The organism is Streptomyces sp. NPDC002742, assembly GCF_042888885.1.
GTDB lineage: Bacteria > Actinomycetota > Actinomycetes > Streptomycetales > Streptomycetaceae > Streptomyces.
Map to the genome: position 1 here is coordinate 111377 of NZ_JBIAQF010000018.1, position 56627 is coordinate 168003.

The following is a 56627-nucleotide window of genomic DNA, read 5'->3' on the forward strand; positions in this document are numbered from 1 at the left end:
GGCTCTCCACGACCACACTCGCGTCGGTCCTCGGCGCCATCGTCGCGGGGATCGCGTTCGTGTGGCACGAGCGCCGCAGCGCGTCGCCGATGCTGGACCTCCGCCTCTTCTCCGACGGCACCGTCCGCGGTGCCGCCATCGCGCAGATCGGCACGGCCATCGCGATGGCCGCCGTGATGTTCGGGCTGATCCTCCACTTCCAGTACGCCTACGGATGGAGCCCCGTACGGGCCGGCCTGGCGAACCTTCCGCTCATCGTGACCATGATCGTCGCAACCCCCCTCTCCGAGTGGCTCGCGGGAAGGTTCGGCCACCGCGTCGCCTGCCTGGTCGGCGCGGCCTGCCTGGCCGGCTCACTGGCCGGCCTGTCCTGGGGTGTCGACCGCGGCTACGGCGCCATCGCGGTCTGCATGGTCGTGATGACCGTCGGACTGCGCACCGTCATGACGATCTGCGCCATCGCGCTCGTCGACGCGATGCCGGGCAACCGCACGTCGATCGGCGCGGCGCTCAACGACACCGCCCAGGAGGTCGGAAGCAGCGTCGGCACCGCCGTGGTCGGCACCCTCATCGCCGCGCTGGTCACCACCCGGCTGCCGGCGGGCACCTGGAGCGACGCCCTGGTGGCGTCGTTCTTCCACGCCGAGCGGATCACGTACGCCGTGCTGGCGGTCGTCGTCGGCCTGATCGCGGCCGGCGGCGCACTCACGCTCACCGACTCCCACGTCACCGAAGAGCCCGCCTGAGACGTCCGGGCCGGGGGTGTCGCGTACCACCGCGCACGGCCGGGACCGCCGCCGAGACCGCTCAGCGGGGCGGTTCCTCTCAGCGGGGCCCTTCCTCGCGCAGGACGAGGGCGAGGAGACCGGGGAAGCGGGCGTCGAACTCCGGCCGGCGCAGCCGGTTGACCCGCTTGGGGCCCTCGTCGCGCTGCTCGACGAGCCCGGCGCCGCGCAGTACGGCGAAGTGATGGCTGAGCGCCGCCTTGCCGACGGGCACGTCGAAACTGCCGCAGCTGCGGCTCCACTCCGCGGACTCCGCCAGCTCCCTGACGAGCTGGATCCGCACGGGATCGGCGAGGGCGGCGAGGGCGGCCGGGACCGGGACCTGGTCAGGGTGGGTGTGCTCGGGAGCCGCCCGATGACTGGTGCGCTCGGCCACGTCGGCCTCCCTGGGTTTCCCTGATCCGCTTGCGGAGTGTTCGATGAAAACCATACACTTCCGAGTGTTCGCTTTTCATTGAACAGTCTGTGTGGTGACGGCCCGCGCGGACCGTCGGCTGTCCAGCCGAGCACCAGCCAGGAGTGAGCCATGCGTACGGTCGAATTCCAGGAGTACGGCGGTCCCGAGGTCCTGCGGGTCACCGAGGCGAAGGTCCCCGATCCGGGCCCGGGGCAGGTGAGCATCGACGTGGTCTACGCGGGCGTCAACTTCGCCGACCTCAAGGCGAGGTCGGAGGGCTACCGCGTACCCGGCCTCCCGTTCGTGCCCGGCCTCGAGGTCTCGGGCCGGATCCGGGCCGTGGGTCCGGACGTCACGGGACTGCGGGTCGGCCAGGAGGTCGCGGCGCTGACCGAGGGCGGGGCGTACGCGGAGGTCACCGTGGCCGACGCCGTCACGGTCTTCCCGCTGCCCGCCGGTGTCGGCCTGCGTACCGGCGCCACCCTCCCCACCGTCCTGCCCACGGCGTACGCCCTCCTGCACACCGTGGGCCGGCTCCAGCCCGGCGAGACGGTGCTCGTCCAGGGTGCGGCGGGCGGCGTGGGCACGGTCCTTGGCCAGCTCGCGAAGGCGGCCGGGGCGGGCGCGGTGTACGGCGTCGTGTCGAGCGCGCCGAAGGCCGGGTACGCCCTCGCCCACGGCTACGACGAGGTGTTCGTGGGCTCCTTCGGGGACGAGGTCCGCGCCGCGACCGCCGGCCGCGGGGTGGACCTGGCCCTGGACCCCGTGGGCGGCGAGACCCTCCACGGCAGCCTCGCCTCGCTCGCCCCCTTCGGCCGCCTGGTCTCCTTCGGCAACGCGAGCTCGGCGGAGCCCTGGACGGTGGGCCGGCCGGAGCTCTACCCCACCGGCCTGTCGGTCGCCGGGTTCTCGATCCTCGGCCTGGCCGGGACGGCACCGGCCGCCCTCCGCGACATCGCCTCGCGAGCGTTCGAGGCGGTGGCCGACGGCACCGTGACCCTGCCGGTGACGGCGGAGTTCGGCCTGGAGGCGGCCGGGGAGGCGCACGCGCTGATGGGTTCGCGGACGAGCACGGGCAAGTTGCTTCTGCGGGTGGCGAGTTCGGATCGCTCACGCCCGTGAGTGTCGTACTCCCGGTCTAGCATCCCCCGCCATGACGACTCGCCTCCACGCAACCCGCGCCTCCTACGACACCGTCGCCGCCGACTACGCCGAGCTGCTCAAGGACGAGTTGGGCAGACCGCTGGACATGGCGATGCTGGCGGCGTTCGCCGAGCGGGTGCGGGCCGGCGGGGGCGGGGCCGTGGCGGACCTCGGGTGCGGGCCGGGACGGGTGACGATCCATCTGGACAAGCTCGGACTCGACGCGTTCGGGATCGACCTGTCGCCCGGGATGGTCGCGGTGGCCCGCGGGGAGTATCCGCATCTCCGCTTCTCGGTGGGCACGATGACGGACCTCGACCTCGCCGACGGCTCCCTCGCCGGGGCCCTCGTCTGGTACTCCACCGTGCACACGCCGATCGACGAACTGCCCGTGATGTTCGCCGAGTTCCACCGCGTCCTCGCCCCCGGCGGCCATCTGCTCATCGCCTTCAAGGTCGGCGCCGAACACGTTCGCCTGGAGCACGCGTACGGCCATGACGTCGACCTCGACGTCCACCGCTTCCCGCCCGAGCGGGTCGCCGAACTCCTCCGGAACGCAGGCCTGTTCGAGATCGCCCGCCTGGTCCGCGAGGCCGAGGCCCCGGAGAAGACCCCGCAGGCCTTCATCCTGGCCCGCAGGCAGCCGGAGAGCGGCTGACCCGCGCCGCCCAGAGGCGAACCCTGTGCGGCAGAAGGGTGCTTCCCCGCGTCACCCTCGCGTTCCGGCCGCAGGAGACTGGAATCCCGCGGGAAAGTGGGCACATGAAGCACATCGACCGGGCACAGGCCCGCGCGTGGCTCGCCACCGCCTTGGAGGAGGCCCGCGCCGGGCTCACCGAGGGCGGTATCCCCATCGGGGCGGCCCTGTACGGCGCGGACGGCACCCTTCTCGGCCGCGGCCACAACCGCCGCGTGCAGGACGGCGACCCCTCGGCGCACGGCGAGACGGCAGCCTTCCGCGCCGCGGGACGGCAGCGGTCGTACCGCGGTACGACCATGGTGACCACCCTGTCGCCGTGCTGGTACTGCAGCGGCCTGGTCCGGCAGTTCGGCATCTCCCGGGTGGTCGTCGGCGAGGCGGCCACCTTCCACGGCGGACACGAATGGCTCGCCGAGCACGGCGTGGAGATCGTCCTGCTCGACGATCCCGAGTGCACGGCGCTGATGCGCGACTTCATCAAGACCAACCCGGCTCTGTGGAACGAGGACATCGGTGAGTGACCCGAGGACGGACGCGAACCCCGAGAAACGCACAGGCCACCCGAACCCGGCCGGCCCCGGGGATCCGGCCGCGTCCCGCATCCCCACCATCGACCTCCGCCCCTGGCTCTCCGGGGACCCCGACGCCCGCGCCGCCCTCGCCCGCACCGTCGACGACGCCCTCCGGACCGCCGGATTCCTGCTCGTCACCGGCCACGGCGTGGACCCGGGACTGCGCCGCCGTCTGAGGGACGCCGCCCGCGTCTTCTTCGCGCTGCCCGCCGGGACGAAACAGCCGTACGCCGCCCGGGTCGGCGGCCGCGGCTGGCTCGGGCCGGGCGCCGAGGCCAACGGCTACGCGGAGGGCACCGAGACCCCGCCGGACCTCAAGGAGTCGCTGACGTTCGCGACGAGCGAGCCGTTCGAGGACCCGGAGACCAACGCGGAGTGGTACGCGCCCAACGTCTGGCCGGCCGAGGCCCCGGAGCTGCGCGCGCTCTGCGAGGAGTACCTGACGGCGATGGACGAGCTGGAGACCCACCTGCTGGAGCTGCTCGGCGAGGCGCTCGGCCTCGAACCGGACTTCTTCACCCGGCACATGAACCACCCGACGTACGGCTTCAACATCAACTGGTATCCGGGCACGGAGGTCGTCGGCGAACCCCGGCCGGGCCAGTTCCGCATCGGACCGCACACCGACTTCGGCACCGTCACCATCCTCGACCGGCAGGCCGGCAAGGGCGGGCTCCAGGTGTTCACGGACGAGGACGGCTGGCTGGACGCGCCCTTCGACCCGGCGGCGTTGACGATCAACATCGGTGATCTCATGGCCCGTTGGACCGGCGACCGGTGGCGTTCGGGACGCCACCGGGTGCTCCCGCCGCCGGCCGACGCGCCCGCCGAGGAGCTGATCTCGCTGGTGTACTTCGGCGAGTGCACACCGGGCACCCGGGTCGAGTCGGTGCCCGCCCCGGTGGGCCGCGTCGCGTACGAACCCGTCGACTCCCATGTCTACCTGCGCCAGAAGCTCGACTCGATCACTGTCGGTTGAACGGCGGAACATTTCTGTAAGCAAACAGGCGTCGAGCGGGCGCCCAGTGGCCTATCCCGAACCGACTGCTCCCTCCTCACCTGTTGTTGATACACCTCACAGCAGTACTTCGGACCGGACCGCGGACCAGGGGGAGATGCGGGTGCGCACAGAGCTGCACAGTCGGGATTCGCTGTTCGACACCGAACCGCCCGGACTCGCGTCACGACTGGTCGGCCTGCGTCCGTACCAGCTCGGCGCCACACCGTACGAACACCCCGCGGAGCCGCCCTTCGTGGTCTTCGCGGGCGGCCGGGGGCAGGGCAAGACCACTCTGCTCCGCGCCCTGCGCGACGCCTATCACGGGCACACCCCCATCGCCCTGATCGACGGCGAGGAACGCCAGTTCACCGCGCCGCCCCCGGAACGTCCGGCGCGGTCCTGGTCGCCGGTCGGGCAGGCGCTCACCGCGGCCGCGGAGCAGCTCGCCGAACCGGTCAGGGGCGCCGGCAGGATCGCCTTCCCGCGGCTGTCGTCCGGGCTGCTGGCCGTGGCGGCAGGCGGCTGGGGCGACCGCGAGGCACCACACATCCGCCTGGAGGCGGAGCGGATCCTGCTGCTCAACGAGGCCGACTCCTGGCTGCCGGGGTTCGCGGGGCGCTGGGTGGGCAAGGTGATCTCCAAGCTCGTCGCGTCGACGAACGGGACGGGTCCGGTGGTCGAGCCGATCATCGAGGCGACCCTGGAGGCGTTCACGGAGGGCGTCTCCCCTGCCCACCGCCGGCTGCGCAGGGCCGCCGCCTGGTACCGGGACTACCCGAACGCGGACGGCAGCCCCAAACTCGCTCTGATCCTGCTCTCCCGGCACTTCGCGGCGGGCGGCGCCTCCCGCAGGCACGCCGAACGCCATCTCGTACGGGCGCTGCTGGCCGACCTCGACGACGCCTACACGGGGGTGGTGCAGCGCTCGCACCGGCACGGACGCCCGGTCCTGCTGATCGACAACGTGCAGGAACCCGCGGGCCTCGGACTCCTGGAACCGGTCCTGCGCGACCGCGCCGACGGCATCGGGGACCAGGCCGTGTTCTTCGCCGCGCTACGGGGCTACGCGCATCCGGCGCTGCGCAACGCGGGGCGGCTCGCCCTGCCCGAGGCGGCCCGGGAGACCGGCTGGCGGCCCGGCACCTCGCCGTCCTCACGGGCGCTGCTCCTCTCACTGCCGCCGCTGACCGCCGGCGGCACCCCGCGCGTCGACGAAGGCCGGCCCCGGTGACCGAGGTCACCGGGGCCGGCCTTGGCGTGTCCGGGCGGGTCAGACTCCCGCGTAGGAGTGCTTGCCGCCGACGAAGATGTTGACGCCGTAGTAATTGAACAGCCAGCAGCCGAAGGCGATCAGGGCGATGTAGGCGGCCTTGCGGCCCTTCCAGCCGGCCGTGGCCCGAGCGTGCAGGTGGCAGGCGTAGGCGACCCAGGTGATGAACGCCCAGGTCTCCTTGGGGTCCCAGCCCCAGTAGCGGCCCCAGGCGTCGCCCGCCCAGATCGCGCCCGCGATGATCGTGAACGTCCACAGCGGGAAGACGGCGGCGTTCACGCGGTAGGAGAACTTGTCGAGCGAGGCCGCGGCGGGCAGCCGCTCCATGACGGAGGTGGCGAACCGGCCGGGCTGCCCGCCGTTCACCAGCTTGTTCTCGTACGAGTCCTTGAAGAGGTAGAGCACCGTGCCGACGGCGCCCACGTAGAACACGGCGCCGCACAGGATCGCGGTCGAGACGTGGATGTACAGCCAGTACGAGTGCAGCGCGGGAACCAGCTGGTCGCTCGCGGTGTACAGGACCGTGACGGCGAGACCGAGGTCGAGGAGGACCGTGGTGATCAGCGGGAGGCCGAGCCAGCGGACGTTCTTCTTCAGCGCGAGCAGGACGAGGAAGACCGCGACGGCGACGGTGGAGAAGGTGATGTTGAACTCGTACATGTTGCCCCACGGGGCACGGCCCACGGACATCGCGCGGGCGAGCACACCGGCCGCCTCGACGGCCCAGGCCAGCACGGTGAGGGACACGGCGATCCGCCCGTAGAGGTCCCCCTGCTCGTCACCGCCGTGCGCGCCGGGCCCGTCGGGCACGTCCCGCGCGCCCGCCGCGGACCGGGTGACGACCTTGGGCCGCTCCAGCACGGCGGTGCCGCCGGCCTTCTGCACGGTGACCTCCGGGGCCGCCGTGGCCGCCTTCGCGCCGTTCGCGGTGAGCGCGTTGGCGGTGCGGGCGACCTTGCTGCGGCTGCCGAAGAGCCACTCGGCGATGAAGGCGAAGAAGGCCAGGGTGTAGACGGCCATCGCGGAGTAGATCAGCGTGTTGCTGATGTTGGCGAGGTGTTCGTTGGTCGCGGTGGCCAGATCGGTCACGGCGCCCAGGTCGTGTGCGGTGGCGAGCGTCACTGCTTCTTGGACCCTTCAGCGGCGGGTACGGGGGGTTCGGCGTCGGCGTCGGTGGGTGCCGCGTCTTCGTCGGGCTTGGTGGGAGCCTGTTCGTGCACGAGCGCGGCCAGGTCGCCGAGCTCCTCGGGAAGCTTCGCGGACTCGCTGCGGCCGAGGCCGGCCATCTCCACGACGGTGACCCCGTCGGGGCCGGTGGTCGCCCGCACCCAGACCCGGCGGCGCTGGATGAACAGCGACCCGGCGAGTCCGAGGATCGCGGTGAACGCCCCGGCCAGCGCCCAGTCACTGCCGGGCTGCTGGGTGACCTGGAAGTTCGCCCACTCCTTGATGTCCTTGTCGAAGGTGATCGACCCGGCGCCGTCCGGCAGCGTCATCGTCTCGCCCGGCCGCAGCCGCGCCTTGACGATCGCGCCCTTGGCGTCCTTGAACTGCTTCATGTGGTCCGGGTCGAGCTGGTAGACGTTCTGCGGCAGGCCCGCGTCGACGCCGAGGCTGCCGTGGAAGCCGCTCAGCGCGAGCACGGGATAGTCGAGCGCGGGGAACTGGGAGAACATGTCGCCCTTGCCCGCCCCGGCGAACGTCGGCACGAAGAAGGCGGAGAAGCCGAGCTGTTCGCTCTTGCCCTGCGCGTTCCTGTAGCCGTCCATGACCTTGACGGCGCCCTGCGAGGTGACGTTGGAGTCGAGCGGCAGCAGCGGCACGGCGTCGTGGAAGACGACCTTGCCCCTGCCGTCCCGGACGGTCACGGTGGGCGCGTAGCCGTGGGCGGTGAGATAGACCTTCGTGTCACCGATCACCAGCGGCTCGTTGACCTTGATGAGCGTCTTCTCGTCCTTGCCGTAGGCGCCCACGCTGTAGGTGACGGCCGCCTGGTACGTGCGGGGTGTGCCCTTGTTGGGGCCGGTCCGCTCGTAGGTGCCGGTGAAGTTCTTCAGGTCGAAGCTGAACGGCGTCAGGTCGTCGGTGCTGAAGAGGTTGCCGGACTTGAAGTCGTCGTAGGACAGCAGTGTGTTGGAGAAGCCGTCGCCCTCGACGATCAGCTTGTCGCCCTCGGACTTGAAGAGCTGGCCCCAGGCGAAGGCGACGAGCATCACGATCAGCGCGATGTGGAAGAGCAGGTTGCCGGTCTCGCGCAGATAGCCCTTCTCCGCGGCGACGGCGTCCTTCTCGATGTGCGCCCGGAACCGCTTCTGCTTGAGCACCGCGAGCGCGATCTCGCGCACCTGCTCGGGCTCGGCAGCGGTGCGCCAGGTCGCGTACGCGGGCAGCCGGGTCAGCCGCTTGGGGGCACCCGGCGGACGGCCGCGAAGCTGTCCGACGAACTGCCAGGTGCGGGGCACGATGCAGCCGATGAGCGAGACGAACAGCAGGATGTAGATCGAGGAGAACCACACCGAGCTGTACACGTGGAACAGCCCGAGCTTGTCGTAGACGGGTCCGAGGACGCTGTGCGCGGCCTTGAAGTCCGCCACCTTCTGGGCGTCGGTCCCGGACTGGGGGATCAGCGATCCGGGGATGGCGCCGAGCGACAGCAGGAAGAGCAGGATCAGCGCGACCCGCATCGACGTGAGCTGGCGCCAGAACCAGCGGGCCCAGCCGGTCACCTCGCGGGCGGTCCAGGCGAGCCACCCCGCGGCGCCGGGCTTGCGGGTGCCGCCGAAGGAGCCGGGCACCGCCGTCTCGACGGGCGCGGTGGACAACTGCGACCCGGCCTCGCCGAGTTCGCCGTCGGCGCTCACCCCGATGTGCCGCTTGGTGCTCGCCGGGTCCGGCGCGCCGTCGTCCTCCGGCGTCGCGGGGGACTCGGACGTGTTGCCGGTGTCGGTCGTGCTCATGGATCAGATCCCTACCGTGAAGCCGTCGGACCAGGTCTGCATCTGCTGCACGATGCCGTCCCAGGCACCGGTGAGCAGGAGCAGGCCGGTCACGATCATCATTCCGCCGCCGATCCGCATCACCCAGGTGTAGTGGCGCTTCACCCAGCCGAACGCCCCGAGCGCCTTGCGGAAGGCGACCGCGGCGAGCACGAAGGGCACTCCCAGACCGAGGCAGTAGGCGACGGTCAGTATGGCCCCGCGCCCGGCGCTCGCCTGGTCCATGGAGAGCATGTTGACGGAGGTGAGTGTCGGGCCCAGGCACGGCGTCCAGCCGATACCGAAGAGCGCACCCAGTATCGGCGCGCCCGCGAGCCCTGTCACCGGCCGCCGGTGGAAGCGGAACTCGCGCTGGGTGAGCCAGGGCATCAGCCCCATGAAGAACACACCCAACGCGATCATCAGGGCACCGAGGACCTTGCTGAGCGTGCCGTTGTACTCGTGCAGCGTCGAGCCGAAGTACCCGAACAGCGCGCCGCCGGAGACGAACACGGCGGTGAAGCCCAGCACGAACAGGCTGGCCCCCGCGACCATCCGACCGCGTCTGGCCTCCGCCAGATCCGTACCGCTCACTCCGGTGACGTACGACAGGTAGCCGGGCACGAGCGGCAGGACGCACGGCGAGAAGAAGGAGACGAGCCCGCCGAGCACGGCGATCGGCAGCGCGAGCAGCAGGGCGCCGCTGTAGACCGTGGTGTTCATGCCGGTCGGGGCGGCGAGGTTCGCGGACGACAGGAGAAGGGACACGCCGGTCACTTCTCCGCGAGGATGGGGTCGAGCATCTCGTGCAGCTTGCCTTCGCTCAGCGCCTGCAGCGTACGGGCCGCGATCTTCCCGTCCCGGTCGATGACGAGCGTGGAGGGGATCGTCTGCGGGTTGAGCGTGCCCTTCTTGAAACGGAGCATCAGCCTGCCGGTCGGGTCGTACAGGCTGGGGTACGGGACGTCCTGCTGCTTCTCGAAGGCCTTGGCCAGGTCGGTGCTGGGGTCACGGGTGTTGATGCCGACGAACTGCACGCCCTGCCCGGCGGTCTCCTTGGCGACCTTGACCAGGTTCGGAGTCTCGGCGCGGCACGGCGGGCACCAGGAGCCCCAGATGTTGAGGACGACGACCTTGCCCTTGTAGTCCGCGACGTCGAGCTGCTTGCCGTCGATGGTCGTGCCCGAGAGGTCCGGCGCGGTGTCGCGGGACCCCTGGGCGACGGTGGAGATGCCGTCCTTGCCGGAGACGTAGTTGCTGTTGCCCGCGCCGCCGGAGGTACCGCCGGATCCGCACGCGGACAGGACGAGCGCGGCGACGGCGGCCCCTGCGGTGTACAGGGCGGCGCGGGTGCGGTTCGGGCGCTGGTCTGCGCGGCAGGCGGCACTCATGTGAAAAGTTTCGCATGCCCGTTTCGGGGATCTTCCGCACCCCCCTTGCGGGTGGAAACCCGCATTTCAGGCGGCCTGCCCCCGGAGGAAGGAGTGCCAGCCCCCGTCCGGCTGCTCCGCCACGTCCATGGACTGGAGCTTCGCCAGCACCTCGGGCCGCTGCACGTCCAGCCAGTCCACGAACTGACGGAAGGAGACCATGCGCACGTCGGAGCCCTTTTCCTTCTCCCGGGCGACGTGGGTGAACACGTGCTCCACGGCGTCCATGTAGATGCCGCCGTTCCAGTCCTCGAAGTGGTTGCCGATGAAGAAGGGGGCCCGATTCGTCTCGTACGCCCGCTTGAATCCCGATACGTACGACTCTGCCGCCTGGGTGCGCCAGCCCGGGTAGTTGTACGAGGGCGCCCGGGTGGAGTTGACGGACTGGTTGGCGAGGATGTTGTAGTCCATCGACAGGACCTCGAAGCGGTGACCGGGGAAGGGCATCGCCTGCAGCGGCAGGTCCCACAGCCCCGCCTTCTTCTGCGGCCAGCGCTGGACACCGCCGGGCGAGGAGGCGTCGTAGCGCCAGCCGAGCTCCTTGGCGGCGGGCAGCAGGTTGTTCTGGCCGAGCAGGCACGGGGTGCGGGCGCCGATGAGTTCCTTCTCGTAGTCGAAGGGCAGCGGGGGCAGGTCGGTCCAGCCCGTGTTGGTGCGCCACTCGGTGACGAAGGACTTGGCCTGGTCGATCTCGCTGCGCCACTGCCGGGGCGTCCAGTTGCCGACCGAGCCGGAGCCGCCGCAGAAGTGGCCGTTGAAGTGGGTGCCGATCTCGTGTCCGTCGAGCCAGGCCTGACGGACCAGCTTCAGGGTGGACCGGACGTGTTCGTCGCTCAGGTAGCCGATGTCCGAGGCGCCGCGGGGGTTGTTGGGCGGGTCGTACGCGCGCTTCTTCGACTCGGGCAGCAGATACAGCCCGGAGAGGAAGAACGTCATGTGCGCGTCGTTCTCCTTGGCGAGCCGGAGGAAGCGGTCGAAGAGACCGGTGCCGACCTCTCCCGCGCCGTCCCAGGAGAAGACCACGAACTGCGGCGGGGTCTCACCGGGTTCCAGCGGCACCGGGGCCTGGGGCTGGCGCGGCTGCTTGCCGGTGTAGGCGGTGGAGCCGTCGCCGATGAGACGTGCGGCCGGCTTCTTCGGGGCGCCGGGCCGGCCGGTGCCGCCCGTGGCGGAAGGGGCAGGATGCCGCTTGGCTTCCTTGCCCGAGGTGGTGCCGCACGCGGCGAGTCCGAGCGCGGTCGCCGCACCCGCACCGAGGCCGATCATTCCCCTTCGGCTGACGTCGCGCATACGGTCCTCTTTTCATCGCACCCTCTCAGCTGACTCTCAGCTTGTATCCCATGAGAGGGCGCGATGAAGTCGCGGGTTCCCTTTAACGCGCGAAGATTTATATGATTTTACGAAGATAAGCCCATTTGGCCCGGCTCTTCGCTTTCGACCGTCAGGCCCCGAACGCCTTGTCCTTGCCCTTCACCGGCTTGGCGCCCGCGAGGAGATGAGCCGGCACCAGATCGCGCGCGGGCTCGGTGTAGCCCACGGACACGATCTTGTCGCCGCGGTAGGTGAAGGTGGTCAGGGACGCCAGCGTGCACTGCCGCTTGCGCGGGTCGTGCCACAGCCGCCGCTTCTCCGCGTAGCTGCGCACGATCCAGATCGGCAGCTGATGACTCACCAGCACCGCCTCGTGGCCGCGCGCCGCGTCCTTGGCCGCGTCCAGCGCCCCCATCATCCGGACGACCTGGTCGACGTAAGGCTCGCCCCAGGACGGCTTGAACGGGTTGACGAGGTGCTTCCAGTTCTCCGGTCGCCGCAGCGCGCCGTCCCCGACACCGAAGGTCTTGCCCTGGAAGACGTTGTCGGCCTCGATGAGCCGCCCGTCGGTCGCCAGGTCGAGCCCGTGGGCCTTCGCGATCGGCGTGGCCGTCTCCTGCGCCCGCTCCAGCGGCGAGGCCACGACGTGCGTGACATCGCGCGAGGTGAGGTGCTCGGCCACCCGGTCGGCCATCCGCCGTCCGAGCTCGGACAGGTGGTACCCGGGCAGCCGCCCGTAGAGCACCCCGTTCGGGTTGGCGACCTCGCCGTGCCGCATCAGGTGGACGACGGTGATGTCGTCGCTGCCGGCGCTGCCGGTCGTACCGATGGTCTCGCTCATGCCGTGGCCTCCGCCGCTGCCCGCGCCGCCGCCGGAAGGGCGTCGGCGATCCGCTGAACCGCCTTCTCGTCATGGGCCGTCGACACGAACCACGACTCGAACGAGGACGGCGGCAGATACACGCCCTGCGCCAGCATCGAGTGGAAGAACGCGGTGTAGCGGAAGGACTCCTGCGCCTTCGCGCCCTCGTAGTCGCGCACCTCACGTCCCGTGAAGAAGACGGAGAACATGTTGGAGGCGCTCTGCAGGCGGTGGGTCACACCCTCCTTGGCGAGCGCCTCGGTCACCAGCGTCCGGATCCGCTCCGAGACGGCGTCGACCTTGTCGTACGCGGCCTGGTCGAGCAGCCGCAGCTGCGCGAGCCCGGCGGCGGTCGCGACGGGATTGCCCGAGAGCGTGCCCGCCTGGTACACCGGCCCGGCCGGCGCGAGGTGCGCCATGACGTCCGCACGGCCACCGAACGCGGCGGCCGGGAAGCCGCCGCCCATCACCTTGCCGAAGGTCATCAGGTCGGGGCGCACGCCGTCGATCCCGTACCACCCGGCCCTGCTGGTGCGGAAGCCGGTCATGACCTCGTCGGAGACGAAGAGGGCGCCGTTCTTCGCGCAGGCGTCCTTGAGGCCCTGGTTGAAGCCGGGCGCCGGAGGCACCACACCCATGTTTCCGGGCGAGGCCTCGGTGATCACACAGGCGATCTCCCCGGGGTGCGCGTGGAAGGCGGCCTGCACGGCTTCGAGATCGTTGTAGGGCAGCACGATGGTGTCGGCGGCCTGGGCGCCGGTGACACCGGGCGTGTCGGGCAGCGCGAAGGTGGCCAGCCCGCTGCCCGCCGCGGCGAGCAGCGAGTCGACGTGCCCGTGGTAGCAGCCGGCGAACTTGATCACCTTCGTCCGCCGGGTGAACCCGCGGGCGAGCCGGATGGCCGACATGGTCGCCTCGGTGCCACTGGAGACGAGCCGGACCTGCTCGACGGGCTCGACGCGGGCGACGATCTCCTCGGCGAGGGCGACCTCCCCCTCACCGGGCGTGCCGAAGGACGTGCCGCGCGAGACGGCCTCCTGAACGGCGGCGATGACCTCGGGGTGGGAATGCCCGAGGATCATCGGACCCCAGGAACAGACGAGGTCGACGTACTCGCGGCCGTCGGCGTCGGTCAGGTACGGACCGGCACCGGACACCATGAACCGGGGCGTACCGCCCACGGCGCGGAAGGCGCGCACCGGAGAATTCACGCCACCTGGCGTGACGGCCGTCGCACGGTCGAACAGCGACTGCGAGGCTGGGGCTGCATAGGGATAAGGCAGTTCGGTCATGACCTGCGACGTCTCCGACTCCGGGGGGCTAGTGACCTTCTCAGGGTAGGCCAGGGGCCACGGGGAGCCGTGAGGGGAAGAACGGGGCACCGTGAACGGATGAACCCGGCCCGACGTACGGCTCCACAGAGGAATGATCCCGGCCATCGCGGAGCCGGTGTGACGGAGCCCTGCACGACGAACCGGTTCCTTCCCCCGGCCATCTGCGAAACTGGGGCTACGAACGGACAGCTCACATGAACGACTGTGTTCAGGGGCCGCGAAGATCCCGCGGACAGGTGTTTCGGCGCACGTTTCGGCGTGCGACCGTGGGGGAGGTCACTGTCACGATGATCGGGTTGCGTGGCGGGGGTCTCGCGACTTAGAAAAGCAGTCGGGTGGAGATATGCATCGCGGTGGCGGACTGGGCGAGGGGACCGATGACCTCAACCCTCGGCGTGCCCGGCGGGGGAAGCACCGGCGCGAGGCGGAGGAAGCCGCCGGGACGAGAGCGGGACAGGCACAGGGCTCGCAGAGCGAGCCCGAGCGGATCGATCGCGCGGTCGAACGACTGCGGGCGGAGAGCGGGAATGGTGGCCGGGTGGGGGTGACGTACAAATACTTCGGCGCGCCGGACGGCGCGACGGCGGCCCGGGTCCCGATCTCGATGCGCCCCGAGGAACTCGGCGGCGACGAGCTGGGCATGAACGGCATGTTCACCAAGATCAAGCCGGAGACGATGGCCGCGATGGTCCTCACCGGCATAGAAGGCGTTCCCCTGCACAAGGTGCCGCCGCTCGAACTGGTCGTCCTGCACCCCGACTACGCCGTGGTCAAGCTCCCGATGACCGTCGTCGACCCGTTGCGCGGGATAGGCGAGGAGGCCGTCGGAGCGGCGGCCTTCATCTGGTCCACCGTCCCCGACCGGGGCGGCCCGCGCGACGCCTTCAACGTCTACCAGCTGCTGCACGAATGGCAGGACTTCTCACACCGCCTGCACGAGGCGGGGCATCAGCCTTATTGCCTGGTGTGGCCCTGAGCACTGAGCACTGAGCCGATCATGCGTCGGCTCCGGCTCCGGCCCGGGATCACGCTCGGGCTCGCTCGGGCTCCGCTCAGGTCCGCAGGGCCGTGACCGGCGTCGAGCCACATCCCTGGTCCCCGGCGGATGCTCCTACATCCCGCCCGCGACCCTGAGCACCGCGCCCGTCGTGTACGAGGCGTCGTCCGACAGGAGCCAGGCCACCGCGCCGGAGATCTCCTCCGGCCTGCCCGCGCGGCCCATGGGGACGACGGCGGCCACCCGGGCCGGGCGCTGCGGGTCCTCGTGGAAGTCGGTCCAGACGGTGCCGGGGGCGACGCAGTTCACCCGGATCCCGTCGGCGGCCACCTCCTTGGACAGGCCGACGGTCAGGGCGTCGACGGCCGCCTTGGAGGCGGCGTAGTGGACGTACTGACCGGGGCTGCCGAGGGTCGCCGCGGCGGACGAGATGTTGACGATCGCTCCCCCGCCGGACGCCGCCATCTCCCGTACGGCGCGGCGCGCGCAGAGCAGATAGCCCAGGACGTTGACCGTGAGGGCGTCCCGCATGCCCTCGGGGTCGGCTTCGGCCAGTGGTCCGTTGGGCCCGCTGACACCGGCGTTGTTCACCAGGCCGGTGACCGGGCCGAGTTCGGCCGCCGCGTCGAAGAGCCCGTCGACCGCGGCCGGGTCGGAGGTGTCCACGGCCACCGGCAGACAGCGCCGGCCCGCGTCCACCACGGCGTCCGCCACCGTCTCGGCCGCCGCGCGATCGGACCGGTAGCCGATGACGACGTCATGGCCCTCCAGTGCCAGCCGCCGGCACACGGCGGCGCCGATACCGCGGCTGCCGCCGGTCACCACCGTGATCTTCCGACCGTCACTCATGATCGCCCCTCTCGCCCGCACAGCCGATCAGTGTGCCAGGCGGGAGGCCGGGCCAGGAGCGAGGCCGGAGTCAGGACTGAGCCGGAGGTCAGGGGAGCCGGGGAGCCGGGAAAGGTGACCGGGCGGGTGCCTCGGCGGGTGCCTCGGCGGGTGAACCTACAGGCACCTTGAGACGTCGGAGGACACGACTCGCCCATAAGTCTTCATGACTCCACAAAGGACAAAAGCCGCTGGGGCAACGGGATCTGACGCCGAGCCGTACCTGCCACGCATCAGGGCGGGCAGACGAGTCGCCGCCGATCGGGTCATGCGCGAGGCGCCGCCCAGGACCGAAAACCATCGGGCTCGCGCGGTGAATCAGCAGGTCAGCGATGCCGGTCCGGCGCCGGGCGGCCATCGGGGCGGCCGGCCGGCGGGGCCTCGGCCGGCGGCCGGGTGCGCTTCCCAGGTGGTGCGCGGAGCAGTTCGGCTTGACGGTGGATCACGTCGGGCCGGGTTCTTTTCCGCTGACAAGAGGTCAGCTGCCCGATCCCGACGGAAGGACTCGACAATGCGATCTGCCCGCATGCTCCTGGCCACCGCGACGGCCACCGCCGCTCTCGCGATCGCCGCCCCCGGCGCCCACGCCGTCTCGGCCGGCGACTGGGGCCACGACGACTCCTCTTCGTCCTCCTCCTCTTCCCCTTCCTCCTCCTCCAGCAAGGAGCAGGGGTCCTCCGGATACGGGAAGGAGCAGGAGGACTCCGGATACGGCAAGGAGAAGGAAGACTCCGGATACGGCAAGGAGCACGACAAGGACAGCGACCACGGCAAGGGTTCCTGGAGCCACGAGAAGCCGGAAGGCGGCGTGCACACCGGTGGCGGTGCGCTGATGTCCGTCAAGACGGACGACTCGTCCAAGGGCGACAAGCGGTACGACCCGGAGACCTACAAGGACAAGGGCTCGTCGAGCTCCGACAGCAGCGGCTCCTGGGACTCCGGGCAGGACAAGGGATCCTGGGGCTCCGGGCAGGACAAGGGCTCGTGGGACCCGAGCAGCAAGGAGGACCAGGACAAGCCCCACGGCGGCATGCACACCGGCGGCGGCGGTCTCGCCACGTCGTCGGGTGTCACGGCCGGCGGAATCGGGGTCCTGGGCCTCGCAGCCGCGGGCGTGTACATGCTGCGCCGTAGAAGCGCGCAGGGCGGTGTGGCCTGACCATGCCTGACGACATAGCGGTCCGGGCCGCCACCCACCCACCCCGTGGCGGCCCGGCCGGTCTCCCCCTCCCACCCCGACCCGCTCTCCCCCTCCCGGCTCCCACACCCGTTGCCGACCCGTCTTCTGTCGCTCCTGCCGCCCCTGCGGCTCGTCCCGCCCTGGCTTCCGCCGCGTTTCTTCTGCTCTTGCGGGCCCTGCTCTGTTTTGCTGCTCTCGCCGCTCTCGATGCTCCTGATGCTTCCGCCCAGTCCGCTCTGCTGCCCCGACCCGATGAGGTGGTGCCCGATGGCAGCCCGGTTGTCCTCTCCTGCCGAGACCCCGTACGCGTCGCCCGAGCGGAGATCCCGGCGTCGTGCGACGTGGGTCGTGTGGTGCGCCGGTATCGCGGTCCTGCTGGCCACGAATCTGCTCCACCGCCACGACGAACCGTCCGGCCCCTCCCCCACGTCCCGGGCCGCCGCGGCCCCCGCGCCCTCGCACTCGGCCGGGTCCTCGGCCTCGCCCTCGAACGACCGCCCGGCCAGGAAGCATCTCCCGCGAGCCGAGCCGACCCGTCTGCTCATTCCCAAGATCTCGGTGGACGCGCCCTTCACCGAACTCGCCATCGACGCCACGGGCAAACTCCAGCCCCCGCCAGCGAGCGACACGAACCTGGTCGGCTGGTACGCCAAGGGTGTCTCCCCCGGTGAGACGGGTGCGGCGATCATCGCCGGGCACGTCGACACGACGACCTCCGCCGCCGTGTTCGCCGGTCTCGGCGAGCTGAAGAGGGGCGACAAGTTCAGTGTCGAGCGGTCCGACGGACGGACAGCGTCCTTCGTCGTCGACAGCGCGGAGACCTTCGCCAAGAACGAGTTCCCCGACGACCGTGTGTACGCCGACACACCCGACGCCGAGGTCCGCCTCATCACCTGCGCGGGCACCTACGACCGCACCGTCAGGGACTACACCGACAACCTGGTGGTCTTCGCCCACCTCGTCTGACCCGGCGGGCGGTGTGCGGCGGGCGGTGCGGTGCGGTGTGCGGCCGCGCCCAGGTCGTCCCCGGCCCCGGACCCGCGCGGCCACACCTCGCGGGATCCTCGCGCCGATCTCCCCTCCTTGACGCAACGTTGACACCACGGCCCATCAAAGACCCGTCAAGGCACACCGCATCCGGCCCCGCGGCTCACTACCGTCGGACGTATGGAACGCCGCGACGATCCGTGCGCAGCGGCCGAGGTGCCCCCACCGGCCGAGGAGGTCGCGCACGACCTTCTCTGGGCCCGGGACCTGCGCAGCTCGCTGCGTTGCGCGGCCGCGCTCCTCGCCCTCCTGCTGCTGATCGACGGCGCCGCCGGCACCCTCACCGCCCCGCGCGCCCTGCTGTGGTTCACGCTCGCGGCGCTGCTCTTCGCCGTCCTGTGCCCCACCCGGATCGCCGCGGGCGAGGGCTGGCTGACCTCGCGCGGGCCGCTCGGCACCCGGCGGGTACGGACCGACCGTCTGGTGTCCGTGCGCTGCCTGGACGGCGTAGGGCAGCGGCTCGTGCTGCGCGACACCTCCGGCGCGCGCCTGGAGATCGACCCGCGTGTGCTGGTCGCCAGCCCGGAGCTGTGGCACCGCCTGGACGAGGACGCCCGGGTCTCCGCGCTGCGCGGCTCCCTCACCTGCGGGGAGACGGCGCTGCGCCGCGTCTCGGAGCGGATCGACCGTGAGACGGCGCGGACGGTGTTCAAGGTGTCGGGGCTGGACTGAGTGTCGGGGCCGCCCGCCCTTCCTCCTCGGGCTTACCCTCCGCCCGTGCTCAACGTGACGGGGATCCTCAAACGCCTGGTGATCGGCCGGGCGATGCGCAGCGAGGAACTGACCGAGACGCTCCTGCCCAAACGGCTGGCCCTGCCGATCTTCGCCTCCGACCCGCTGTCGTCCGTGGCGTACGCGACGCAGGAGATCCTGCTCGTCCTCACCCTCGGCGGACTGGCGTATCTGCACTTCACGCCGTGGATCGCGGGCGCGGTGGTGGCCCTGATGGCCGTCGTGGTGCTGTCGTACCGGCAGGTGGTGCACGCCTATCCGAGCGGCGGCGGCTCCTTCGAGGTCGCGTCCACGAACCTGGGCCCCTCGGCCGGACTGGTCGTCGCCGCGTCGCTGCTGGTCGACTACGTCATGACGGTGGCCGTCTCGGTGGCCTCAGGCGTCGACAACATCATCTCGGCGATCCCCGGCCTCGCCCACCAGCGGGTCCTGATGGCGCTGGTCTTCGTCGCGCTGCTGGCGGCCATCAATCTGCGGGGGGTGCGCGAGTCGGGACGGGCCTTCGCCGCGCCGACCTATCTGTTCATCGGCGGCGTCCTGATCATGGTGGTCACCGGGCTGATCCGGTACCTCCTCGGGGACCCGCCGGTCGCCGAGAGCGCCGCCTACGGTGTCACGCCGGACCCCGCCGACGCGCACCTCGCGGGCCTGGCCCTGCTGATGCTCGTGCTGCGCGCGTTCTCCTCCGGCTGTACGGCGCTGACCGGCGTGGAGGCGATCTCCAACGGCGTCCCGGCGTTCCGCAGGCCCAAGTCGCGCAACGCGGCCACCACGCTGGCGGCGATGGGCGGCCTCGCGATCGTCATGTTCGTCGGCGTCACCACGCTGGCGCTGGTCTCCAAGGTGCACATCACCGACGACTCCTGCCGGCTCACCGGGCTGGGCGGCGACTGCGCCACCTACACCCAGCGCACGGTCATCGCGCAGATCGCGGCGGCGGTGTTCGGCGGGGAGCGGAGCCTCGGCTTCTACTTCATCCAGGCCGTGACGGCCCTCGTCCTGATCCTGGCCGCGAACACGGCCTTCAACGGCTTCCCGCTGCTGTCCTCCATCCTCGCCCAACACCGCTATCTACCGCGCCAGTTGCACAACCGCGGGGACCGGCTGGCCTTCTCCAACGGCATCCTGGCCCTCGCGATCGTCGCGGGCCTGCTGCTGTGGGGCTACCGGGCGAACGTCACCAGCCTCATCCACCTCTACATCCTGGGCGTGTTCACCTCCTTCACGCTCTCCCAGCTCGGCATGGTGCGGCACTGGAACCGCGAACTGCGCGCCGAGCCCGACGCCGCCGCGCGCCGCCGCCACCACACCGCGCGCGTGATCAACGCGGTGGGCTCGGTCGTCACCGGACTCGTCCTCCTCATCGTCCTGACCACCAAGTTCACCCAGGGCGCGTGGCTGGCCGTCCTCGCGGCGAGCGTGCTGTGGGTGACGATGCGCGCGATCAGACGTCACTACGACAGCACGGCGGCCGAGCTGGCGGTGACCGACCCGCACGAGGAACTCGTGCCGCCCAGCCGGGTGTTCGCGATCGTGCTCGTGTCCACGCTGCACAAGCCGACGCTGCGGGCCCTCGCCTACGCGCACGCCGTCCACCCCTACCGGCTGGAGGCGCTGACGGTCTCCGTCGACCCGGAGGCGACGGCCGAGCTGCGCGGGCGCTGGGAGGAGTACGGCATCGACGTACCCCTGAAGATCGTCGACTCCCCCTACCGCGAGATCACCAAGCCGGTCGTCGGGTACGTCCGCTCGGTACGCCGCGAGAGCCCCCGCGACGTCGTCGCCGTCTTCGTCCCCGAGTACGTCGTCGGCCACTGGTGGGAGAACCTCCTCCACAACCAGTCCGCCCTGTGGCTCAAGAACCGGCTGCTCTTCACCCCGGGCGTGATGGTCACGAGCGTGCCCTGGCAGCTCACCTCCTCGGCCCACGCCGACCGGCCGGCGGCCCGTGCCCCGGGATCCGTCCGCCGGGGAGAGCCGCCGGTGCCTCCGCGGCAGCGCCAGGACCATTGACACCGCCTCGACGGCCGACGTCGTCCACCGGCAGCCGCGCCGCGGCTTGATCGCCGTCGAGGGCGCCGAACTCCAGACCCCGACGACGAGCACCGCGTCAGCGACACCGCCCGCAGGCGGTTGCGGCGGTCCCTGGACCTGGAGGGGGCCAGGCCGGCCGACACCTGAACCGGAGTTCGCGACTCCACCTCTTGGCGCCCCCGTGATGCGCGACCAGGCGGTCTTAACGCAAGCTTGACGCCTGGGCCCCCCTGACGCGTGGGCCCGGGGATCACTCTCTGCATACGCTGATGGGCGCCGTCTCCTCGATGGCCACAACCGTTCGAAGAGCCGTACGTCAGGAGAGTCACCGATGGCCAGCACCGAGCCCGCCCCGCCGAGCCGATTGCGGGCGTGGATGCTGGAAGGCCTGTCCGACATGGGCAAGACCAAGGGCCGCCAACTGCCGGGCCCGGCCCAGCCCGCCCCCGTGCACAAGGGACAGCGCTGGTGGCGCGTCATGTGCCTGACCGGCGTCGACTACTTCTCCACCCTCGGCTACCAGCCGGGCATCGCCGCCCTCGCGGCCGGACTGCTGTCCCCCGTGGCGACCGTCGTGCTCGTCATCGTCACCCTGGCGGGCGCACTGCCCGTCTACCGCCGCGTCGCGGAGGAGAGCCCGCACGGCGAGGGCTCCATCGCGATGCTGGAACGCCTGCTCTCCTTCTGGAAGGGCAAGCTGTTCGTCCTCACCCTGCTGGGCTTCGCCGCCACCGACTTCCTGATCACCATCACCCTCTCGGCGGCCGACGCCTCCACCCACCTGGTGGAGAACCCCCATCTGAACAGCGCGCTGCACGACAAGCAGATGGTGATCACCCTGTTCCTGGTGGCCCTGCTGGGCGCGGTCTTCCTCAAGGGCTTCCTGGAGGCGATCGGCGTCGCGGTGGTGCTGGTGGGCATCTACCTCTCGCTCAACGTCGTGGTCGCCGTCTCGGGACTCTGGGAGGTGATCACCCACGAGCACCTCGTCACGGACTGGACCACCGCGCTGACCGCCGAACACGGGAACGTCCTGGCCATGATCGGGGTGTCCCTGCTGGTCTTCCCGAAACTCGCGCTCGGCCTGTCCGGCTTCGAGACCGGTGTCGCGGTCATGCCGCACGTGGAGGGCGAGACCAGCGACACCGAGGAGAAGCCGGCCGGACGGATCCGCGGCGCCAAGAAGCTCCTGACCACCGCCGCCGTGATCATGAGCGTCTTCCTGATCGTCACCAGCTTCATCACCACCGTGCTGATCCCGCCGAAGGAGTTCCAGCCGGGCGGCCAGGCCAACGGCCGCGCCCTCGCCTATCTGGCCCACGAGTACCTCGGCAACGCCTTCGGCACGGTCTACGACGTCTCCACGATCTGCATCCTGTGGTTCGCCGGCGCCTCCGCCATGGCCGGGCTCCTGAACCTCATGCCGCGCTACCTCCCGCGTTACGGCATGGCCCCGCACTGGGCCCGCGCGGTCCGCCCCATGGTGATCGTCTTCACCCTGATCGCCTTCCTGGTCACCTGGATCTTCGACGCCGACGTCGACGCGCAGGGCGGCGCGTACGCGACCGGTGTCCTCGTCCTGATCAGCTCGGCCGCCATCGCCGTCACCATCGCCGCCCGCAAGGCCCGCCAGAAACACTGGACCATCGGCTTCGCCGCCATCTCGGTGGTCTTCCTCTACACGACCGTCGTCAACGTCATCGAGCGCCCCGACGGTGTGAAGATCGGCGCCTGCTTCATCGCCGGCATCATCCTCGTCTCCCTGCTCTCCCGGCTCGCCCGCGCCTTCGAGCTGCGGGTCACCGGCATGACCATGGACGACATGGCCGAGCGGTTCGTACGGGACATCGCGAGCCGGCGGATCCGGTTCGTCGCCAACGAGCCCGACAAGCGCGACAAAGCCGAGTACCGCGAGAAGATCGAGCAGATCCGCGCCGACCACGATCTCCCGCCCCAGGAGGACTTCGTCTTCCTGGAGGTCACCGTGAGCGACCCCTCCGAGTTCGAGTCGGTCATGAACGTACGCGGCGAAGTGCTGCACGGCCGCTACCGAGTCCTGACCCTGGAGTCCGCCTCCATCCCCAACGCCCTCGCCGCCCTGCTGCTGCACGTCCGCGACACCACGGGCCGCATCCCGCACATCTACTTCGAGTGGACCGAGGGCAACCCCTTCACCAACTTCCTGCGCTTCTTCCTCTTCGGCCAGGGCGAGGTCGCCCCCGTCACCCGGGAAGTCCTGCGCGAGGCCGAGCCCGACCGCGAACGACGGCCGCGGGTGCACGTCGGCTGAACCCGGCCCCGGCCGATGGATAACAGGGATCTTTCCGGACAAGTCCGACACGCCGGGAAGGAGTGAGAGGCCGGTAAGAAGACCGCTCGCGGACCCGCCCATCAGGTCGCACGCCGCCCACGGCTTGGCAGACTGGTCGGGTGCCCCAGAACGTACTGCTCGCCGAGGACGACCGCGCCATCCGCCACGCCCTGGAAAGGGCGCTGACACTGGAGGGCTACGAGGTGACGGCCGTGGCCGACGGGGTGGAAGCGCTGGCCCAGGCCCACCGCACCCCGCCGGACGTCCTCGTCCTCGACGTCATGATGCCCGGCATCGACGGCCTCCAGGTGTGCCGCGTCCTGCGCGCCGAGGGCGACCGCACCCCGATCCTGATGCTCACCGCGCTCGTCGAGACCGCCGACCGCATCGCCGGCCTCGACGCGGGCGCCGACGACTACGTGGTCAAGCCGTTCGACGTCGAGGAGGTCTTCGCCCGGCTGCGCGCCCTGCTGCGCCGCACCGGGAGCGGCGCCTTCGACGACGTACCGGCGACCGCGCCCCGGGAACCCCAGACGTCCGGCGCGCAGATCTCCGCGGCCGGGCTGCGCATGGACATCCAGGCGCGCCGGGCCTGGCGCGGACGGCGCGAACTCGAACTGACCCGGACCGAGTTCGAACTCCTCGAACTGCTCGTCCGCAACGCGGGCATCGTCCTCGACCACTCCACCATCTACGACCGGATCTGGGGCTACGACTTCGGCCCCGGCTCCAAGAACCTCGCCGTCTACGTGGGCTATCTGCGGCGCAAGCTCGACGTGCCGGGCGGACCGGCGCTGATCCACACCGTGCGGGGCGTGGGGTACGTCCTGAGGGAGGACTGAGTGCGACGACGGCTGCGGCAGGTGTCCTCCCTGCGGACCACCTTCACCGTCTCCTTCGCGGCCGTCGCCGCCGCCGTCACGGTCCTGGTCGGGTTCCTGAGCTACGACGCCGCCGCCCGGCTGGTGCGGGTCGACCAGCAGACGGTGTTCGCCGGAGTGGTGCAGGACCTGCGCGACCAGGTACGCGAACACTCACTGCACACGAGCGACTTCGCCTCCTCCGACCCCGACCACGACGGACCCCTCAACAACATCATCCGGCCCAGCCGCACCGTCGTTCAGGTGCTCGGCCCCCAGGGCGTGGTCGTCGACCACGGCGTTCCGCCCCTGCCCGTGAACAGCCACGACCGGGCGGTCGCCGAGGACGGCACGGCGGGCAAGCTGGAGCAGCACAGGAACGTCGACGTCGCCGGCGACCGCTACCGGCTGGCGACCGTCTCGCTGGGCGGCGGACGGGGCGCGGTGCAGGTCGCCCAGCAGTTCAGCGACACGGAGGATCTGCTCCGGCAGCTCCAGCAGCGGACCCTGGTATTCGTCGGGGCCGTCGTGATCGCGGCGGGACTGTTCGGCTGGTGGCTGGCCCGGCGCATCACCCGGCGGCTGGTGCGGCTCGCCGGGGCCGCCGAGGACGTGGCGCGCACCGGCCGTCTCGGCATCCAGGTGCCGGTCACCGGGTACGACGAGGTGGCCCGGCTCGGCCGGTCCTTCGACCGGATGCTCGGCCGCCTCGCCCAGTCCGAGGAGGACCAGCGCCGCCTGGTCCAGGACGCGGGACACGAACTCCGTACGCCACTGACCTCCCTGCGTACGAACATCTCCATGCTGCGCCGGATCGACGAACTGCCGCCCGACGCCCGTGAGGAGATCGTCGCCGACCTGGCCCTGGAGTCCCGGGAGCTGACCGACCTGGTCAACGAGCTCGTCGCCCTCGCGGCCGGACAGTCGGACACCGAGCCCGTACGGCGACTCGACCTCGCCGAACTCGCCGAGGACGTCGCGATCGTCGCGCGCCGCCGCACCGGCCGGGACGTCACCGTCCGGGCCACCGGCGACACCGAGGTCGACGGCCGCCCGAGCACGCTGCAGCGCGCGGTCTCCAACCTCGTGGAGAACGCCACCAAGTTCGACCGGGGCGGAACGGCTCCAATCGAGGTCGTGGTGACGGGCCCCGCCCCGTCCGGCGGCGGGCACTCCGGCGACTTTGGCGTCGGCACGGACTCGGGCGCCCATCACGGTCCGGTCCGCGTCGAGGTGCTCGACCGCGGCCCCGGCATCGGCGACGACGACCTCGTACGCGTCTTCGACCGCTTCTACCGCGCCGCCGACGCCCGCAGTCTCCCCGGCTCGGGCCTCGGCCTGTCGATCGTCCGCGAGGTCTCCACGGCCCACGGAGGCACCCCGTTCGCCTACCCGCGAAAGGGCGGCGGCACGGTGATCGGCTTCACGGTGGAGAGCTAGGCACGCTCTGCGGGTGCGTTGCGGGTCGGGCGCAACCCCTCCCGCGACTTCCCGGCCGCGGGACAGAATTCAGCCCCTCCGGCGTTCGAGGAGCGGGATCCGGGGCGGAGCCCCAGGTACGGGAAGGGCAGGGGCGGCGGGGGCGAGAAACCCCCTACACCCGCAGCGCCGCAAGCTGCTCCGCGAACGGGACCACCTGGAAACCGTCCCCGCGAACGGACACGCCCTGGGCAGGGACGGCCGCCTCGGATGCCGCCCGGGCCGGAGCCGAGGTCGCAGCCGGGACCTGGGCCGAGGCCGGGGAACCGGACGGCGAGGGACCGGAGAGGGCGGCCATCAGGGACGCCAACTCCCCCGCCGCCCGCTCGACCCGCTCGGCGAGCCCCTCCGCCCCCCAGTCCTCCGACGCCGCGTACACCCCGGTCGGCACGACCACGGCCCGCAGATACGCGAACAGCGGACGCAGCGCGTGTTCGAGGACCAGCGAGTGCCGCCCGGTCCCCCCGGTCGCCGCGATCAGCACGGGCTTGCCCGCCAGCGCGTCCTTGTCGAGCACGTCGAAGAAGGACTTGAACAGCCCGCTGTACGACGCGGAGAACACCGGAGTGACGACGATCAGCCCGTCCGCGGAGGTCACGTCGTCGATCGCGGCGGACAGCGCCCGGCCGGGGAACCCGTTGGTGAAGTTGTGGGCGATCTCGACGGCGAGGTCACGCAGTTCGACGACCCGCAGGTCCACCGTGCCGGGAGCCCGGCCGGCGGTCGCCGCCGCCAGCCGGTCGGCCAGCAGCCGCGTGGACGACGGAACGCTCAGTCCCGCCGAGACGACGACGAGCCTCATACCGCGGTCACCTCTTCCTTGGCGGCGGCCACCCGGGCCGCGTGGGTCGGCGCGTCCGGCACCTCGGCCGGCCGCCCCTTGGCGAACTCCTCGCGCAGCACCGGCACGACCTGCTCACCGAGCAGGTCGAGCTGCTCAAGGACGGTCTTGAGCGGCAGCCCCGCGTGGTCCATCAGGAACAGCTGGCGCTGGTAGTCACCGGCGTACTCGCGGAACGCCAGCGTCTTCTCGATGACCTGCTGCGGCGAACCGACGGTCAGCGGGGTCTGTTCGGTGAAGTCCTCCAGCGACGGCCCGTGTCCGTAGACCGGCGCGTTGTCGAAGTACGGCCTGAACTCCCTTACGGCGTCCTGCGAGTTGGGTCGCATGAAGACCTGGCCGCCGAGGCCGACGATCGCCTGCTCGGCCGTGCCGTGCCCGTAGTGCGCGTACCGCTCGCGGTAGAGCTCGACCATCTTCCTGGTGTGGTCGGCGGGCCAGAAGATGTTGTTGTGAAAGAAGCCGTCGCCGTAGTACGCGGCCTGCTCGGCGATCTCCGGCGAGCGGATCGAGCCGTGCCAGACGAACGGCGCGACACCGTCCAGCGGGCGCGGCGTCGACGTGAACGACTGGAGCGGCGTACGGAACTTGCCCTCCCACGTCACCACGTCCTCGCGCCACAGGCGGTGCAGCAGCGCGTAGTTCTCGACGGCGAGGTTGATGCCCTGCCGGATGTCCTGCCCGAACCACGGGTAGACGGGCCCGGTGTTGCCGCGGCCCATCATCAGGTCGACCCGGCCGTCCGCGAGATGCTGGAGCATCGCGAAGTCCTCGGCGATCTTCACCGGGTCGTTGGTGGTGATCAGCGTCGTGGACGTGGACAGGACCAGCTTCTCGGTGCGCGCCGCGATGTAGCCGAGCATGGTGGTCGGGGACGACGGCACGAACGGCGGGTTGTGGTGCTCGCCGGTCGCGAAGACGTCGAGGCCGACCTCCTCGGCCTTCAGCGCGATGGCGACCATGGCCTTGATGCGCTCGTGCTCGCTCGGCTCCCGGCCCGTGGTCGGGTCCGGAGTCACATCGCCGACGCTGAAGATCCCGAACTGCATGGTCGCTCACCCTCCAAGTTGTTGATTATTCAACCACACCCCCCAACGGTCACGCCGCCCGAGGTATTCCGCGGCCGTCAGCACCCCCGCCCCGCGATCCCCTCACGGCCGCCCCGCGCCGTGACCCCACACCCGGGCCGAGGGCACGACGGTCCGCGTCGGGAAATCCCACTTGACCGCACCCCGTCTCATGCCCGACATTTATCTGCGTGACACAGACACTGCATGACACATATGAAACGCGACACCCTCCCGCCCGCACTCGCTGGGCGATCCTCGGCGTCGTCCTCGCCGCCGACGTCCTGGACCTCCTCGACGGCACCATCACGAACATCGCCGCCCCGACCATCACCCACGACCTCGGCGGCGGCACCGCCCTCGTCCAGTGGCTCGGCGCGTCCTACGCCCTCGCGCTCGGCGTCCTGCTCGTCCTCGGCGGGCGGCTCGGCGACAAGTACGGCCGCCGCCGGCTGTTCCTGACCGGCCTCGCCGGCTTCACCGCCGCCTCCCTCGCCTGCGGCCTCGCCCCGACACCGGGAACCCTCGTCACCGCCCGCCTCGCCCAGGGCGCCTTCGGCGCGCTCGTCATCCCGCAGGGCTTCGGCATCCTCGGCGCGACCTGGCCCCGGAACCAGATCGGCAAGGCGTACAGCCTGTTCGGACCGGTGATGGGCCTGTCCGCCGTCGGCGGCCCGATCCTCGCCGGACTCATCGTCGACGCCGACCTCGGCGGCCTCGGCTGGCGCCCGATGTTCCTCATCAACATCGCCCTCGGCGGTGCCGCGCTCCTCGCCGCCGCCCGCCTGCTCCCCCACGACACCGGCGACCGGACGACCACCGTCGACATCCCCGGTTCCGCCCTCCTCGGCGCCACCATGCTCGCCCTGCTCACCGGCCTCATCGAGGGTGCGGCCCACGGCTGGAGCACGCTCCCCGTCCTCGCCCTGGCCGCCGGCCTCGCGCTCTTCGCGGCCTTCTGCCACCGGCAGCGCACCGCGCCCGACCCCCTGATCCGGCCCTCCCTCCTGCACAACCGCGGCTTCACCTCGGGGCTGGTCATCGGCGTCGTCTTCTTCGCCGCGGTCGCCGGCCTCCTCTACGTCGTCTCCCTCTTCCTCCAGCAGGGCCTCGGCCGCTCCCCCGCTGCCGCCGCGCTCGCCCTGATGCCCCTGTCGGCGGGCATCGTCGTCGCCTCGATCGCCTGCTACCGCCTGATCGGCCGCCTGGGCCGCCGCCTCGTCCTCATCGGCTTCCTCGTCACGCTCGCCGGAACGGCCCATCTCCTCACCCTGGTCGCCGTCCTGGGCACGGACACCGGAAGCTGGGCCCTGGTCCCCCCGCTGCTCGTCATCGGCCTCGGCATGGGCGCCTGCTTCGGCTCGCTCTACGACGTCACCATCGGCGACATCGCACCCGAGGAGGCCGGCAGCGCGGGCGGCTCGCTCGGCGCGGTCCAGCAGCTCGCCAACGCGATCGGAGCCGCCTCCGTCACCACCGTCTACTTCCACACCGGCGGCGGCGAGACCCACGCCACCACCGTGAGCCTCGCCGTCGTGGCCGCCATCACCCTCCTGTGCTGCCCCCTCGTACGCCTGCTGCCGCTCAAGGCGCCGGAGCAGCACCATTAGGACTGCGGGGCCCGCTAGGGAACGAGGACCAGCCGGCCCCGCAGCCCGCCCTCCGCGAGCCGCGCGTGCGCCTTGACGGACTCGTCCAGCGCGTACGTCCCGGCGACCCGGGTCGTCAGCACGCCCTCGTCGACGAGCGCCACCAGCTCCGCGAGCCGGGCCCCGTCGGCGGCGACCTCCAGGGAGCCGGTCCGCACCCCGCGCACGGACGCCGGGTGGGCCCCCGGGATGACCCCCATGAAGGCGCCCCCGTCCCGCACCCACTCCAGCGCGTCCGCGCCCAGGATCGCCGCGTCCAGCACCGCGTCCACGCTCCCCGGAGCCACCCCGTCCGACACGAACCGGTCCGCCCCCAGGGACCGCACGAACTCCTCGTCGCCCTCCCTGGCCAGCGCGGTCACGCTCACCCCGAGCCGGGAGGCGAGCTGCACGGCGTACCCGCCGACCGCCCCCGCGGCCCCGGTGACCAGCAGGTTCTGCCCCGGCTCCAGGGCCAGCCCGTCCAGGGCCTGGGCGGCCGCCAGGGCGTTGAGCGGCAGGCTCGCCGCGTGAACCGCGTCGACCGAGCGAGGCGCCGCGGCCACCGCGTCGGCGTCGACCACCACATGATCGGCGTGCGTACCGAGGGGCTTGACCGGCCCGTACGCCAGCGCCACCACCTCGTCGCCCACGCTCCACCCCGAGGCGGCCCCGACCGCGTCCACGACGCCGGCCACGTCCCAGCCGAGCCCCAGTCGCTTCCCCGTGTTCCCGAAGACACCGGCACGCACCCCGGCGTCCACGGGATTGACCCCCGCCGCCGCCACCTTGATCCGCACCTGCCGGGCCCCCGGCTCCGGCACGGCGACCTCGACGATCTCGACGGCTTCCGGACCGCCGAACGACGTCACAACCGCTGCACGCATCCCAGCTCACCCCATCAGTAGGTCGTCCACGGGTATCTTTCCCGCTGCAACAACCCTAGGAAGAGTTACTATCCAAAGGTAAGTAGGCACCTGAAGGTGCGTACGTATCCCGGAGGTGCGTCATGGCGACCACGACAGCGGCCCAGCGGCGCCACCAGGCCCGCGTCGAGTACGACGCGTTCCTCAAGAGCTGCCCCACCAACCAGCTCCTGGACCGCATCAGCGACAAATGGGTCAGCCTGATCGTGAGCGCGCTCGCCGAGGCCGGCGGACCGATGCGCTACAGCGACCTCGGCCGCAGGATCCCCGGCGTCAGCCCGAAGATGCTGACGCAGACCCTGCGTTCACTGGAGCGCGACGGCATCGTCTCCCGCACGGTCACCCCGTCCGTCCCGGTCCGCGTCGACTACGAACTCACGCCGCTGGGCGCGAACCTGAGCGGTCTGCTCACCGCCGTCAAGGACTGGGCGGAACACCACATCGAGGAGGTCGTCGAGTCCCGCGAGCGCTACGACGCCTCGTCCGAGTCCGCCTGAAGGTCCCCGGACCGCAGTCGCGCGACCTGTTCGGCGCTGAAGTCGACAGTGCGCCGCATGTGCCCGATGATCAGCGCGACCTCGGCGTCGTCGAGCCCGTCGAACAGGGCGTACCAACCACCGCCCAGCCGCTCCCACATGCGCCCGAACTCGGCGATCTTCTCCGGCACGGTCGCCACCAGCACCCGCCGCCGGTCGACCACATCGCGCTCCCGCACGACATAGCCGGCCTTCTCCAGCCGGTCCACGAGCCGCGTGGCGGACCCGGTCGTCAGCCCCGTCATCTCGGCGATCCGCCCGGTGGTCACCGGCCCCGCCTCCAGGCTGAGCAGATTCACACACTGCACATCCGTCGGATGCAGCCCGACGTGGTCGGCGAGGGCCTGGTTGAACAGCGCGTACGAGGCCATGTACCGCCGCGACACGACCGCCAGCTCCCCGAGCAGCCGCTCCCGCGCTTCCCCAGCCGTGGCCATACGGCCCCCTTCCACCAGCCCAGCCAAAATCGTACGCCGCACGCCCCGCACCCCCCGAACCGGCGCCGCACCCCACCAGCGTTCTTTCGCCTCCTCCGCCCCTCCCCTTCCCACCCCTGGGGCTCCGCCCGGACCCCGCTCCTCAAACGCCGTAGGGGCTGGATCCCGCACCCGCAGCCGGGTACGCACGGAAGGGGACGTGCCGGTACATCGAATGCCCGCAGGCCGGACGGATCAGCACCCGCCCGCACCTCGAAACGCTGCCGAGATCCGTTCGGATGCGGGCGGACGTACCGGCGCGGCCCCGACCCACCCACCAGCCCGAACCGCGTCCTGACACAGTGACCGCATGCTGATCGCCCGCTCCGCTCTCCTGTTCGTCCTGGCCGCACTCCTGGAGATCGGCGGCGCCTGGCTGGTCTGGCAGGGCGTACGCGAGCACCGCGGCTGGCTCTGGATCGGAGCAGGCGTGATGGCCCTCGGCGTGTACGGCTTCGTCGCCACCCTCCAGCCGGACGCCGCGTTCGGCCGCGTCCTCGCCGCGTACGGCGGAGTCTTCGTGGCCGGCTCCCTCGCCTGGGGCGTGGTCGCGGACGGCTACCGTCCCGACCGCTGGGACATCACCGGCGCCCTGATCTGCCTGGCCGGAGCGGCCGTGATCATGTACGCGCCCCGAGGCGGCGGCTGACGCCCGCCTATCCTGGCCGGAGCAACCGAAGACACGCAGACACCGCCAAGGAGCAGCCGTATGACCCCCGCCGCCGCGTCCCGTATCGCCGTCATCACCGGTGCAAGCAGCGGAATCGGCGCCGCGACGGCCCGGCAGCTCGCGGCCGAGGGCTACCGCGTCGTCCTCACCGCCCGCCGCAAGGACCGCATCGAGGCGCTGGCGGAGGAGATCGCCGCGGCCGGCGGCCAGGCGACCGCGTACGCCCTGGACGTCACCGACCGCACGGCGGTCGACGAGTTCGCGACGGCGTTCAAGACGATCGGCGTGCTGGTCAACAACGCGGGCGGCGCGCTCGGCGCCGACCCGATCGCGACGGGCGACCCGGCCCAGTGGCGCCAGATGTACGAGACGAACGTCATCGGCACCCTGAACGTCACCCAGGCCCTCCTCCCGGCGCTCACCGCGAGCGGCGACGGCACGGTCGTCGTCCTCTCCTCCACGGCGGGCCACAGCACGTACGAGGGCGGCGGTGGCTACGTCGCCGCCAAGCACGCCGAGCACGTCCTCGCGGAGACGCTGCGTCTGGAGATCGTCGGCACGCCCGTCCGGGTCATCGAGATCGCCCCCGGCATGGTCAAGACCGACGAGTTCGCCCTGACCCGCTTCGGCGGCGACACCGAGAAGGCCGCCAAGGTCTACGCGGGCGTCGCCCAGCCCCTCACCGCCGACGACGTCGCCGACACCATCACGTGGGCGGTCACCCGCCCCAGCCACGTGAACATCGACCTCCTCGTCGTCCGCCCCCTCGCCCAGGCGTCGAACACGAAGATCCACAGGGAGCTTTGATGCCCGACCCGGCGTCACCTCCGGAGCGGCCGGCGCCCCCGGACGGCGAACAGGCCCGCCTCGCCCTGGAGAAGAAGCGCGAACGCTACGTCTGGTACTACCTCGCGTACTTCCTCTTCGGCATCCACATCGTGGCCTTCGTCATGATCTACGCGGTCCTGCACGCGAAGTGACCGCTCAGGTCGGCGGGCGGTGCCGGCACCGCTCGTGAACACCCGCGCGGAAGGGTCCGAGCCGTCAACGGCTCGGACCCTTCGGGCAGTTCAGCTCCTTGCGCGCTTCAGCCCTTCACGCAGACGACCTGCTTCAGCTTCGCCACGACCTCCACGAGGTCGCGCTGCTGCTCGATGACCTGCTCGATCGGCTTGTAGGCGCCCGGGATCTCGTCCACGACGCCGGAGTCCTTGCGGCACTCCACGCCCTGCGTCTGGTCCTCCAGGTCCTTCGTCGAGAAGCGGCGCTTCGCCGCGTTGCGGCTCATGCGCCGACCCGCGCCGTGCGAGGCCGAGTTGAAGGACATCTCGTTGCCGAGGCCCTTCACGATGTACGACCCGGTCCCCATCGAGCCCGGGATGATGCCGAACTCGCCGGCCCGCGCGCTGATGGCCCCCTTGCGGGTGACGAGCAGGTCCATGCCTTCGTACCGCTCGACGTTCACGTAGTTGTGATGGCAGGAGATCTCCGACTCGAAGGCAGGCTTCGCCTTCTTGAACTCCTTGCGGACCACGTCCTTCAGGAGCGCCATCATGAGCGTGCGGTTGTGCTTCGCGTACTCCTGGGCCCAGAACAGGTCGTTGCGGTACGCCGCCATCTGGGGCGTGTCCGCGACGAAGACGGCGAGGTCACGGTCGACCAGCCCCTGGTTGTGCGGGAGCTTCTGGGCGACACCGATGTGGTGCTCGGCCAGCTCCTTGCCGATGTTCCGCGACCCGGAGTGCAGCATCAGCCAGACAGAACCGGTCGAATCCGTGCAAACTTCTACAAAGTGGTTGCCTGATCCGAGCGTTCCCATCTGCTTGATGGCCCGATCCTGACGGAACTTGACCGCTTCAGCGACTCCGTCGAACCGCCCCCAGAAGTCGTCCCACCCGGCGGTGGCCAGGCCGTGGAAGCCGTTCGGGGTGACCGGGGAATCGTGCATCCCGCGGCCCACCGGGATCGCCTCCTCGATCTTCGAGCGGAGTCGCGAGAGGTCGCCCGGCAGGTCGTTGGCGGTGAGCGAGGTGCGGACCGCCGACATTCCGCAGCCGATGTCGACACCCACCGCCGCCGGGCACACCGCGTCCCGCATCGCGATGACGGAGCCGACCGTCGCGCCCTTGCCGTAGTGAACGTCCGGCATGACGGCGAGCCCCTTGATCCAGGGCAGGGTCGCCACGTTCTGGAGCTGGCGGAGTGCGACGTCCTCGACCGAGGCCGGGTCGGCCCACATACGGATGGGAACCTTCGCCCCCGGCACCTCCACGTACGACATATCGTCCTCGATCCCCAGAAAAACAACAGAAGTCTTAAATCGCAAAACCGGCGCCTAGGTCGACGTATGGGACAACGGACCGGCGTCCACGGCTGTGCGTGCGATACACATTGTCTCCAGGGGTCGCCCCCGTGCGGCAACCCAATAACCACAGGACACCCGGGCCGAAGCGCCGTCGGGACCGTCGAGAGGAGCCTGACCGTGCAGCGGAAGGCGTACGTATCTGGCGCCGCCGTGCTCCTCGCGGCATTGCTGGCGGGCTGCACGAGCGGTTCGGGCGTGGGGAGTTCGGCCCCGGACTCCAAGGGCGGCGACATCGGCACGACGGCCCCGGTAGCCCAGCCGGGCAGGTACCGCACCCTCCCGGAGGCGTGCGGCGCGGCCGATCACGACACGCTCGACACGCTGCTGCCCGGCATCCAGCAGATCGCCGACGTGGCGCAGCAGGAGAAGGAGTACGAGGGCGACGCCACGCTCACGTACGACACGGACCGGCGTGACGGCTGCAACTGGAAGGTGGAGTCCGCCTCCGGCACCGATCACCTCTTCGTCGACTTCGAGCGCGTGGTCTCGTACGACAACGCGGTGAGCGACGAGAGCAAGGCGGAGGAGCTGTACGCCACCAAGCGGACGGCGGCCGACCTTCCGGAGCCGGCCGCGTCCACGTCCGCCCCCGCTTCGGGCGACGCCGGCCCTGTTCCGAGTGCGAGCAGCGGTGTCGGCACCCCCGCCGACGGCAGCACCGGTGCCGACGGCGACAACGGCGCCGCCTCCGGCGCCCCTTCCGCCCCCACCGGCTCCGCCTCCGCCTCGCAGACCCCGGCCGATCTCCAGCCGCGCGTCCTCGACGATCTAGGCGACGAGGCGTTCATCGACGACAAGCTGAGCACCGGCCCGTCGACGTCTCACCAGCGCACGGTGACTGTGGTGTTCCGCACGTCGAACGTGATCGTGACGATCGAATACGCCGAGCAGCCGACGGCTTCCGCGAACACCCCGGACAGCAAGGAAATGCAGGACAGGGCGCGGAAACTGGCCCGGAAGCTGTCCGGCCAGCTCAACGGCTAGCGCCCCCGCGGCACCTGGGGCGCCCCGGCGCAAACCCCCCGAACGGGAACCGCCCAGGCGCCCCACCGCGTACCGTGACCCCTCGGACCCGACCGGTCGCACGCCCCACGTGCGCCCGTACCACGAGCGCCACGAGTGAAGGAACCATGCACCGACCAGTACAGCGAGTAGGCCGAGCACCGCGACTCACCCGCATCCTCGTCAGCGCAGCCGCCGTCCCGGTGGCGCTCGTCGCCGCGGGCTGTTCCTCGGACTCCGGCTCCGGTGGCGACGCGCAGAAGAGCGCGAGCGCGGCCCCGGGACCGACGGTGTCCGCGAGCGCCTCGGCCCCCGCCGTCCGGCCGGCCGCGTACGCGAAGCTTCCCAAGCCGTGCTCGGTGCTGCCGAAGAAGACACTGGACGAACTGGTCCCGAAGGGCCCCAAGTCGGGCAAGTCGGGTGGATCGGACGACCCGGCGCAGCGCGGCAACTGCAACTGGAGCAGCCTCGACAACAACGGGGTGAAGGGCTCCCAGTTCCGCTGGCTCAACGTGGCCCTGCTCCGTTTCGATTCGGACGCGCGCGGCACGGGCAACGAGCAGGCGCACGAGTACTTCCAGAAGCAGGTCGCGGGCGCGCTGTCGGTGACGGGCGCGCTGGACTCGAAGTCGGCGCCGGTCGCCGGGACGGGCGCCGAGGCGACGGCCGTACGGTACGGCCTGAAGAAGAAGGAAGGCTCCTTCAAGCAGCAGACGATCGTGGCGCGCGTGGAGAACGTGGTCGTCACGCTCGACTACAACGGTGCCGGTCTCGCGGGTGAGAAGACCCCGGACGCGGCCGGCCTGCTGAAGGCCGCCGAGAAGGCCGCCAAGGAGGCGGTGGCCGCGGTGTCCGCCGCGAACAAGGACGGTGGCGCGTCCGGCGCCGCGTCGCCCGATCCCGCCTCCTCGTCGAAGGCGCCGTCCGGTTCCGGGGCCCCGTCGGCCTCGCCGTCCGGAAGCGCCGCCAAGGGCACGTCCAAGACCGCCGACAAGGCCGGCTCCGGGAGCGCTTCGCCTTCCAAGTCGGCGGCAAAGAAGAACTGACCCGGTTACGACCGGTTCCGGGGCTCGATTCATAGCTCCGACAGGACAGTTGAGGGGGTCCGGTTCCCTCGGGGACCGGGGCTCCACCCATACCGCGCATCCGTATGCCACACACATGTGCCACTCTGTTGCGCGCAACAACACGCAAGGGGAGGGGAGTACAGGTGGCCGCGCCCATACAGCTGACACGGATGCACAAGATTCTCATCGGCGTGGTCGTCGCCGGTGCGCTCGTCATCGCCGGAATCGGCTTCGCCGGTTCGTACGCGGCGGTCCGTGAGCTGGCGATCAAGAAGGGCTTCGGGAACTTCTCGTACGTCTTCCCGATCGGCATCGACGCGGGTATCTGCGTCCTGCTCGCTCTGGACCTGCTGCTGACCTGGATCCGCATCCCGTTCCCCCTGCTGCGCCAGACCGCGTGGGTGCTGACGGTGGCGACGATCGCGTTCAACGGCGCGGCGGCCTGGCCGGACCCGCTGGGTGTCGGCATGCACGCCGTCATCCCGGTCCTGTTCGTGGTCTCGGTCGAGGCGGCCCGGCACGCGACCGGCCGAATAGCCGACATCACCGCCGACAAGCACATGGAGGGCGTCCGCCTCACCCGCTGGCTGCTCTCCCCGGTCCCCACGTTCCTGCTGTGGCGCCGGATGAAGCTGTGGGAACTGCGCTCCTACGAGCAGGTCATCAAGCTGGAGCAGGAACGTCTCGTCTACCAGGCCCGCCTGAACTCCCGCTTCGGCCGCGCCTGGCGCCGCAAGGCCCCCGTGGAGTCCCTGATGCCGCTGCGCCTGGCGCGCTACGGCATCCCCCTGTCGGAGACGGCCCCGGCAGGTCTGGCGGCGGCGGGCATCGAGCCCGCGCTGCTGCCACCGGCGCCCGCGCCGGCTCAGGCGTCCGTCCCGGTCGTGGCCGGCCCGGGGCCCGAGCACCGGGAGCTGGAGCCCAACGGCGGCGGACGCCGACAGTCGCCCGAGGACGCTCAGCGGGGCCGGTACGAGGGCCCGTACCCGGATGAGTACGAGGACCGGCGCCAGGGCCAGTACCGGGGTCAGGCGGAGGAGCCGGTCAGGAGCCCGTGGTTCGCCGCCCCCGATCCCCAGGAGATCCCGTACGACGGCGGCTACGACCCGTCGTTCGCGCAGGAGGAGCAGTACCAGCAGTGGTACGCCGAGCAGGAGTCGCAGGCGTACGAGCCCGGACCGGAGGAGACCGGCACTTTCCCTATCCCGGCGGGACCCGGCCGTACGCGCCAGCTGGGTGAGGGCGGCGGCCCGGAGCAGCTGCCCATCCCGTCCCCGCGCGAGGAGCAGTCTCCGCTGGCCGACGAGAAGTCCCGCGAGGAGAGCTTCTACCAGGTGTTCCGCCAGTCGATAATGCCTGGCCAGGGTCTGCCGACCAAGGGTGAGTTCGGCGGCAACGTCGAGGCCACGTACGGGGTCACCCTCACGGACAGCGAGCTGAGGCGCTACATGGGCCGCTTCCAGAACCGCTTCAACGCGGAGCTGGAGGAGAACCACATCGCGTAGGCATGCCACGCGGGAGCGTGTGAGTGTCCGCGGTTGCGGTGAGTACGAGGAAGGGGCCCCCGGTGATTACCGGGGGCCCCTTCCTCGTACTCACCGCAACCGTGTGCGGTTACGCGCTGAGCAGCTTGCGCACCCGGTCCTGCCCGACGGCGAGCAGCAGCGTGGGCAGGCGCGGCCCGGTGTCGCGACCGACGAGCAGGTGGTAGAGCCGGGCGAAGAAGGTGCGCTGGGCGACCTTGATCTCGGCGGGGAGTTCCTTGGCGGTGGCGTCGGCGGAGAAGCCCGCCTGGACCTTGGGAACTCCGTAGACGAGGTGGCTGAGGCCGTCCAGGGACCAGTTCGCCTCCAGCCCTTCGAGGAGCAGGCGCAGTGACTCGCGGCCCTGGTCGTCGAGGGACTTCAGCAGCTCGACGTCGGGTTCCTCGCGCACGACGGTGCGCTCCTCGGCGGGGACCTGGGTGTTGATCCAGGTCTCGGCCTTGTCGAGGCGGGGGCGGACCTCGTCGAGGGAGGCGAGCGGGTTCTCGGGGTCGAGTTCGCTCAGGATGCGCAGGGTCTGGTCCTCGGCGCCGGCGGTGATGTCGGCGACGGAGGCGAGGGTGCGGTACGCCATCGGGCGGGGGGTCCTGGGCAGGTCCCCGGCGGCGGTGCCGACGGCGCGGGTGTACGCGGCGGCGTCGGCCGGCAGGACCGAGCCGTCGGCGACCTTGCCGGCGAGCTTGTCCCACTCGTCGTAGAGCCGCTGGATCTCCTGGTCGAAGGCGATCTTGAACGACTGGTTGGGACGGCGGCGGGCGTACAGCCAGCGCAGCAGCTGCGGCTCCATGATCTGGAGCGCGTCGGACGCGGTCGGGACCCCGCCCTTACTGCTGGACATCTTGGCCATGCCGGAGATGCCGACGAAGGCGTACATCGGGCCGATGGGCTGCTTGCCGCCGAAGATCCCGACGATCTGCCCGCCGACCTGGAAGGAGGATCCCGGGGAGGAGTGGTCGACGCCGCTCGGCTCGAAGATCACGCCTTCGTAGGCCCAGCGCATGGGCCAGTCGACCTTCCAGACCAGCTTGCCGCGGTTGAACTCGCTGAGCAGGACGGTCTCGGCGAAGCCGCAGGCGGAGCAGGTGTACGCCAGCTCGGTCGTCGTGTCGTCGTAGGCCGTGACGGTGGTCAGGTCCTTCTCGCACTGCCCGCAGTAGGGCTTGTACGGGTAGTACCCGGAGGTGGAGCTGCCGTCGTCCTCGGCGGCGGCGCCGGAGCCCTCGGCCGCTTCGAGCTCGGCCTCGTCGACCGGCTTCTGGCCCTGCTGCTTCTTGGCGGGGGCCTTCTTGGTGCGGTACTGGTCGAGGATCGCGTCGATGTCGCCGCGGTGCTTCATCGCGAACAGGACCTGCTCGCGGTAGGTGCCCGTGGTGTACTGCTCGGTCTGGCTGATCCCGTCGTACTCGACGCCGAGCTCGGCCAGGGCCTCGGTCATGGCGGCCTTGAAGTGCTCGGCCCAGTTCGGGTACGCGGAGCCGGCGGGGGCCGGGACGGAGGTCAGCGGCTTGCCGATGTGCTCGGCCCACGAGTCGTCGACGCCCGGGATGCCGAGGGGCACCTTGCGGTAGCGGTCGTAGTCGTCCCAGGAGATCAGGTGGCGCACGGTGTGCCCGCGGCGGCGGATCTCGTCGGCGACGAGGTGCGGGGTCATGACCTCGCGGAGGTTGCCGAGGTGGATCGGGCCGGAGGGGGAGAGACCGGACGCCACGACGACCGGTTCGCCCGGGGCCCGACGCTCCGACTCCTCGATGACCTCATCCGCGAAACGGGAGACCCAGTCGGTGGTCTCGGTGCTCTGAGCCACGATCGGCACGTCCTTCTTCCTCATACACGAGTACGGCTGACGCGCCCATTCTCCCAGCTCGGCCCCGAAGAGCGAAAACGGCTTTTCACCGCGTGGGATACTGGCTTTCCTTGTACTCGGAGTCTCCGTATTTCAGAGTCTCCGTCTTCAGAGTCTCCGGAACCCGAGCAGAAACGGCAGCCACTCCATGGCCTCGGTCACGTCCCTCACCGCTTCCGTCCATCAGCGCCTCGCGGACGCCCTCTCGGCAGCCCTGCCGGAGGCCGGTTCCGCGGACCCGCTGCTGCGCCGAAGCGACCGGGCCGACTTCCAGGCCAACGGGATCCTGGCCCTCGCCAAGAAGGCGAAGGCGAACCCGCGCGAGCTGGCGACGCAGGTCGTGTCCCGGGTCGAGTCGGGTGACGTGATCAAGGACATCGAGGTCTCCGGGCCCGGCTTCCTGAACATCACGGTCACCGACCGGGCGATCGTCGCGAACCTGGCGGAGCGGTACGCGGACGGCGCGCGCCTCGGGGTGCCCGTCGCGGAGCACCCGGGCACGACGGTGATCGACTACGCGCAGCCGAACGTGGCGAAGGAGATGCACGTCGGCCATCTGCGGTCCGCGGTGATCGGCGACGCGGTGGTCCAGATCCTGGAGTTCACCGGCGAGAGCGTGGTCCGGCGCCACCACATCGGCGACTGGGGCACCCAGTTCGGCATGCTCATCCAGTACCTGATCGAGCACCCGCACGAGCTGGACCACAAGGGCGGCGAGGTCTCCGGCGAGGAGGCCATGTCGAACCTAAACCGGCTCTACAAGGCGGCGCGGACCGTCTTCGACTCCGACGAGGAGTTCAAGACGCGGGCGCGGCGCCGGGTGGTGGACCTCCAGGCGGGTGAGCCCGAGACGCTGGCCATGTGGCAGAAGTTCGTGGACGAGTCGAAGATCTACTTCTACTCGGTCTTCGACAAGCTGGACATGGAGATCCGCGACGCCGACGTGGTGGGCGAGTCCGGCTACAACGACATGCTGGACGAGACGTGCCGCCTCCTGGAGGAGTCGGGCGTGGCGGTCCGGTCGGACGGCGCGCTCTGCGTGTTCTTCGACGACGTGAAGGGCCCGGACGGCAACCCGGTCCCGCTGATCGTGAAGAAGTCGGACGGCGGCTACGGCTACGCGGCCACCGATCTCTCCGCGATCCGCGACCGTGTCGTCAACCTGAAGGCCGACAGCCTGATCTACGTGGTGGACGCCCGGCAGTCCCTGCACTTCAAGATGGTCTTCGAGACCGCTCGCAGGGCCGGCTGGCTGAACGACGACGTCAAGGCCCACCAGCTCGCCTTCGGCACGGTGCTGGGCAAGGACGGCAAGCCGTTCAAGACGCGTGAGGGCGAGACGGTCCGGCTGGTCGACCTCCTCGACGAGGCGGTCGAGCGGGCCACGGCCGTCGTGCGGGAGAAGGCCGAGAAGGTGGGCCTGACCGAGCAGGAGATCGTGGAGAACGGCCGGTACGTCGGCATCGGCGCCGTGAAGTACGCGGACCTGTCCACCTCCGCCGTCCGGGACTACAAGTTCGACCTGGACCAGATGGTCTCGCTGAACGGCGACACCTCCGTGTACCTCCAGTACGCGTACGCCCGTATCCGGTCGATCTTCGGAAAGGCGGGCGACCGTACGCCGGTTGCCCACCCGGAGCTCGAACTGGCCCCGGCGGAGCGGGCGCTCGGTCTGCACCTGGACCGCTTCGGCGAGACGCTGGACGAGGTCGCCGCCGAGTACGCCCCGCACAAGCTGGCGGCGTACCTGTACCAACTGGCCTCGATCCTCACGACGTTCTACGACCAGTGCCCGGTCATCAAGCCGGCGCCGCCGCAGGAGATCGCGGAGAACCGCCTGTTCCTCTGCGACCTGACCGCCCGCACGCTGCACCAGGGCATGTCGCTGCTGGGCATCAGGACGCCCGAGCGGCTCTGACGGCACCCGTTGCCGGGCTCGGCCCGGAGAGACGAGGGGACGGCCCCGGCGGAACGGCGTTTGCCGTTCCGCCGGGGCCGTCCCGCTGTCAGGCGTAGTAGTGGATGGTGCCCCGCAGCGCGGCGGTTCCGCCCTCGCAGTGCTGGACGAACGTCGCCGCGAAGGCCTTCACGGTGCCGTCGTCGTTCAACGCCATTTTGCTGACCGTGAGTTCACCGGTGCTGCTGTTGCAGCCACGGCCGTTTCCGCCCATGTCGAGCCCGGCGACGCCCGGTCCGCGGAAGCGCTCCGTGGCGTAGGTGCTCCCGGCCTTGAGCTGCTCACCGGTGGGCGCGCTGATGGCCGCGGACCAGTCCTCCCGCTTGCCGGAGACGCCGTACCGGATGCCGTCGCCGGTCCCGCTGAGCGAGAACGTACTGGTGGAGCCGGTGTGGGTCTGACTCACGCCCTGCCCGATGTAGTCCCCGGCGTCGCTGGTGTACGCGTAGGACAGCGGATAGGCGAGGTACTTGACGACACCCTTGAGAGCCGGGGCGGTCGCGCTCTCACAGTGCTGGGTGTACGTGGCGTCCAGGAGGGTGATCGCGCCGGAGGCGTCCGTCTCGATCTGGTTGACCGAGAACTGCCCGTACACCTCGTTGCAGCCGCGCCCGTCTCCGGAGACGTCGAGGCCCGGGGAGCGTCCGGTGCGGAACGGGGCCCGCTCAGCGTTCCGGTAGATGCCGGGGTGGAGCTTCTCCCCCTGCGGCGCGGCGAGTTCGACGTCCCACCAGGTGCTGCCGGTGGACACCCGGAAGCGCGCGTCCTCCGCGGAGCCGCCCGCGCTGATCGTGGCCGTATTCGGCGTGTACGCGACGCTGAGCCCCTGGCCGATGTAGTCGCCGGGCTGGCTGGTGTGGCTGTACTTGGTCACGGCCGCGGGTGTGCCGGTCGCCGCCGCCGCGGGTGCGGCCTGAGCCATGGTGAGACCGATCGTCGCGGTCAGACCCGCGAGGACGCCGGTCAGAACGCGTCTCCATCCAGTACTTCCGGGCACGGATGCCTCCCCCTCGATGAGAACGGGCGCCCGTCCGAGCACCCGTGCCCCACAAGTAACCAGGGTTGGCCCCCGGCCGTCGAACCAATTCCCCTCACCATCAACTCCTTTCAGCCGCAAGGAAGTTGGGCCACGGTGGACATCCGCACGTTGGTCGCGAGCTCACTCGCGCACAGCAGCCGCGTTCACCGCCGCCCGTCGGGACCGGTCCACCCCGTTGTCAGTGCCGACCCCTACAGTCACCGGCATGGCGACTCTTCCCAATCCGCTTCCGCGGCTCACGGCAGACCCGAGCGGGCACACGCTCGGACTCGAACTCCCGCCCGGGAGACTGATCGACGCTGGGGGTGACTCCCACACCCTTGGGGCAGTGGGGGAGAACGACGGCTGGCACGAGCCGTTGCTGTGGCACGCCGAGGACCGGGCGGCCCCCGAGTCCTGGGCGGCGCTCGCCCCGGCCAGAGCCTCCGGTCTGCTGCCGGTGCTGGTGGACGTGGGCGGCCCGCAGAACGGCCCGGAGAACTGGGAGTTGATGCCCGAAGAGATGTCGTACGCCGGGGACCACGACGCCGACGAGGTGCTGGCCGACTTCTGGGAGCAGTACGCGGCGGACGAGCTCGACGGCGACCAGGAGTACGCGAGCAGGGAGGTCGTGGAGAGCCTCTTCGGCAAGCCGGAACCCTACGACGCGACGGTAGCGCCGTACGGTCCGACCTGGCCGGGCCTGGCCGCCGCCACGGCGCCGCAGACGGACCCGGACACCCGCGCCGCCGAGATCGCCGACGCCCTCACGGACCCCGGCTCATGGCTGAAGGAGCCGCGCCTCGCCCTCGTTCCGGCGCGCCGCAGCGCCGACATCCCGGCTGTGCTCGGCTGGGCGGGCCCGCTGAACCACGAGAACGACGTGGCGCGGCTGTGCTCCGTCCTCCGTTCCTGGGAGGACCGTTTCGGGATACGCGTGGTGGCCCTGACCTTCGACCAGTTGGTGGTGTCCGTCGCGGCGCCGCCGACGACCATGGCGGAGGCCGAGGCCGTCGCGGCGGAGCACTTCGCCTTCTGCCCGGACAACATCACCCAGGGCCACCACACGGCACTGCGCGAGTACGCCGAGCAGGAGGTGCTGAACGAACGGGTGTGGTCCTTCTGGTGGGACTGAGCCCCCGCCGACAGCCCCGGCAGCCCGGATCGGGAACTCGAACGGGGGCATCGGCGGACAACCGGTGCCCCTCCCCGGGGGCTTGGCCGGGACGGGGGCAACTCCTTCACGGCATCCAAGGTTTGACGCCCGTAGCGACGCGAGTCACGTCACCCAACGGCCAACAACCCAACTTCTGAAGGGACTTGGTCGCGCCCTTATCCCGCCGCGGAAGCCGGTACCCACTCGCTGCCGCCCAGCGGATGGTCGTACGCGGGCCGCCCCGTGTTCCCGCTCGTCCGGAACGGCTTGCCGTGGTCGTCGACGCGTACCGTGCCGCTCTTCGTCCCGCTGGACCAGTCGAGTTCCAGGTACCAGCTCACGTCGTGCGCCCGTGCGTCCGCGAACACGTAGAAGACCTCGGGGTCGGACTCGCTGACCTTGTACGGGAAGTCCCGCTGTCCGCCCTTGAGCGCGGTCACGGGCTGCCCCGCGTCGAGGTCCACGGTGAACGACTTCGTCTCGACACCTCCGCCACAGCCCACGCCCATCACGTAGTCGTTCCAAGCGAGCGGAACGTCCTTCCGCACCACCCGCACGTGCAGTGCTTCCACGACGACGGTCGCTCTGCCCGTGCCCTGCACCGTCAGGGCGAGCATCTGCTCCCCGCTCGCGACCCCGCCGAGCGCGGTGACCCAGCCGCGCGCGTCCGACTCGTTCGGCGGCGGCGGCGGCACCTGCGGGGCATCCCGGTTCACCAGGTAGTGCTGGCTGCACGGGCTGTCCCACTTGTACGCGTCGGCGACGACGGCCGGTGCGCCGGCGCCGTCCTCCGCCGCGCGGTCTCCGGCCGCGCTGTCCTGCGGGACGGGTCCGCCGATCGACGAGACGGACGCCTCGGGACTGCCGCCGTGCGAGGGGGACGACGAGGCCGATCCCTTATGGGCGTCGGGCGTCGCGCGCGGGCCCTGCGTGCCCCGGGTCCCCTCAGTCCGCGGCACGCCGAGGGCGACGGCCTCTCCCTTGGAGTCGTCGCCACCTCCGCCCGACCCGAAGTGAACGGCCAGTGTGGTGGACACGATCGCGGCCACCACGGCGCCACCGACACCGGCGAGCAGCACGGCCCGCCGACTCCGCTTCACCGGCACCGGCTCCGGTAACGGCACCGGCCCCGAAGCCACGGCCTCCCGTGTCTCCCGTGTCGCCCGCGTCACCCGCGTCACGGAACCGGGCAGGCTGCGGACTCCCGCGACACCCGGCCCGGAGTCCGCCTCCGCGCTCCCGCCGACCGGCTCGTCCCCGTCGCCGTCCCCGTCCCCGCCGTCGCCGCCGTCCCCGTCTCCTTCCGCGGCCTTCGCTGTCACCGTTGCCGGTCCAGCCGCCGCCGCGGCTACGGCTGCCGCTCCTGACACGGCCCCGGCACCCGGGGCCTTCTGCCTGCGCAGCGCGTCCGCGAGGACCCAGCTCCGGTGCAGCTCGATCAGCTCCTCCGGAGTCGCACGGCACATACGCGCGAGACGCTCCACGGGCGCGTAATCCGTCGGTACGGCATCCCCGTTGACGTACCGGTGCAACGTGGACGTACTCACGTGCAGCCGTTTGGCGAGCGCTCCGTAGCTGAGCCCGGACCGTGCCTTCAGCTCCCGCAGTAGTCCCGTGAACTCGTCCCCCGCCACCGTTCCTCCATCCCCCGCGTCCCGGACCGCGTTCCAGGGCGACACTGTTTTCCCAGCTCAGACCCTGCGCGAACGTTCCGGCGTCCCAAATACCCCGGCGATGGTGGCGGCCAGGACGGAACACCGCACAAGCTTCGGTCATCCAAGCACGCCGCTCCCGCCGACCGGTCGAGCGGTTGACCCATCAGCGACACCCCAGGGGGATCACCATGTCCGCACGCACCACCCGTACCGCCCGGACCGCCCGCACCCGCTTCCTCGCCGCCACGGCGGTCGCACTCGCCGCGCTCACCCTCACGGCGTGCAACGACGGCGACGGCGTACGCGGCGAGGGCCCGTCCGACACCTCCGCTTCCTCTGCGCAGCCGAGCGGACCGGCAGCCGACGCGAGCACGACGGCGAAGCCCGCGGGAGGCGGCACCGCGGGCTCGACGGGCAGTTCGACGGGCGGCTCGAAGGGCACGTCCACCGCCGCCGCCTCCACGCAGGGCTCCGGCAAGAAGAACGGCACCGGCTCCAAGACCGGCTCCACCGGGCGGACCGGCACCAGGAACGTCGCCTGCGAAGGCTCCACGACGAAGACCACCGCGACCGTGGTGTCCCGTCCGCTCAACCACCTGCTGCTCACCGTCACCAACACCGGTACGGGGAACTGCGACCTGACGGGCTATCCGATCGCCCGCTTCGGCGAGGCCCAGTCCGTCCCGCCGGTCGCGGAGCAGACGCACCCGCAGGCGGTCGTGACCCTCGCTCCCGGCGAGTCCGGCTACGCGGGCGTGCTGCTGTCGGCCGCCGACGGCAGCGGGGGCAACGGCTACACGGCCAAGACCCTGGAGATCGGCTTCGCCAAGGGCCGCGGCGCGACCCCGGCCCTGCCCGCGAAGGGCGTCTACGTCGACGACAAGCTCACGGTGACGTACTGGCAGCAGAACTTGGACGACGCGCTCGCGTACTGAGCGGGGCGCCGCCCCGATCGAGGCCGCCGGAACCGGCCGCACCGACCGCCGGTCGGCTAGCGCAGGTTCCGCGCGACCTCGGTCGCCCAGTACGTGAGGATGTTCTGCGCGCCGGCGCGCTTGATGCCGGTCAGGGACTCCAGGATCGCCCGGTCGCGGTCGATCCAGCCCTTCTCGGCGGCGGCCTCGATCATCGAGTACTCGCCGGAGATCTGGTAGGCGACGACCGGCACGTCGGACGCGTCGGCGACGCGGGCGAGGATGTCGAGGTAGGGACCGGCGGGCTTCACCATCACCATGTCGGCGCCCTCCTCCAGGTCGAGCGCCAACTCCCGCAGGGACTCCCGCGCGTTCGCCGGGTCCTGCTGGTACGTCTTGCGGTCGCCCTTCAGGGACGAGCCGACGGCCTCCCGGAACGGGCCGTAGAAGGCGGAGGCGTACTTGGCGGTGTAGGCGAGGATCGCCACGTCCTCGCGGCCGATCTGGTCGAGCGCGTCACGGACGACACCGATCTGACCGTCCATCATCCCGCTGGGCCCGACCACATGGGCGCCCGCGTCGGCCTGCACCTGCGCCATCTCGGCGTACCGCTCCAAGGTCGCGTCGTTGTCGACCCGGCCCTGCTCGTCCAGGACACCGCAGTGCCCGTGGTCGGTGGTCTCGTCCAGGCACAGGTCGGACATCACGAGCAGTTCGTCGCCGACCTCGGCGCGGACGTCGCGCAGGGCGACCTGCAGGATCCCGTCCGGGTCGGTGCCGGGCGTCCCGACGGCGTCCTTCTTCGCCTCCTCGGGAACCCCGAAGAGCATGATCCCGGAGACCCCGGCCTCCAGCGCCTCCACGGCCGCCTTCCTCAGGCTGTCCCGCGTGTGCTGCACGACCCCGGGCATCGAGCCGATCGGCACCGGCTCGCTCACACCCTCGCGGACGAACGCGGGGAGGATGAAGTCGGCCGGGTGCAGCCGGGTCTCTGCGACCATCCGGCGCATGACGGGCGTGGTGCGCAGCCGCCGCGGACGCGTACCGGGGAAGGATCCGTACTTCGTCATGCCGTCTACGCTACGCCCGTCACGGAGGCATCTTTACCGACTCGGCGTCGGAGCCCGACGGACCCCGGCCGGGTCGGAAGACTCAGGCGAGGGCATGGGCGGATGCCGGATCCACGGGAGCTTCGCCGGGTCGGGTGGCGCGGCAGTCGCGGCACCATGCTCCGTGGAACGGCGCCCTGAAGGCCCTGTTGCAGCCTCCGTCGCAGTCCGCCATGGCGGATGGATGAGGCGGCTGCCGATTCAGGAGCGGCCCGCCCTCTCCGGTCCCGGGAAGCGACGGCAGTGCCGGTGGGAGCGAATCCAGCAGGCGGTTGCGGAGGAAACCGGCCGGGTTCCGCACATGGAGCGGAAGGTCGTCGGTCAGGGCGTGGATCACCGACGCTCTACCAAGACCGTTCTCGAACCAGGCGACGACCAGGAGAGCCAGCCGCCGCACCTCCCGCCCGGACAGCGTCAGCCGGATGTCGGTCCGACGCAGCCCGGCGAGCAGCGCTTCGGCCTTGTCGCGGTGCTCGCCGGGCTGCCCCGACTCGGCGGCGGTCGGCTCGGGAGACTCGGCGGACTCGACCTCGGTGACCGGTCCGCCGACGTGTGCGGCGTCGGCTGCCACGACCGGCTCGGGCACGGCGTCACAGGGGAGGCCGCCGGAGGGGGAACCGCCGGGGAAGGCGGGGTCCAGGACCGCGAGGTCCGTGATCGTCGGGACCTCCGGGGCGGCAGCCGTTTCCGGCTCTCCCTCCCGCCGGGCGCGGGTGAGCGAGGGGGCGTGGAAGGCGTACGTACGCGTGACCATCTGCCCGGAGGGGAGCCGTTCCCGGACCCGCTCGACATAGCCGCGCGCCTCCAACTCCCGCAGCGCGCAGCCGATCCGGGCCCGCCCCTCGGGGAACCGCTCGGCGAGGCTGCGGATGTCGACCCGCGCGCCCTCGGGCAGCGACAGGATGTGCACGGCGATCCCGATCGCGGTCGCGGAGAGTCCCCGGTGCTGGGCGAGGTGGTTGCCGACGATCGTGTACCGGTCGGGCTGGTACTCACGTACGTGCGTGACACCGGAGTGGGTGGCGTTGCGCCGTACTCCCTGACTCGGGAGCAGGGCATCGATAAGCTTGGACACAGCCATGGGGAAGAGGTCTACTTCCTCGTTGGTCAGGCCCTCGCACTGGGATTGCCGTCCCGGCGGGGGCCGAAGCATGTGTGGGGATTTGACATCCTCCTCCTCTTGAAAGAGGGGGATTCCAACCCGAAGGGGTTGAGGTTCACGGGCGCTCGGACGGCCGGTGGCCGTTGTCGCCCCTCCGGCACCGGCTGAGCGCCGGGGGATCCCGCCCTGTCCTGCCGCGACGTGGAGTTGTGGATGTTGTCTGCGGCGAGCGTGCACGTCCGAACCGCCCGCGCGCCACCCGTACCGGCCGGTTTCACCCGCTCGGGTGACATGAGCGGGGTTTGGTTGGTTGGTCGGTTTCTTCCCCGAGTTCTTTGGTCTTTTACCGCCCGCCGCCCCGGCCGACCCGCCACCGAAATACGCGTCACCGGGCTCCGGTTCAGGCGTCACCGGCCAGGCCCGAGATCGAGTTCCGCCCACACCGTCTTGCACGGCACAGGACCCGACCGCACACCCCAGCGGTCCGCGAACTCCTCCACGATCAGCAGCCCGTAGCCCGACTCGGACCGCCTGTCGGCGCTGTCCCGCACCCGGGTGGGCCACCGCTCGCCCCGGGCGTCGGCGACCTCCACGCGCAGCGTCCGGGGAGCGAGGACGGACAGAGTGAGGCGGAAACTCCGGCCGGGGACGCGGCCGTGCAGGGCGGCGTTCGCGGCGAGTTCGGCGACGACGTGCCGGGCCGGGTCCAACGGCAGTCCCCAGTCGTGCAGTTGCTCGGCGGCGAGCAGCCGGGCGAGGCGGGCGCCGCGCCGGGTGGCGGAGAGCGGCACCGAGAAGTGGTGGAGCGGGGAGCGCGCAGTTCGCTGATTCACGTCACTCAGCGTGTTCTCCCGTACGTAACCTGTGAAGGACGGCAGCCCGTGCGGACGGTGTCTGTCCGGGTGGCGTCCGGTTCTGTCCGGGCTGTACGGGGTGACCGGGGAACCGGTGTCGGGGTTGGGCAGAGAAGGGCGCGGCTGGAGGGCGGCTGACGTGGGCGAGTGGGACGCGGGACTGGAGGACGACGAAGAGACCGGGGCGGTGATGAGGACCGTCCAGCGTCAGTTGAGGCTGTGGCGGGAGTCGGCCGGGCTCACCCAGGCCGAGTTCGGGGCGGCCATCGGGTACGGGGAGGAGCAGGTCTCCTCCGTGGAACGTGGGCGGCGCATCCCCCGGCCCGAGTATCTGGACCGCGCGGACGAGATCCTGTCGGCGGGCGGCCGACTCGCGGCCCTGAAGGAGGACTTGGCGGAGGTCCGGTACCCGAAGAAGGTGCGGGACCTGAAGAGGCTGGAAGCGGACGCGATCGAGCTCGGCGCCTACAACAACTCCGTGATTCATGGCTTGTTGCAGACCGTGGAGTACACGCGGGCGATTTTCGACGCACGCCGACCACCGTTCACCGAGGACCAGGTGGAACAGCAGGTCGCGGCACGCTGTGCCCGTCAGAAGATCCTCGACCCGTCGACCGGACCGCGTGTCTTCAGTTTCGTTCAGTGCGAGTCGACGTTGCGCAGGCCCATCGGGGGCAGGATGGTGCTACGACAGCAGCTCGAACGGTTGTTGGAGGTAGGCCAGTTGCGCAACGTGGACCTTCAGGTCCTGCCACTCGCCCGCGAGGAGAACGCGGGAACCGACGGTTCGTTCAGGCTCCTCAAACTCAGGGACGGAGCCACCGTCGCGTTCAGCGAGGCACCTCTCAGCAGCCGGGTGATGACCGACCCCAAGGAAACGACGGTCCTCGACATCCGCTACGGAGTCCTTCGCGCGCAGGCTCTCAGCCCTCGGGAGTCGTCGGCCTTCATCGAGAAAGTACTGGGAGACACGAAGACATGACGCTCAAGGCCTCCGCGGCCGACGCCGGGCTGGAGTGGATAAAGAGCAGCTACAGCACGGCTGACGGCCCCGACTGCGTCGAAGCCGCCGCAACCCCGGACGGCATCCTCGTCCGAGACTCCAAGAACCCCGAGGGCCCCCGCCTCGCCCTCACAACGACCGCCTGGGCGGCCTTCCTGCCGTCCGTCTGACCGGCCGCACAACGAAGCACGCCCCGCCGTCTCCCAATGAGGGACAGCGGGGCGTGTGCGCTTCGAGCACGCGAGGCGGGTGCCGGGTCGTGGACCGCGTCACGCGCCCCCCGGCGTCAGGTGGTCCGGCGCCTCCGCGAGCCCGGACGGCGCTCGCTCGGCCGGGTCACCGGGTCCCCGGCGTCCAGCGCGGCGGCGCGGCGGCGCAGGCCGAACTCGGCCAGCGCCTCCGCCAGCTTGTGCACGGAGGGCTCCGGAGCCATCACGTCGACCCGCAGCCCGTGCTCCTCGGCCGTCTTGGCCGTCGCGGGACCGATGCAGGCGATCACCGTCACGTTGTGCGGCTTGCCGGCGATACCCACCAGGTTCCGCACGGTCGACGACGAGGTGAAGAGCACCGCGTCGAAGCCGCCGCCCTTGATCGCCTCGCGGGTGTCCGCCGGCGGCGGCGACGCGCGCACGGTGCGGTACGCCGTGACGTCGTCGACCTCCCAGCCCAGCTCGATGAGCCCGGCGACGAGGGTCTCCGTGGCGATGTCGGCCCGCGGCAGGAAGACGCGGTCGATCGGGTCGAAGACCGGGTCGTAGGGCGGCCAGTCCTCCAGCAGACCCGCGGCCGACTGCTCGCCGCTCGGCACCAGGTCCGGCTTCACGCCGAAGGCGACGAGCGCCTTCGCGGTCGACTCGCCGACCGCCGCGACCTTGATGCCCGCGAAGGCACGGGCGTCGAGCCCGTACTCCTCGAACTTCTCCCGCACGGCCTTGACCGCGTTCACCGAGGTGAAGGCGATCCACTCGTAGCGGCCCGTCACCAGGCCCTTGACCGCGCGCTCCATCTGCTGGGGGGTGCGCGGAGGTTCGACGGCGATCGTCGGCACCTCGTACGGCACGGCCCCGTACGACCGCAGCTGGTCGGAGAGCGACGCCGCCTGCTCCTTCGTACGCGGCACGAGCACCTTCCAGCCGAACAGCGGCTTGGACTCGAACCACGACAACTGGTCGCGCTGGGCGGCGGAGGAACGCTCACCGACCACGGCTATCACCGGGCGCCCGCCGTCCGGGGACGGCAGCACCTTCGCCTGCTTCAGCGTCTGCGCGATCGTGCCGAGGGTGGCCGACCAGGTGCGCTGACGGGTCGTCGTACCGGCGATCGTCACCGACATCGGGGTGTCGGGCTTGCGGCCGGAGGCCACCAGCTCGCCCGCGGCGGCGGCCACGGAGTCGAGCGTCGCCGACACCACGACGGTGCCGTCGGAGGCGCCGACCTCGGTCCAGCAGCGGTTGGACGCGGTCCGGGCGTCGACGAACCGTACGTCCGCGCCCTGCGCGTCCCGCAGTGGCACACCCGCGTAGGCGGGCACACCGACGGCGGCCGCGATGCCGGGCACGACCTCGAACGGAACGCCCGCGCGGGCGCAGGCCAGCATCTCCTCGGCGGCGTAGGTGTCGAGTCCGGGGTCACCGGACACCGCACGTACGACCCGCTTGCCGCCCCGCGCGGCCGTCATGACAAGATTGGCTGCGTCCCTCGACGCGGGGTCACCAACGGTTGTTGACGTGCTGTCAACAACCGTCAGCTGAGGCGTGCCTGTGCCCTGGTACGGAGCCGGCGAAGTATCCGGATCCGTGTTCAGAACGGCGACGCCTTGTCTGGCGTGAACGCGCACCACGTCGAGCACATCGTGCTCGGCGACGAGGACGTCCGCGTTCGCCAGCGCCTCTACGGCGCGCAGTGTCAGCAGCCCTGGATCTCCGGGTCCGGCACCCAGGAAGGTGACGTGCCCGTGGACCGGACCGGTGGGAAATTTGGTGGGGCTCACAGTGCTCGCTCCCCCATCAGACCGGCCGCGCCCTTGGCAAGCATCTCGGCAGCGAGTTCACGGCCGAGCGACATCGCTTGGTCATGTGTCTCGGGCACGGGACCGGTGGTGGACAGCTGCACCAGCGTCGAGCCGTCGGTCATGCCGACGACGCCGCGCAGGCGCATCTCCTTGACAACCTGCCCATCGTCCAGCAGGTCGGCGAACGCACCCACGGGTGCGCTGCAGCCGGCCTCCAGGGCGGCAAGCAGGGATCGCTCGGCGGTCACGGCGGCCCGGGTGAACGGGTCGTCGAGCTCTCCGAGCGCGGCGACGAGGTCCGCGTTGTCCGCGGCACACTCGATCGCCAGTGCCCCCTGGCCGGGGGCGGGCAGAACGGTGTCGACCGACAGGAAGTCGGTGACCTCGTCGATCCGGCCGATCCGGTTGAGTCCGGCGGCGGCGAGCACGACGGCGTCGAGCTCCCCGGCGTGGACGTACCCGATGCGGGTGTCTACGTTCCCTCGGATGGCGACCGTCTCGATCGTCATGCCGTGGTTGCGCGCGTACGCGTTCAGCTGGGCCATACGGCGCGGCGAGCCGGTTCCGACGCGGGCGCCGTCCGGCAGTTCCTCGAAGGTCAGCCCGTCGCGGGCGACGAGTACGTCGCGCGCGTCCTCGCGCACCGGCACGGCGGCCAGCGCGAGGCCCTCGGGCTGCGCGGTCGGCAGATCCTTGAGGGAGTGCACGGCGAAGTCGACCTCCCCGCGCACCAGTGCCTCCCGCAGCGCGGTCACGAAGACGCCCGTGCCGCCGATCTGCGCGAGGTTCTCGCGGGAAACGTCGCCGTACGTCGTGATCTCAACGAGCTCGACCGGCCGTCCGGTCACTTGGCTCACGGCGTCCGCCACCTGCCCGGACTGGGCCATGGCGAGTTTGCTGCGCCTGGTCCCGAGCCTCAAAGCCTGCTCACTCATGCTCGCCCTCGGTTCTTGGCGTTCTCGGTGTTGTTCTCGGCCCGCGAGACGGCGGCGACCGTCTCCGGGTCCAGGTCGAACAGGGTCCGCAGCGCGTCCGCGTACCCGGCACCGCCGGGCTCGGCGGCGAGTTGCTTGACCCGTACGGTCGGCGCGTGCAGCAGCTTGTCGACGACGCGCCGCACGGTCTGGGTGATCTCGCCACGCTGCTTGTCGTCGAGGTCCGGCAGCCGTCCGTCCAGCCGGGCGATCTCGTTCGCGACGACGTCGGCGGCCATGGCGCGCAGCGCCACGACGGTGGGAGTGATGTGCGCGGCCCGCTGGGCCGCGCCGAACGCGGCCACCTCGTCGGAGACGATCCGGCGGACCTGGTCCACGTCGGCGGCCATCGGCGCGTCCGCGGAGGCCTCGGCCAGCGACTCGATGTCGACGAGCCGCACACCGAGCAGCCGGTGCACGGCCGCGTCGATGTCACGGGGCATCGCGAGGTCGAGCAGCGCGAGCACCGGCGCGGGGCGGGGGGCCTCGACGACGGGTTCGGGCCTGCGGCGCTCGGGGACGCGGCCGACCGTGGCGACGGTGGCGGCCAGCGCGGTGATGAGGCCGGCGTCGGCGTCGGCCTCCTCGTCGGGCGTACGACGGCTGTCGCGGCGCTCGACGGTGCCGGTGCCCTTGTCCACCCAGGCCGCGTGCTGCTCCAGGGTGGTGGCGTCCATGCCGGCGACGGCCGCCTCGCCCATCACGGAGAAGCCGGTGGCGCCCTGCACGGCGGACAGGTCCAGCGGGCAGGCGTCCTCGGTGCCGACGCCGGCGGGCGCGAGGTGACCGGCCGGGCCGGCCGGCGTCTCGCGCAGGGCCGCGGGTGTTCCCGTACGGCCTTCGACGGCGGCCGCGACGGTCTCGGCCGTCAGGACGATCCCGGTCGCTCCGGTGCAGGAGACGGCGACGTCGGCACGTGTCAGCTCGACCGGCACCGAGTCCATCGGTACCGCGCGGGCCAGCACGTCCGTGTCGTCGCCGCCGTTGAGGATCTCGGCGAGGCGCTCGGCGCGGTCGGGGGTGCGGTTGGCGATCACTATCTCGCCCACGCCGGCGCGCGCGAGCGTCGCGGCGGCCAGCGAGGACATCGAGCCCGCGCCGATGACGAGGGCCCTCTTGCCCTTGGCCCAGGCCTCGACGGCCCGCCCGGCGGACAGCTGCTCCAGGCCGAAGGTGACCAGGGACTGTCCGGCGCGGTCGATGCCGGTCTCGGAGTGGGCGCGCTTGCCTACCCGCAGCGCCTGCTGGAACAGATCGTTGAGGAGGCGGCCCGCGGTGTGCAGTTCCTGCGCGGTGGCGAGCGCGTCCTTGATCTGGCCGAGGATCTGGCCCTCGCCGACGACCATCGAGTCCAGGCCGCAGGCCACCGAGAAGAGGTGGTGGACGGCCCGGTCCTCGTAGTGCACGTACAGATGGGGGGTGAGCTCCTCCAGCCCGACGCCGCTGTGCTGGGCGAGGAGCGTGGACAGCTCGGCCACGCCCGCGTGGAACTTGTCCACGTCGGCGTACAGCTCGATGCGGTTGCAGGTCGCGAGGACCGCGCCCTCGGTGGCCGGCTCGGCGGCGAGGGTGTCCTGGAGCAGCTTGACCTGGGCGTCCGCGGACAGCGCGGCCCGCTCCAGGACGCTGACCGGAGCGCTGCGGTGGCTCAGCCCGACGACGAGGAGACTCATGCCGGCATCACCGCGGGAACATCCCCGTCGGGCCCCTTGTCGTCGTTCTCCTGCGCGGCCCGGTCGGCGGCTCCGGCCTGCGCCTCGGCCTCCTCGCCGGCCTTGCGCTGCTCGTGGAAGGCGAGGATCTGCAGCTCGATGGAGAGGTCGACCTTGCGCACGTCGACGCCGTCCGGGACGGACAGGACGGTCGGCGCGAAGTTCAGGATGGAGGTGACTCCGGCGGCCACCAGTCGGTCGCAGACCTGCTGGGCGGCTCCGGCCGGGGTCGCGATGACACCGATCGAGACACCGTTCTCCTCGATGATCCGCTCCAGGTCGTCCGTGTGCTGGACCGGGATCCCGGCGACGGGCTTCCCGGCCATCGCGGGATCGGCGTCGATGAGTGCCGCCACGCGGAATCCGCGGGAGGCGAACCCTCCGTAATTGGCCAGCGCCGCACCGAGGTTGCCGATACCGACGATCACGACCGGCCAGTCCTGGGTGAGCCCCAGTTCGCGGGAGATCTGGTACACGAGATACTCGACGTCGTAGCCCACACCGCGAGTCCCGTAGGAGCCGAGGTAGGAGAAGTCCTTGCGCAGCTTGGCGGAGTTGACCCCCGCCGCAGCCGCGAGTTCCTCGGATGAGACCGTGGGTACCGAGCGTTCCGACAGTGCGGTGAGGGCTCGGAGGTACAGCGGAAGCCGGGCGACGGTGGCCTCGGGAATCCCTCGGCTGCGGGTCGCCGGTCGGTGAGTTCGGCCAGTTGCCACGGTGCTCCTGCGGGTAGCGCGGGGCTGCAGGCGGTCACACATACCTAGACCGCCCCGTCGAATGCAGGCTATGTCTTTGTGAACGCGTGCACAAAGACGGTGTCCGATTTGCCCGGCCAACGTGACCGGGGTCACGCATGCCCGGCGCGCTCGTACGGAACCGGCGCACGGGCGGCTACTTTCCGCACTCGAAGGGGGCAAAACCGCACACTCTCCTCAACGAATCCCGCCCCCGAGACCAATCGCCGTCGATCCTAGGCGACTTTCCCGGCCACCCGGACTGCTCCGGCAGGTCACAAGTCGGGACACATCACGGGCGCGGTGGACGTCCCCCCGCACGACTCACGGTGCGAGGGCTTTGCGAAGGCGTTCCTCGTCCACGCGCCAGAAGGTGTGCTGTGCGCCGTCCACCAGCACGACCGGGATCTGCTCCCAGTACTGGCGGTGCAGCTCCTCGTCCTCGGTGATGTCCTTCCCCTCCCAGGGGACCCCGAGATCGACACACACCTTCTCGATCACTTCCTGTGCGTCATCACACAGATGACACCCGGGCTTCCTGATCAACGTGACCAGTCGCTCCTCGGGCGCCTTCCTCTCCGTACGGCGGTCGCTGCGCCGGAACATGGGGCTCATACGCGCCATTCTCCCGCCCCGGACGCCTCGGCGGGCGCGCTCCGCGCTTTACGCGACGACGGGCCCTCGCAGGGGGCCGACGCGCCGCGGCGACGACGAATCGGAGCGGCCCTTTAACGGGACGGTCGCGGAGAGTTCACGGCGCCGAATCCTCTCGACTCCGGAAGCACCGAACAGACTGGCTATGCTCACGACATGGCCGCTCTCGGATGGCTCACTCCCCGTAGGCGCTCCGCCACCGCGCGGAGCGTGTTGGCAGGCGAGGCCTCGGCGGAGGCAGCGCGCAAGTCCTCGCAGGAACTGCAGGAACTGGAAGAACTGGCGCCTCCGGACGCCGTGGAGGAACCCGACTTCCCGGTGCTCGGCGACGACAAGGCCGCCGCCTTCTTCGACCTCGACAACACCGTGATGCAAGGTGCTGCCCTCTTCCACTTCGGACGGGGGCTGTACAAGCGGAAGTTCTTCGAGACCCGCGACCTCGCACGGTTCGCCTGGCAGCAGGCGTGGTTCAGACTGGCCGGTGTCGAGGACCCGGAGCACA

53 protein-coding genes (2 of these 53 running past the window's edge) are annotated in these 56627 nt (G+C 70.9%); 28 read left to right on the forward strand and 25 right to left on the reverse strand.

The annotated features are described in order from the left end of the window. Positions 1 to 746: the 3' portion of an MFS transporter gene (locus tag ACFYW8_RS29465; RefSeq protein ID WP_365878199.1), read on the forward strand. The gene continues 712 nt to the left of window position 1, outside the view; only the last 746 of its 1458 coding nucleotides appear in the window; its start codon lies beyond the left edge, outside the window; it ends in the stop codon at positions 744 to 746. Positions 747 to 825: 79 nt separating this feature from the next. On the opposite strand, the gene ACFYW8_RS29470 is transcribed toward ACFYW8_RS29465, so the two are convergent. Then, the gene (locus tag ACFYW8_RS29470; protein WP_389083154.1) at positions 826 to 1161 is read right to left on the reverse strand and encodes an ArsR/SmtB family transcription factor; all 336 of its coding nucleotides are present in this window, start codon (positions 1159 to 1161) and stop codon (positions 826 to 828) included. Positions 1162 to 1311: 150 nt separating this feature from the next. On the opposite strand from ACFYW8_RS29470, the gene ACFYW8_RS29475 reads away from it, so the two are divergent. The 5 genes from ACFYW8_RS29475 to ACFYW8_RS29495 all read left to right on the forward strand — a co-directional run bounded on the left by ACFYW8_RS29475 (position 1312) and on the right by ACFYW8_RS29495 (position 5828). After that, entirely contained in the window at positions 1312 to 2304 is a 993-nt protein-coding gene (locus tag ACFYW8_RS29475; protein WP_389083158.1) for a zinc-binding alcohol dehydrogenase family protein, read from the forward strand. A 31-nt stretch (positions 2305 to 2335) separates the two neighbouring features. Continuing rightward, positions 2336 to 2983 carry a class I SAM-dependent DNA methyltransferase gene (locus ACFYW8_RS29480; protein WP_389083162.1) on the forward strand — a complete coding sequence of 216 codons (648 nt, stop codon included), beginning with the start codon at positions 2336 to 2338 and terminating at the stop codon, positions 2981 to 2983. Positions 2984 to 3087: 104 nt separating this feature from the next. After that, complete coding sequence (locus ACFYW8_RS29485; protein ID WP_389083166.1) at positions 3088 to 3546, forward strand: nucleoside deaminase; 459 nt, start codon at positions 3088 to 3090, stop codon at positions 3544 to 3546. 79 nt (positions 3547 to 3625) lie between these two features. Further along, complete coding sequence (locus ACFYW8_RS29490) at positions 3626 to 4576, forward strand: isopenicillin N synthase family dioxygenase (RefSeq protein ID WP_389083405.1); 951 nt, start codon at positions 3626 to 3628, stop codon at positions 4574 to 4576. A 142-nt stretch (positions 4577 to 4718) separates the two neighbouring features. Then, positions 4719 to 5828, forward strand: a complete 1110-nt coding sequence (locus ACFYW8_RS29495) for a hypothetical protein (protein WP_389083171.1) — start codon at positions 4719 to 4721, stop codon at positions 5826 to 5828. A gap of 39 nt (positions 5829 to 5867) precedes the next feature. Here ACFYW8_RS29495 and ccsB read toward each other — a convergent pair whose 3' ends face one another. The 7 genes from ccsB to hemL all read right to left on the reverse strand — a co-directional run bounded on the left by ccsB (position 5868) and on the right by hemL (position 13737). Next, positions 5868 to 6989: a c-type cytochrome biogenesis protein CcsB gene (gene ccsB / locus ACFYW8_RS29500; protein WP_389083175.1), complete on the reverse strand. Its 1122-nt coding sequence runs from the start codon at positions 6987 to 6989 to the stop codon at positions 5868 to 5870. Then, a complete protein-coding gene (locus ACFYW8_RS29505) occupies positions 6986 to 8824 on the reverse strand; it encodes a cytochrome c biogenesis protein ResB (protein WP_389083180.1) in 1839 nt (612 codons plus the stop codon). Before ACFYW8_RS29505 ends, ccsB begins: the two co-directional genes overlap by 4 nt. 3 nt (positions 8825 to 8827) lie before the next feature. Then, the gene (locus tag ACFYW8_RS29510; RefSeq protein WP_365878273.1) at positions 8828 to 9565 is read right to left on the reverse strand and encodes a cytochrome c biogenesis protein CcdA; all 738 of its coding nucleotides are present in this window, start codon (positions 9563 to 9565) and stop codon (positions 8828 to 8830) included. A 50-nt stretch (positions 9566 to 9615) separates the two neighbouring features. Further along, on the reverse strand, positions 9616 to 10233 hold the full coding sequence (locus ACFYW8_RS29515) for a TlpA family protein disulfide reductase (RefSeq protein ID WP_389083185.1): 618 nt from the start codon (positions 10231 to 10233) through the stop codon (positions 9616 to 9618). A gap of 66 nt (positions 10234 to 10299) precedes the next feature. Further along, positions 10300 to 11562, reverse strand: a complete 1263-nt coding sequence (locus ACFYW8_RS29520; protein WP_365878217.1) for a hypothetical protein — start codon at positions 11560 to 11562, stop codon at positions 10300 to 10302. Between the two features lie 151 nt (positions 11563 to 11713). Then, positions 11714 to 12424 carry a histidine phosphatase family protein gene (locus ACFYW8_RS29525; protein ID WP_389083191.1) on the reverse strand — a complete coding sequence of 237 codons (711 nt, stop codon included), beginning with the start codon at positions 12422 to 12424 and terminating at the stop codon, positions 11714 to 11716. After that, a complete protein-coding gene (gene hemL, locus ACFYW8_RS29530) occupies positions 12421 to 13737 on the reverse strand; it encodes a glutamate-1-semialdehyde 2,1-aminomutase (RefSeq protein ID WP_389083195.1) in 1317 nt (438 codons plus the stop codon). Before hemL ends, ACFYW8_RS29525 begins: the two co-directional genes overlap by 4 nt. 580 nt (positions 13738 to 14317) lie before the next feature. On the opposite strand from hemL, the gene ACFYW8_RS29535 reads away from it, so the two are divergent. Next, positions 14318 to 14755, forward strand: a complete 438-nt coding sequence (locus ACFYW8_RS29535) for a hypothetical protein (RefSeq protein WP_003974483.1) — start codon at positions 14318 to 14320, stop codon at positions 14753 to 14755. A 135-nt stretch (positions 14756 to 14890) separates the two neighbouring features. On the opposite strand, the gene ACFYW8_RS29540 is transcribed toward ACFYW8_RS29535, so the two are convergent. Next, positions 14891 to 15625, reverse strand: a complete 735-nt coding sequence (locus ACFYW8_RS29540) for an SDR family NAD(P)-dependent oxidoreductase (RefSeq protein WP_389083200.1) — start codon at positions 15623 to 15625, stop codon at positions 14891 to 14893. Positions 15626 to 16175: 550 nt separating this feature from the next. Here ACFYW8_RS29540 and ACFYW8_RS29545 point away from each other — a divergent pair. The 7 genes from ACFYW8_RS29545 to ACFYW8_RS29575 all read left to right on the forward strand — a co-directional run bounded on the left by ACFYW8_RS29545 (position 16176) and on the right by ACFYW8_RS29575 (position 25268). After that, positions 16176 to 16823 carry a hypothetical protein gene (locus ACFYW8_RS29545; protein WP_365878225.1) on the forward strand — a complete coding sequence of 216 codons (648 nt, stop codon included), beginning with the start codon at positions 16176 to 16178 and terminating at the stop codon, positions 16821 to 16823. 288 nt (positions 16824 to 17111) lie between these two features. Beyond that, on the forward strand, positions 17112 to 17810 hold the full coding sequence (locus ACFYW8_RS29550; protein WP_365878226.1) for a class F sortase: 699 nt from the start codon (positions 17112 to 17114) through the stop codon (positions 17808 to 17810). A gap of 201 nt (positions 17811 to 18011) precedes the next feature. Beyond that, positions 18012 to 18563, forward strand: a complete 552-nt coding sequence (locus ACFYW8_RS29555; protein WP_365878228.1) for a hypothetical protein — start codon at positions 18012 to 18014, stop codon at positions 18561 to 18563. A gap of 93 nt (positions 18564 to 18656) precedes the next feature. Further along, entirely contained in the window at positions 18657 to 20636 is a 1980-nt protein-coding gene (locus tag ACFYW8_RS29560; protein ID WP_389083414.1) for an APC family permease, read from the forward strand. 352 nt (positions 20637 to 20988) lie between these two features. Then, positions 20989 to 22947, forward strand: coding sequence for an amino acid transporter (locus tag ACFYW8_RS29565; RefSeq protein WP_389083213.1), 1959 nt, complete (start codon positions 20989 to 20991; stop codon positions 22945 to 22947). Positions 22948 to 23087: 140 nt separating this feature from the next. Next, positions 23088 to 23810 (forward strand): response regulator transcription factor, encoded by a 723-nt coding sequence (locus ACFYW8_RS29570; RefSeq protein ID WP_389083218.1) that lies wholly within the window; start codon positions 23088 to 23090, stop codon positions 23808 to 23810. After that, complete coding sequence (locus ACFYW8_RS29575) at positions 23811 to 25268, forward strand: ATP-binding protein (RefSeq protein ID WP_389083223.1); 1458 nt, start codon at positions 23811 to 23813, stop codon at positions 25266 to 25268. It begins immediately after the preceding gene. A gap of 154 nt (positions 25269 to 25422) precedes the next feature. On the opposite strand, the gene ACFYW8_RS29580 is transcribed toward ACFYW8_RS29575, so the two are convergent. Next, positions 25423 to 26109 (reverse strand): FMN reductase, encoded by a 687-nt coding sequence (locus ACFYW8_RS29580; protein WP_389083227.1) that lies wholly within the window; start codon positions 26107 to 26109, stop codon positions 25423 to 25425. Continuing rightward, positions 26106 to 27197 (reverse strand): LLM class flavin-dependent oxidoreductase, encoded by a 1092-nt coding sequence (locus tag ACFYW8_RS29585; protein WP_365878240.1) that lies wholly within the window; start codon positions 27195 to 27197, stop codon positions 26106 to 26108. Before ACFYW8_RS29585 ends, ACFYW8_RS29580 begins: the two co-directional genes overlap by 4 nt. Positions 27198 to 27406: 209 nt before the next feature. Here ACFYW8_RS29585 and ACFYW8_RS29590 point away from each other — a divergent pair, with 209 nt between their 5' ends. Further along, the gene (locus ACFYW8_RS29590) at positions 27407 to 28825 is read left to right on the forward strand and encodes an MFS transporter (RefSeq protein ID WP_389083235.1); all 1419 of its coding nucleotides are present in this window, start codon (positions 27407 to 27409) and stop codon (positions 28823 to 28825) included. Positions 28826 to 28839: 14 nt separating this feature from the next. Here the strand turns inward: ACFYW8_RS29590 and ACFYW8_RS29595 are convergent, their stop codons facing one another. Then, positions 28840 to 29730: a zinc-binding dehydrogenase gene (locus tag ACFYW8_RS29595; RefSeq protein WP_389083239.1), complete on the reverse strand. Its 891-nt coding sequence runs from the start codon at positions 29728 to 29730 to the stop codon at positions 28840 to 28842. Between the two features lie 122 nt (positions 29731 to 29852). On the opposite strand from ACFYW8_RS29595, the gene ACFYW8_RS29600 reads away from it, so the two are divergent. Then, entirely contained in the window at positions 29853 to 30266 is a 414-nt protein-coding gene (locus tag ACFYW8_RS29600; RefSeq protein ID WP_389083243.1) for a winged helix-turn-helix transcriptional regulator, read from the forward strand. Here ACFYW8_RS29600 and ACFYW8_RS29605 read toward each other — a convergent pair. Next, positions 30239 to 30742 carry a MarR family transcriptional regulator gene (locus ACFYW8_RS29605; RefSeq protein ID WP_365878244.1) on the reverse strand — a complete coding sequence of 168 codons (504 nt, stop codon included), beginning with the start codon at positions 30740 to 30742 and terminating at the stop codon, positions 30239 to 30241. The two genes, ACFYW8_RS29600 and ACFYW8_RS29605, sit on opposite strands and share 28 nt — an antisense overlap. Before the next feature lie 349 nt (positions 30743 to 31091). Between ACFYW8_RS29605 and ACFYW8_RS29610 the strand changes: the two genes are divergently transcribed. The 3 genes from ACFYW8_RS29610 to ACFYW8_RS29620 are packed head-to-tail and all read left to right on the forward strand — an operon-like array spanning position 31092 to position 32431. Next, positions 31092 to 31430 (forward strand): YnfA family protein, encoded by a 339-nt coding sequence (locus ACFYW8_RS29610; protein ID WP_389083250.1) that lies wholly within the window; start codon positions 31092 to 31094, stop codon positions 31428 to 31430. Positions 31431 to 31490: 60 nt separating this feature from the next. Next, complete coding sequence (locus ACFYW8_RS29615; RefSeq protein WP_365878248.1) at positions 31491 to 32258, forward strand: SDR family NAD(P)-dependent oxidoreductase; 768 nt, start codon at positions 31491 to 31493, stop codon at positions 32256 to 32258. Continuing rightward, positions 32258 to 32431: a hypothetical protein gene (locus ACFYW8_RS29620; protein WP_365878250.1), complete on the forward strand. Its 174-nt coding sequence runs from the start codon at positions 32258 to 32260 to the stop codon at positions 32429 to 32431. The genes ACFYW8_RS29615 and ACFYW8_RS29620 overlap by 1 nt, the downstream gene beginning before the upstream one ends. A 107-nt stretch (positions 32432 to 32538) precedes the next feature. Here ACFYW8_RS29620 and ACFYW8_RS29625 read toward each other — a convergent pair whose 3' ends face one another. Beyond that, positions 32539 to 33732 (reverse strand): RtcB family protein, encoded by a 1194-nt coding sequence (locus tag ACFYW8_RS29625; RefSeq protein WP_389083258.1) that lies wholly within the window; start codon positions 33730 to 33732, stop codon positions 32539 to 32541. 201 nt (positions 33733 to 33933) lie between these two features. Between ACFYW8_RS29625 and ACFYW8_RS29630 the strand changes: the two genes are divergently transcribed. The 3 genes from ACFYW8_RS29630 (at position 33934) to ACFYW8_RS29640 (ending at position 37390) form a co-directional block, all read left to right on the forward strand. Then, positions 33934 to 34800: a DUF3558 domain-containing protein gene (locus tag ACFYW8_RS29630; protein WP_365878254.1), complete on the forward strand. Its 867-nt coding sequence runs from the start codon at positions 33934 to 33936 to the stop codon at positions 34798 to 34800. A gap of 146 nt (positions 34801 to 34946) precedes the next feature. Next, on the forward strand, positions 34947 to 35864 hold the full coding sequence (locus tag ACFYW8_RS29635) for a DUF3558 family protein (RefSeq protein ID WP_389083264.1): 918 nt from the start codon (positions 34947 to 34949) through the stop codon (positions 35862 to 35864). 164 nt (positions 35865 to 36028) lie between these two features. Then, complete coding sequence (locus ACFYW8_RS29640) at positions 36029 to 37390, forward strand: DUF2637 domain-containing protein (protein ID WP_389083269.1); 1362 nt, start codon at positions 36029 to 36031, stop codon at positions 37388 to 37390. Between the two features lie 109 nt (positions 37391 to 37499). On the opposite strand, the gene lysS is transcribed toward ACFYW8_RS29640, so the two are convergent. Next, the gene (lysS, locus tag ACFYW8_RS29645) at positions 37500 to 39242 is read right to left on the reverse strand and encodes a lysine--tRNA ligase (protein WP_389083274.1); all 1743 of its coding nucleotides are present in this window, start codon (positions 39240 to 39242) and stop codon (positions 37500 to 37502) included. 178 nt (positions 39243 to 39420) lie between these two features. Between lysS and argS the strand changes: the two genes are divergently transcribed. Further along, complete coding sequence (argS, locus tag ACFYW8_RS29650; protein WP_389083279.1) at positions 39421 to 41190, forward strand: arginine--tRNA ligase; 1770 nt, start codon at positions 39421 to 39423, stop codon at positions 41188 to 41190. A gap of 88 nt (positions 41191 to 41278) precedes the next feature. Here the strand turns inward: argS and ACFYW8_RS29655 are convergent, their stop codons facing one another. Continuing rightward, positions 41279 to 42226, reverse strand: a complete 948-nt coding sequence (locus ACFYW8_RS29655) for a hypothetical protein (protein WP_389083283.1) — start codon at positions 42224 to 42226, stop codon at positions 41279 to 41281. 247 nt (positions 42227 to 42473) lie between these two features. Between ACFYW8_RS29655 and ACFYW8_RS29660 the strand changes: the two genes are divergently transcribed. Beyond that, positions 42474 to 43382 carry a DUF4253 domain-containing protein gene (locus ACFYW8_RS29660; RefSeq protein ID WP_389083288.1) on the forward strand — a complete coding sequence of 303 codons (909 nt, stop codon included), beginning with the start codon at positions 42474 to 42476 and terminating at the stop codon, positions 43380 to 43382. A gap of 197 nt (positions 43383 to 43579) precedes the next feature. On the opposite strand, the gene ACFYW8_RS29665 is transcribed toward ACFYW8_RS29660, so the two are convergent. Continuing rightward, positions 43580 to 45037, reverse strand: a complete 1458-nt coding sequence (locus ACFYW8_RS29665; RefSeq protein WP_389083293.1) for a helix-turn-helix domain-containing protein — start codon at positions 45035 to 45037, stop codon at positions 43580 to 43582. Positions 45038 to 45246: 209 nt separating this feature from the next. Here ACFYW8_RS29665 and ACFYW8_RS29670 point away from each other — a divergent pair, with 209 nt between their 5' ends. Beyond that, positions 45247 to 45993: a DUF4232 domain-containing protein gene (locus ACFYW8_RS29670; protein WP_389083299.1), complete on the forward strand. Its 747-nt coding sequence runs from the start codon at positions 45247 to 45249 to the stop codon at positions 45991 to 45993. 56 nt (positions 45994 to 46049) lie between these two features. Here the strand turns inward: ACFYW8_RS29670 and hemB are convergent, their stop codons facing one another. The 3 genes from hemB to ACFYW8_RS29685 form a co-directional block, all read right to left on the reverse strand. Continuing rightward, entirely contained in the window at positions 46050 to 47042 is a 993-nt protein-coding gene (gene hemB, locus ACFYW8_RS29675) for a porphobilinogen synthase (RefSeq protein ID WP_389083304.1), read from the reverse strand. Between the two features lie 82 nt (positions 47043 to 47124). Beyond that, on the reverse strand, positions 47125 to 48162 hold the full coding sequence (locus ACFYW8_RS29680) for a helix-turn-helix domain-containing protein (protein ID WP_389083309.1): 1038 nt from the start codon (positions 48160 to 48162) through the stop codon (positions 47125 to 47127). A 428-nt stretch (positions 48163 to 48590) separates the two neighbouring features. Then, the gene (locus ACFYW8_RS29685; RefSeq protein WP_389083418.1) at positions 48591 to 49025 is read right to left on the reverse strand and encodes an ATP-binding protein; all 435 of its coding nucleotides are present in this window, start codon (positions 49023 to 49025) and stop codon (positions 48591 to 48593) included. 151 nt (positions 49026 to 49176) lie between these two features. Here ACFYW8_RS29685 and ACFYW8_RS29690 point away from each other — a divergent pair, with 151 nt between their 5' ends. Next, the gene (locus tag ACFYW8_RS29690; protein WP_389083312.1) at positions 49177 to 50019 is read left to right on the forward strand and encodes a helix-turn-helix transcriptional regulator; all 843 of its coding nucleotides are present in this window, start codon (positions 49177 to 49179) and stop codon (positions 50017 to 50019) included. Beyond that, positions 50016 to 50210: a DUF397 domain-containing protein gene (locus tag ACFYW8_RS29695; protein ID WP_389083317.1), complete on the forward strand. Its 195-nt coding sequence runs from the start codon at positions 50016 to 50018 to the stop codon at positions 50208 to 50210. The genes ACFYW8_RS29690 and ACFYW8_RS29695 overlap by 4 nt, the downstream gene beginning before the upstream one ends. Positions 50211 to 50326: 116 nt before the next feature. Here the strand turns inward: ACFYW8_RS29695 and ACFYW8_RS29700 are convergent, their stop codons facing one another. The 5 genes from ACFYW8_RS29700 to ACFYW8_RS29720 all read right to left on the reverse strand — a co-directional run bounded on the left by ACFYW8_RS29700 (position 50327) and on the right by ACFYW8_RS29720 (position 56095). Continuing rightward, positions 50327 to 52030: a bifunctional uroporphyrinogen-III C-methyltransferase/uroporphyrinogen-III synthase gene (locus ACFYW8_RS29700; protein WP_365882238.1), complete on the reverse strand. Its 1704-nt coding sequence runs from the start codon at positions 52028 to 52030 to the stop codon at positions 50327 to 50329. Further along, positions 52027 to 52986: a hydroxymethylbilane synthase gene (gene hemC / locus ACFYW8_RS29705; RefSeq protein ID WP_389083324.1), complete on the reverse strand. Its 960-nt coding sequence runs from the start codon at positions 52984 to 52986 to the stop codon at positions 52027 to 52029. Before hemC ends, ACFYW8_RS29700 begins: the two co-directional genes overlap by 4 nt. Continuing rightward, positions 52983 to 54698 carry a glutamyl-tRNA reductase gene (locus ACFYW8_RS29710; RefSeq protein WP_389083327.1) on the reverse strand — a complete coding sequence of 572 codons (1716 nt, stop codon included), beginning with the start codon at positions 54696 to 54698 and terminating at the stop codon, positions 52983 to 52985. Before ACFYW8_RS29710 ends, hemC begins: the two co-directional genes overlap by 4 nt. Continuing rightward, the gene (locus ACFYW8_RS29715) at positions 54695 to 55453 is read right to left on the reverse strand and encodes a redox-sensing transcriptional repressor Rex (RefSeq protein ID WP_365882232.1); all 759 of its coding nucleotides are present in this window, start codon (positions 55451 to 55453) and stop codon (positions 54695 to 54697) included. Before ACFYW8_RS29715 ends, ACFYW8_RS29710 begins: the two co-directional genes overlap by 4 nt. A gap of 342 nt (positions 55454 to 55795) precedes the next feature. Beyond that, a complete protein-coding gene (locus ACFYW8_RS29720; RefSeq protein WP_389083334.1) occupies positions 55796 to 56095 on the reverse strand; it encodes a glutaredoxin family protein in 300 nt (99 codons plus the stop codon). Between the two features lie 186 nt (positions 56096 to 56281). Here ACFYW8_RS29720 and ACFYW8_RS29725 point away from each other — a divergent pair, with 186 nt between their 5' ends. After that, positions 56282 to 56627: the start of an HAD-IB family hydrolase gene (locus ACFYW8_RS29725; protein ID WP_365882228.1), read on the forward strand. Its footprint extends 596 nt past the window's final position; only the first 346 of its 942 coding nucleotides appear in the window; its start codon is at positions 56282 to 56284; its stop codon lies off the right edge, out of view.

Coding starts and splice junctions, on each gene's coding strand:
- ACFYW8_RS29595 (WP_389083239.1), bottom strand. CDS start 29,730: ATGCGTGCAGCGGTTGTGACGTCGTTCGGCGGTCCGGAAGCCGTCGAG.
- ACFYW8_RS29515 (WP_389083185.1), bottom strand. CDS start 10,233: ATGAGTGCCGCCTGCCGCGCAGACCAGCGCCCGAACCGCACCCGCGCC.
- ACFYW8_RS29670 (WP_389083299.1), top strand. CDS start 45,247: ATGTCCGCACGCACCACCCGTACCGCCCGGACCGCCCGCACCCGCTTC.
- ACFYW8_RS29565 (WP_389083213.1), top strand. CDS start 20,989: ATGGCCAGCACCGAGCCCGCCCCGCCGAGCCGATTGCGGGCGTGGATG.
- ACFYW8_RS29620 (WP_365878250.1), top strand. CDS start 32,258: ATGCCCGACCCGGCGTCACCTCCGGAGCGGCCGGCGCCCCCGGACGGC.
- hemL (WP_389083195.1), bottom strand. CDS start 13,737: ATGACCGAACTGCCTTATCCCTATGCAGCCCCAGCCTCGCAGTCGCTG.
- ACFYW8_RS29695 (WP_389083317.1), top strand. CDS start 50,016: ATGACGCTCAAGGCCTCCGCGGCCGACGCCGGGCTGGAGTGGATAAAG.
- ACFYW8_RS29610 (WP_389083250.1), top strand. CDS start 31,092: ATGCTGATCGCCCGCTCCGCTCTCCTGTTCGTCCTGGCCGCACTCCTG.
- hemB (WP_389083304.1), bottom strand. CDS start 47,042: ATGACGAAGTACGGATCCTTCCCCGGTACGCGTCCGCGGCGGCTGCGC.
- ACFYW8_RS29520 (WP_365878217.1), bottom strand. CDS start 11,562: ATGCGCGACGTCAGCCGAAGGGGAATGATCGGCCTCGGTGCGGGTGCG.
- ACFYW8_RS29525 (WP_389083191.1), bottom strand. CDS start 12,424: ATGAGCGAGACCATCGGTACGACCGGCAGCGCCGGCAGCGACGACATC.
- ACFYW8_RS29480 (WP_389083162.1), top strand. CDS start 2,336: ATGACGACTCGCCTCCACGCAACCCGCGCCTCCTACGACACCGTCGCC.
- ACFYW8_RS29605 (WP_365878244.1), bottom strand. CDS start 30,742: ATGGCCACGGCTGGGGAAGCGCGGGAGCGGCTGCTCGGGGAGCTGGCG.
- ACFYW8_RS29710 (WP_389083327.1), bottom strand. CDS start 54,698: ATGAGTCTCCTCGTCGTCGGGCTGAGCCACCGCAGCGCTCCGGTCAGC.
- ACFYW8_RS29615 (WP_365878248.1), top strand. CDS start 31,491: ATGACCCCCGCCGCCGCGTCCCGTATCGCCGTCATCACCGGTGCAAGC.
- argS (WP_389083279.1), top strand. CDS start 39,421: ATGGCCTCGGTCACGTCCCTCACCGCTTCCGTCCATCAGCGCCTCGCG.
- ACFYW8_RS29585 (WP_365878240.1), bottom strand. CDS start 27,197: ATGCAGTTCGGGATCTTCAGCGTCGGCGATGTGACTCCGGACCCGACC.
- ACFYW8_RS29625 (WP_389083258.1), bottom strand. CDS start 33,732: ATGTCGTACGTGGAGGTGCCGGGGGCGAAGGTTCCCATCCGTATGTGG.
- ACFYW8_RS29540 (WP_389083200.1), bottom strand. CDS start 15,625: ATGAGTGACGGTCGGAAGATCACGGTGGTGACCGGCGGCAGCCGCGGT.
- ACFYW8_RS29485 (WP_389083166.1), top strand. CDS start 3,088: ATGAAGCACATCGACCGGGCACAGGCCCGCGCGTGGCTCGCCACCGCC.
- ACFYW8_RS29475 (WP_389083158.1), top strand. CDS start 1,312: ATGCGTACGGTCGAATTCCAGGAGTACGGCGGTCCCGAGGTCCTGCGG.
- hemC (WP_389083324.1), bottom strand. CDS start 52,986: ATGAGTGAGCAGGCTTTGAGGCTCGGGACCAGGCGCAGCAAACTCGCC.
- ACFYW8_RS29680 (WP_389083309.1), bottom strand. CDS start 48,162: ATGGCTGTGTCCAAGCTTATCGATGCCCTGCTCCCGAGTCAGGGAGTA.
- ACFYW8_RS29635 (WP_389083264.1), top strand. CDS start 34,947: ATGCACCGACCAGTACAGCGAGTAGGCCGAGCACCGCGACTCACCCGC.
- ACFYW8_RS29660 (WP_389083288.1), top strand. CDS start 42,474: ATGGCGACTCTTCCCAATCCGCTTCCGCGGCTCACGGCAGACCCGAGC.
- ACFYW8_RS29580 (WP_389083227.1), bottom strand. CDS start 26,109: ATGAGGCTCGTCGTCGTCTCGGCGGGACTGAGCGTTCCGTCGTCCACG.
- ACFYW8_RS29545 (WP_365878225.1), top strand. CDS start 16,176: ATGCGATCTGCCCGCATGCTCCTGGCCACCGCGACGGCCACCGCCGCT.
- ACFYW8_RS29550 (WP_365878226.1), top strand. CDS start 17,112: ATGGCAGCCCGGTTGTCCTCTCCTGCCGAGACCCCGTACGCGTCGCCC.
- ACFYW8_RS29555 (WP_365878228.1), top strand. CDS start 18,012: ATGGAACGCCGCGACGATCCGTGCGCAGCGGCCGAGGTGCCCCCACCG.
- ACFYW8_RS29510 (WP_365878273.1), bottom strand. CDS start 9,565: ATGAACACCACGGTCTACAGCGGCGCCCTGCTGCTCGCGCTGCCGATC.
- ACFYW8_RS29600 (WP_389083243.1), top strand. CDS start 29,853: ATGGCGACCACGACAGCGGCCCAGCGGCGCCACCAGGCCCGCGTCGAG.
- ACFYW8_RS29720 (WP_389083334.1), bottom strand. CDS start 56,095: ATGGCGCGTATGAGCCCCATGTTCCGGCGCAGCGACCGCCGTACGGAG.
- ACFYW8_RS29560 (WP_389083414.1), top strand. CDS start 18,657: ATGCGCAGCGAGGAACTGACCGAGACGCTCCTGCCCAAACGGCTGGCC.
- ACFYW8_RS29505 (WP_389083180.1), bottom strand. CDS start 8,824: ATGAGCACGACCGACACCGGCAACACGTCCGAGTCCCCCGCGACGCCG.